Raw genomic sequence first — 56,966 nt, 5'->3', positions numbered from 1 at the left:
GAAGCCTATCTACCGATCATGCCGCCCTACTCAACTCAGGCCATCTCAGAGAAGCAGATAGACGCAATCAGTGCTTATTTGGCTACCCTTAACCCACTTCAAGATCAGGGGCCAGCTATTCTGTTGGTGACAAAAGAGGGGCCAGTTCAATATGACCCGCTTAAGGATGACCTGCAGCTATTGGTCGATGATCAAACTCGCATCCAGCGCGGTCCGATGGAAGGGGTGTCCGGCAGATCTATCCATGTGGGGCAAACAAACGGCATTAATTACACCTTCGATCCCCGCTTATTGGCTATCGCCAAAATATGGCAGGGTGGATTTCTTGATGTATCTGGCGAACTTAAAAATCGTGGCGGGCGCGGATTAAAACCCGGTTATGAAAGTCGGGTTCTGGAACTGGGGCAAGCTCAATTTTTGATGGCTCCTCTGGATGATAAAGGGCAGCAAATAGACTTCTCATTTAAGGAAGCGGTATTTAATGATACGGAAACCATCGCTGAATCCTTGTATAGCAAACAGGATCATTTGGAGAGACTAAAAGCTATTGATGCACAATTTCTGGGCTACGAGCAGGATTCAAGCTCACCACAATCTCGCCCCCTCTTTCGCTACCGTATAGGGAAAAACTACCTCTTTACAGAGACTCATATTGCGGAAGATGGCGAGACGGTGATTCGCATTCGTGGCCAGTTTGTAACGCCTCAGGCTTTTGCGATTAATACGGAAGTTCTGCACGACGTCCAGGTCTCGGTTGGCGACATAAAAATCAATTCGGACAATACGAAAACAACATGGACTATTCCAGCCAAAGCCAACAGAGATATCGTCTTGAATGCCAAACTCAAATTGGCATCATCGAGCTGGCGTCCGAAATCATCTGATTTTGTGTATCAAAAACAGGATCTACAGATTATTCCCGCTCAGGCGGAATTACCGGAAGGTTATCGAGTGGAAAGCTATTTGCCTCCTCGCGATAACTACGGTAGAGAACAACTTTTCGAAGCCTTGGGATTGGCGGTCGCGGAGGATGGAACCATTGTTGTCGCTACACGCACAGCTGGTATTTGGCGCATCGTGAAGGGTGAGTGGCAACTTTTTGCAGAAGGTGTTTTTGATAGCCTAGGTGTGTTGATAGAAGACAAGAAAGGCTTACAGCTAGTCGTCGGCCAAAAAGCCGAACTAACTCGCATCACTGATACGAATAGCGATGGTCGTGCTGATAAGTTTGAAACGTTATTTGATGCGCACAGCTATCACGGAAACTATCACGCTTATATGCATGGTCCGGCGCGCGGTTCAGATGGTGCCTATTATATTGCATTGAATCTTTCCCACAGTGATGAAGCTGTCTACAAAGCCGGTGGTATGTATATGGGCACGTCGGGTGGACTAAGCGGATGGGCTATTCGTGTTACACCTGAAGGCAAATACGAATTATGGGCAAACGGATTGCGCAGTCCGGCGGGAATTGCAACGGCGCCGGATGGGCGCTTGTGGTACTCCGATAATCAGGGTGAGTTTGTCGCAACGTCCAAAATTTTTGTATTAAAAAAAGATGCGTTTTACGGCCACCCATCGGGCTTGGTTGATTTGCCGGGTATGACTCCGGACTCACCACAGATTGCTTGGGAAAAAGTCCGCGAAAAACGTCAGAAGGCCGTTATTTTGTTACCACAGAATCGCGTAGCCAACTCTCCGGGGCATCCGGTTTGGGATACAACGGCCGGCCGCTTTGGCCCTTTCTCCGGGCATATGTTTATCGGTGATCAAACGCAGTCCAATTTGCTGCGCGTGGTGACGGAGACTGTTGATGGAATAGAGCAGGGTGTCGTTATTCCTTTTGCCGCAGGCCTGGAATCGGGCGTGATGCGGCCGGTATTTTTGGCTGATGGCAGTTTGCTACTGGGCCAAACCGGGCGTGGCTGGCAAGCAAAAGGCGGGCATGTGGCCAGCTTGCAGCGCATTGTGCGAGATAAACAGACCTTGCCGGCGAGCATATTCACTGTTACTACCCGAGCTGACGGCTTCGAAATTAAATTTACTAAACCGGTTTTGGCTGCACCTGAGTCAGCGCAACCGCTAAAGCTTTCCTCCTGGGTGTACCGTGATGCGCCCGATTATGGTTCCGAGGTTATGGATGAGCACGAGGAGCCTATAAAGAGTCTGGCGTGGTCGGATGATAAAACCTCCCTTTTTGTTCGCCTGGCCTCAACAAAGCAGGCGAATATTCATCCTCAGCAAACGGCGCGTGTCTATCATTTTTCTGTCGATGCAAAGAAGCTATTTGGAGAAGAGGCACCGCACTCTCTGGAAGCGTATTACACGCTCTATCGCTTTCCCGCCAACTAAACCTACATTGTTTGCGCTTTAATTCCTGCCGCCCGCACTGGGCTGCAGGATTTTTTTTCATCCATCCAGATGCCTTTTTCTTTTCCGGTGAATATTCTTTGCCGCCTGGATGGATTTTATGCATTAACTTTGTTTAGATGCGATGGCATGTGAGCGAGGTGCTGCGGGTTTATGAAATCATCAACAGGCATATTGACCATAGATTTATCTGCCATTCAGTCGAATTGGCGCTGTATTAATAATCAACTCACCGGCAAGACGTCGGCGTCGGCGGTAATCAAAGCTAATGCGTATGGTTTGGGTGCCGCTTACGTTGGTCCGGCACTTTATCGGGCGGGATGCCGGGAGTTTTTTGTAGCAACGCTGGAAGAAGCCTTGGCAGCACGCCAATATTTGAAACCCGACGCAGTGGTTTATGTGTTAGGTGGTGTGCGCCCCGGCGCCGAACCCCTGTTCCTGGAAAACGATCTTTCCCCGGTATTATTTACATTAGAGGATACCCGGCGTTGGCTGGCCTGCACCCAAAAGCTGGATGCGCCACCTGCGTGTGCCATTAAAATTAATACCGGTATGACGCGTCTCGGCCTGGATCTTCAAGAGTGGCTGTCCTTATTGGCATCGGAGGAGGAGCTGCGATCGCTTCGTCCTACTTTAATAATGAGTCATTTGGCGTGTGCCGATGAGCCGGAACATCCGCTTAACTACAAGCAGCTGGCTCATTTTCAGGCGCTGGCGGATGCAACCCGATCATTGTTGCCAGACACGCGTTTTAGTTTGGCCAACTCATCAGGTGTTTTTCTGGGCTCCCAATGGCACTTTGATCTTGTTCGGCCGGGTGCTGCCCTTTACGGCGTTAATCCCCAACCATTAAAGCCCTCGCCACTTAAGCCGGTTGTGCAACTGGCTTTACCTGTTTTGCAGGTTCGTGAGTTATCCGAGAATGCGGATGTAGGTTATGGTGCAACTGCGCAAGCTTTTCCACTAGCCCGGCTCGCCGTTGTTGCAGGAGGATATGCTGATGGTCTGCATCGCACCATCGGTCGGCAGGGTTTCGGTATGCTCGATAATCATCGCGTGCCTGTGGTCGGTCGCATCTCAATGGATACGACAATCTTTGATATTTCAGCTGCGGATATTAAGGGCGGCCCACAAATAATCCAGGTGCTTAATGATGAGCTGACCGTTGATAGTTGGACGGCGCTGACCGGAGCCTTGGGCTACGACATTCTCACGAGCCTGGGATACCGTTATCGACGCTGTTATTTAAAAGATGGCGTATCCATTGAGCAGGAGTCACTGTATGAATGATGACTCTCTTCAGCGAATTCTGTATCTGCTGGCGGACGGTCAATTTCACTCCGGACAGGAATTGGGTGAAATACTGGGCGTGAGTCGGACCGCTGTATGGAAGCATTTGCAAAAACTTGAAGGATTGGGCGTTTCGCTTGAATCGATAAAGGGAAAAGGGTATCGCCTTTGCGGTGGGCTTGATTTGCTTGATTCAGAACGTATTCGGTCGCAGTTATCGTCGGAGGCCAGGAGCTTGCTGGCCGAGCTTGATGTTCACACCATCATTGATTCCACCAATAATTACACCATGCAGCAAACAGTAAACCGTGAAAATGGCTATATCTGCCTTGCCGAGCAGCAAACCGCAGGGAAGGGGCGGCGTGGACGCCAATGGGTCAGTCCTTTTGGAAAAAACATCTATCTGTCTGCTTTATGGAATTTTGATGGTGTTGCCTCATTGGAGGGTTTAAGTCTGGCGGTCGGCGTTGTCATTGCTGAAACCTTAGAGCAGTTAGGCATAGCAGGCGTGCAATTGAAATGGCCAAACGACGTTCTTTGGCGGCAGCGCAAGCTGGCGGGGGTTTTGCTGGAGGTGACGGGTGATCCTGCTGGCTTGTGTCAAGTTGTGGTCGGAATTGGAATCAATGCTTCTATGCCGACATCCAGCGCATTCACAATTGATCAACCATGGGTTGATCTTGAGGCTATCCAGGCAGAGCTCAATATCGCTCGGCATATCACGCGTAACGACTTGATTGCGGCCCTGTTAACAAATTTATTGCCCCTCTTGCACAATTACGCTGATCAGCAATTCGCTACTTACCGCGAGCGCTGGGAAAGGCTGAATGTATACGCTCAACAACTCGTCGAATTGCACACCGCAAAATCGGTTTTTGGTGGAAGAATGCTGGGTGTGGATGGTTCCGGAGCTTTGCGCTTGAGTACAGAGGAAGGGGAAACGCTATTTCATGGTGGCGAAATATCCTTGAGGGCGCGCAATGATTCTGCAGATTGACCGGGGCAACACAAGGCTTAAATGGCGGTTGCGAAAAAATCTGAGTGATATTGCGCAGGGGGCTATCCTCAACGAGCAAGGCTACTCCTCTCTCGCGGATGCACTGTCTGGCCAGACCATACAGAACATTCTGGTTGTCAGCGTGCTGGGCGAAGAGCAGGATCGGCTGTTTACGCAATGGGCAGAAAAAAAATTCGGTGTGACGCCTCGTTATGCCAAAACAGAATCCGTATGTGCGGGAGTGATTAATGGTTATTACTTCCCTGAACGTCTCGGAGTTGATCGATGGTTGGTTATGTTGGCTGGCTTTGCCCGAGCTAAAAGTGCATGTGTGGTAGTTGATTGTGGTAGTGCGATAACCGTGGATTTACTTGATCGAAAGGGGGTGCACCATGGAGGATATATTGCGCCGGGCATTGCTGCGATGCAACGCGCTTTGTCCGTGAGTACACAGGGTGTGAAAGTGATCAATGAAGCGGTTGCTGATGAGCTCATTCCCGCGCGAGACACAGCGTCTGCTGTTTCTGCTGCGCGAACTGCTATGATCGTCGGCTTAATTCGGCAAGCGATATGGCAACTTTCCGCTCTTGATAAAGACCTGACCTCTCCGCCGATGCTCTTACTGACCGGCGGTGATGGGCAGAGTTTGGTGAAGTTTTTTGATGCGGCGCTATTTGTTCCGGATCTGGTGTTTGAGGGGCTTGAGTTGGCCTTTCCCGCCGATTAATTATTATTCTGTGAGGATGCGTTATTTATGCGTTCGATTTTTCTATCTTTGGTGGCTATCAATATCATCGTTTTATTGATGCAGTTATTTATGGGGAGTTCAGAGCCCGCGAGGTCTGATTTTGCACCGCCCGCACGAGCATTGAGTGGAGCATCACTCAAAATGCTTAACGAGACGGAGCGTGAGGTGCCGACAAAAAAAAATGAAATAGAAAAAAGCTCCGCTGCCAATAATAACGAGATGTGCACGATGGTTGGCCCCTATGCGCAGCTGCTTCACGCAGAATACCTGGTGGAGCGCTTGGCAGCGATGGATGCGCGCGCGGTGATCAAGTCGGTTGAAGTCCCGGATAGTGTTGCTTATTGGGTGTACCTGCCCCCGGAGATGTCCGAAAAAGAAGCCCTGCGTCGCTTATATGAAATTCAGGCAAAAAATATCGATAGCTACATTATCCCCTCGGGTGAATTGGCCAATGGTATTTCGTTCGGAATGTTTAATGATCAATCGGCGGCGCAGTCACGCCTGGAAGAAATTCGTATGCAAGGCTATCAACCAAAACTGCGCGAAGTTGAACGTACGCATAGCGAAACCTGGGTAACACTTGCGCCCGGTGAAGCTGAAAAAATAGACGCTGCGGTTTGGGTAGATTTGTTGAATCAGCAAACGGGCCTCGAAAAGAGACAAAATTTCTGTCTGGGTGTTGCGCCCGGATAAAACTTTCACTAGAATCCCGCCTCCACAATAAGTCGTGGTTTTAAAAGCTGGCGTAGCTCAGTAGGTAGAGCAGCTGACTTGTAATCAGCCGGTCGGGGGTTCAATTCCTCTCGCCAGCTCCATTTTTTAACATGACTTGTTCGTAACTCTGTGAATTTGTTGGAAAAAATAAGTTGACAGTGGTTGAGGTCGGCCTGAAAATGCCGGCTGTTTTTGGCAGGGGTTCCCGAGTGGCCAAAGGGATCAGACTGTAAATCTGACGCGCGAGCTTCGGTGGTTCGAATCCACCCCCCTGCACCATATTCCAGCTGACTTCCTGTGTTGGCAAGCACCACTGAATGATGATGTAAATTCCCGCGTTTAGTGGTGAAGCAAGATTGGTTGCCAAGTGCAGGCCCGAGGTCTGGCGAAGGTAGGACGGGTTCGGCGGGTATAGTTCAATGGTAGAACCTCAGCCTTCCAAGCTGATGGCGCGGGTTCGATTCCCGCTACCCGCTCCAGATTTTGCCTCTTGGCAAGGTTTCAGCTCAAGTAGCTCAGTTGGTAGAGCACACCCTTGGTAAGGGTGAGGTCGGCAGTTCAAATCTGCTCTTGAGCTCCATATCTGCTGCGGGAGTCTGTGCTCTCGCGGCTGTTTTTTGTCTGAGTTTTTGGTTTTTCATAATTGGTTGCGTTTTATTTCATATATATAGTCTGAGGAGGCGCTCGCAATGGCGAAGGAAAAGTTTGAACGTAACAAGCCCCACGTCAACGTGGGCACCATTGGTCACGTTGACCACGGTAAAACCACATTGACTGCAGCGCTGACTCGCGTATGTGCAGAGACTTGGGGTGGTGCAGCGGTAGCCTTTGATGGTATCGATAACGCACCGGAAGAGAAGGCGCGCGGTATTACCATTAATACCTCGCACGTAGAATACGACTCACCCACACGTCACTACGCACACGTCGACTGCCCGGGCCACGCCGACTATGTAAAAAACATGATCACCGGTGCTGCCCAGATGGACGGCGCGATTCTGGTGTGTGGCGCCACTGACGGCCCGATGCCACAAACCCGTGAGCACATCCTGCTGTCCCGTCAGGTAGGTGTACCTTACATCGTGGTATTTCTGAACAAGGCTGACCTGCTGGCAGAAGACTGCGGTGGTGTAGGCACTGACGAATACAACGAAATGCTGGAACTGGTTGAGATGGAATTGCGTGAGTTGCTGAGCAACTACGACTTCCCGGGTGATGACACCCCGATCATTGCCGGTTCAGCCCTGATGGCGCTGAATGGCGAAGATGACAATGCCCTGGGTACCAGTGCAGTGAAAAAACTGGTTGAGTCTCTGGATGCGTATATTCCTGAACCAGTTCGTGCGATTGACCAGCCCTTCCTGATGCCGGTAGAAGATGTGTTCTCTATCTCCGGTCGCGGTACTGTGGTAACCGGTCGTGTAGAGCGTGGCGTGATCAAGGTTGGCGAAGAGATCAACATCGTTGGTCTGAAAGACACCACCAAGACCACCTGTACCGGTGTGGAGATGTTCCGCAAGCTGCTCGACGAAGGTCGCGCTGGTGAGAACGTGGGTGTGTTGTTGCGCGGCACCAAGCGCGACGAAGTGGAGCGTGGCCAGGTGTTGTGTAAGCCGGGTTCAGTAACGCCGCACACCAAGTTCCAGGCGGAAGTGTACGTTCTGTCCAAAGAAGAAGGTGGTCGTCATACCCCGTTCTTCAAAGGCTACCGTCCACAGTTTTACTTCCGTACTACGGACGTAACGGGTGCATGTGAGTTGCCGGAAGGTGTTGAGATGGTTATGCCGGGTGACAACATCCAGATGGCGGTTACCCTGATTCACCCGATTGCGATGGAAGAAGGTCTGCGCTTCGCGATTCGTGAAGGTGGTCGTACTGTCGGTGCTGGTGTGGTAGCCAAAATCGTTCAGTAATTGAGTTGATACGCAAAGGACGCAAGTCCTTTGCGTTTTGTCGTTACAGGCCAGTAGTTCAATTGGTAGAGCACCGGTCTCCAAAACCGGGTGTTGGGGGTTCGAGTCCCTCCTGGCCTGCCATTTATTTCGTCTTCAAGCTCAAGGTTTCAGCAGCGTATGAATATAAAAAGCGAAGAGAAAGAATATCGCCTGGATCCACTTAAATGGCTTGTGGTGATAGCGCTGATTGTCGCTGGCGTTGTTGGAAATTCACATTTTTCCGCAGAGTCTCTGTTGTATCGGGTTCTCGGATTGCTGGTTCTGGCAGTGCTCGCCTGTTTTGTGGCGTATCACACTGCAAAAGGCGCAAGCTTATGGGCGCTGGTACAAGGATCTATGGTTGAGCTGCGTAAGGTTGTTTGGCCAAGTCGGCAGGAAACCAATCAAACCACCTTGATTGTGGTTGCTGTTGTTATTGTGATGTCCATTATTCTTTGGCTGCTGGACACCTTTTTGGGGTGGATAGCGTCTTCAATCATAGGGTAGGTAGTTATGGCAAAGCGTTGGTACGTTGTACACGCCTATTCCGGATATGAGAAAAAGGTCGCTGCTTCATTGCGTGAGCGCGTTCAATTGCATGAGATGCAGGATGTTTTTGGTGAAATCCTGGTGCCCACTGAGGAAGTGGTTGAGATGCGCGGCGGTCAAAAACGCAAGAGTGAGCGCAAATTCTTTCCAGGGTATGTGTTGGTTCAAATGGAGCTCAACGATGACACCTGGCACTTGGTTAAAGACACTCCGCGAGTAATGGGTTTTATTGGTGGGAAGGGCGATCAGCCAGCACCCATTACCGAAAAAGAAGCTGAGGCGATCCTGCGTCGTGTAGATGACTCAATGGAGAAGCCGAAGCCCAAGACTATATTTGAGCCGGGCGAGATGGTGCGTGTTACTGATGGCCCATTCAATGACTTTAATGGCGTAGTTGAAGAAGTTAACTACGACAAAAACCGCCTGCGCGTAGCGGTGCTGATTTTTGGTCGTTCAACACCTGTTGAGCTGGAGTTTGGTCAGGTCGAGAAAACCTGATCCGATTGTTGACGAGTTTTTATGCCCTTCTCTACCTGCTGGTGGGGAAGGGTTTTCGCATCCTTGTTGATTTGTTTTTTTGAGTTGACTGGGAGGGGAGCCTAAGACGGTTTGTTTGCCAAAAGCATGCCTGAGGCGCTAATACCCAATGGGGAGTAAATCAAATGGCAAAGAAAGTAACCGCCTATATCAAGCTGCAAGTTGCAGCGGGCAAAGCAAATCCTAGTCCACCAGTTGGTCCAGCCTTGGGTCAGCACGGTGTAAACATCATGGAGTTCTGTAAGGCATTTAACGCCCAAACCCAAGGTTTGGAAGCAGGCGCTCCGGTGCCGGTTGTTATCAGCGTATACAGTGACCGCAGTTTCACCTTCGTCATGAAGACTCCACCAGCTTCATTCCTGCTGAAAAAAGCGGCGGGAATCACAAGTGGTAGTGGTCGTCCTAACACCAATAAAGTAGGTACCGTCAATCGCTCACAATTGGAAGCGATTGCTACAACGAAGATGCCTGATTTAACCGCTGCTGATATGGATGCAGCTGTACGTACCATTGCGGGCTCTGCTCGTTCAATGGGTCTCGAAGTGGAGGGCGTGTAAGATGGCCAAGATTTCCAAGCGTCAACGTCTGATTAAAGAAAAAGTTGATTCAGCCAAGCAATACACTATTGACGAAGCAGTTGCGCTGCTTAAAGAGCTCTCCACTGTTAAGTTTGCTGAGACTGTAGATGTATCTATCAATCTCGGTATCGATCCTCGCAAATCAGACCAATCAGTTCGTGGCGCGACTACATTGCCACACGGTAATGGCAAAGATGTCCGTGTAGCCGTGTTCACACAAGGTGCCAATGCGGAAGCCGCCAAGGCTGCCGGCGCTGAATTCGTGGGCATGGACGAATTGGCTGCTGAAATTAAAGCAGGCAAGATGGATTTCGATGTTGTCATCGCGAGCCCGGATGCAATGCGTGTTGTTGGTCAATTGGGTCAAGTGCTCGGTCCGCGTGGCTTGATGCCTAACCCGAAGACTGGCACCGTAACACCAGATGTGGTTACTGCTGTTAAAAATGCCAAGGCTGGACAGGTACGTTACCGTGCAGAAAAGGGCGGTATTGTACATGGTGGTATCGGCAAGGTTTCTTTCGAATTGGTTGCGCTCAAGGAAAACCTTGAGGCATTAATTAATGACCTGAAAAAAGCCAAACCTTCAACTGCAAAAGGCGTCTACTTGAAGAAAGTGGCCCTAAGTACGACCATGGGTCCCGGCTTGATTATTGATCAATCCTCTCTGGCAATTTAATTTCCCGGAGAAAACAAACTTTGGGGTTCGCGGTGGAATAATCCTCGCGAGCCGTCAAAGACCGTAGGTGAGTGAACGTCATAAATAACATGTTGATGTTACAAATGTCCGACACGCTTAATTCAATGATGAAAGTGAAATTTCAATTGGACCTACGCAGATGGTGAGACCCAATCAGAATTTCTGAGTGACATCACCAAGTCATGGTTTCGATAGTATCTATTGAAACTTGTAGTCAACGACAAGCGCAAGCTTGTCAAAACAGGAGAAATCCCGTGGCATTAGGACTTGAAGGCAAAAAAGCGATTGTCGCTGAAGTCCATGAAGCTGCCAAGAGCGCTCTCTCTGCTGTGGTTGCCGATTCTCGCGGCGTTACCGTAGGCAAGATGACTGCTCTGCGCAAGCAGGCCCGTGAGAACGGCGTTTGGGTTAGAGTCGTTCGCAACACACTGGCTCGTCGCGCGGTTCAAGGTACGGCATATGAATGTCTTGCAGACAGTTTCGCTGGCCCAACTCTGATTGCTTTTTCGAACGAACATCCAGGTGCAGGTGCGCGCATTCTGCAGGATTTCGCTCGCGAGAACGATAAGTTTGAGCTGAAGGCTGCGGCCTTCGAAGGCGAGCTGGTCAATATCGGCATGTTGGCAACACTGCCAACTTACGACGAGGCAATTGCCCGCTTGATGAGCGTGATGAAAGAAGCAGCTGCTGGCAAACTGGTTCGCACTATTGCGGCCGTTCGCGACCAAAAAGAACAGCAAGCTGCTTAATTGCAGCTTACTTTGGATTTAACGAGCATAAAGCTCCCATTAATTAGGAATTGAGACATGTCTCTGACTAAAGAAGATATCATCAATGCCATCGCAGAAATGTCTGTAAAAGACGTTGTTGAGCTGATTTCTGCAATGGAAGAAAAATTCGGCGTTAGCGCTGCCGCTGCTGTTGCTGTTGCCGGCCCAGCTTCTGGTCCAGCTGCTGCTGCTGAAGAGAAAACTGAATTTGACGTTGTTCTGACCGCTATCGGCGAGAAGAAAGTTAACGTTATTAAAGCAGTTCGTGAAATCACCGGTCTGGGCTTGAAAGAAGCCAAAGACCTGGTAGAAGCCGCTCCTAAAGCTGTTAAAGAAGCAGCTTCCAAGGCTGATGCTGATGCTGCCAAAGCAAAACTGGAAGAGGCTGGCGCAACTGTAGAATTGAAATAATTCTGGTTGTGTATAGCCTTGTCCATATGCATGCATTGGACGCGAGGCTGGTGGGCTTTATGCTCGCCAGCCTTTTTCCGTTTCTATCTGCAAGTGCGGTATGGAAATGGGGCAATGAATGCGTGTAGCACCGCTACACAGAATGCCTGTTTATTTCAGGTAATCAAGATACAGACTGCTAGTTAATGAAAGAGACGCTACCCGCGTTTCTGTGGCTGCGATCAAGCCCGTCCGCGAACAAGCTGGGGAATACAGATGGCTTACTCATACACTGAGAAAAAACGTATCCGCAAGGATTTTGGCAAGTTGCCACACGTCATGGATGTGCCTTACCTTTTGGCGATTCAACTGGATTCATATCGGAAATTTACCCAGGCAGATCAGTCTCCCAGCAAGCGGGAAGATGTTGGTTTGCATGCGGCATTCCGGTCAGTGTTCCCGATTGTCAGCTACTCTGGCAATGCTGCGCTCGAATATGTGAGCTATAACCTCGGCAAAGCAGCGTTTGACGTAAATGAATGTATTTTGCGCGGCGTTACCTACGCCGTGCCTTTGCGCGTTAAAGTGCGCCTGATCATTTATGATCGTGAATCCGCGAATAAAGCGATCAAAGATATTAAAGAGCAAGAAGTGTACATGGGCGAAATTCCGCTCATGACAGACAATGGTACATTTGTTATCAATGGTACCGAGCGAGTCATCGTTTCGCAGTTGCACCGTTCGCCTGGCGTGTTCTTTGACCACGATAAAGGCAAGACCCACTCTTCCGGTAAATTACTTTATTCCGCACGGATTATTCCTTACCGTGGATCATGGCTCGATTTTGAATTCGATCCAAAAGATTTGTTATACGTCCGTATCGACCGTCGACGTAAATTGCCCGCCTCTATCCTTTTGCGTGCTTTAGGTTTTAGCTCGCAGGAAATGCTGGAGATGTTTTTCGAAACCAGCAATTTCAAAGTTGATAAGAATGGTCAATTTGTATTTGAGGTGGTGCCGTCTCGCCTGCGTGGTGATGTGGCAACATTTGATATCAAAGACAAGAAAGGCAATATCATTATCGAAGAAGGCCGTCGTATTACGGCGCGTCATATTCGTTTGCTTGAAAAAGCTGGTGTTGATCAGATGGAAGTTCCGTCAGAATATCTGTTGGGACGCTCGTTGGCGAAAGATGTTGTTGATACCAAAACCGGTGAAGTGTTATTTGAATGTAATACTGAAATCACCGCTGATACTCTCGCCAAGCTCGCCGCAGCTGGCGTAGAAAAAATTGAAACACTCTACACCAACGAACTGGATTGTGGTCCATTCGTATCGGAAACCTTGCGTATCGATCCAACTCGTACCCAGCTGGAAGCGTTGGTTGAAATCTACCGCATGATGCGCCCTGGCGAGCCACCGACCAAAGAATCCGCAGAAGCGTTGTTCCAGAATCTGTTCTTCAGTCAGGAGCGCTACGACTTATCCGCTGTGGGTCGCATGAAGTTCAACCGCCGTCTCGGTCGTGAGATTGAGACAGGCGAAGGCACCTTGTCCAACGATGATATCGTTGATGTGATGAAGACATTGATCTCCATCCGTAACGGTAAAGGTGTTGTGGATGATATTGATCACTTGGGTAACCGTCGCGTGCGTTCTGTTGGCGAGATGGCGGAGAATCAATTCCGCGTTGGTCTGGTGCGTGTTGAGCGTGCGGTTAAAGAGCGCTTATCCATGGCAGAAAGCGAAGGTTTGATGCCGCAAGATCTGATCAATGCCAAGCCCGTTGCAGCGGCAGTGAAAGAGTTCTTCGGTTCTTCCCAGTTGTCGCAATTCATGGACCAAAACAATCCCTTGTCGGAAGTGACGCACAAGCGTCGTGTGTCCGCGCTCGGCCCGGGTGGTTTGACGCGCGAACGTGCCGGCTTTGAGGTTCGTGACGTGCATCCGACGCATTATGGTCGTGTTTGCCCAATTGAAACTCCCGAAGGTCCGAACATCGGTTTGATAAACTCCTTGGCTACCTACGCTCGTACCAACAGCTATGGCTTTCTCGAAAGTCCGTACCGCAAAGTTGTCGATGGCAAGGTTACCAATGACATTGAATTTTTGTCCGCGATTAACGAAGCCGAATATGTTATTGCCCAGGCTTCGGCAGCGGTAGACAAAAATGGCAAACTCTCTGATGAGCTGGTTTCTGTGCGTCACTTGAATGAGTTCGCATTGAAGCCGCCACAAGATGTTCAGTACATGGACGTCTCGGCGCGTCAGGTTGTTTCTGTTGCGGCCTCCTTGATTCCATTCCTTGAGCACGATGACGCCAACCGCGCCTTGATGGGTTCCAACATGCAGCGTCAGGCAGTTCCGACACTCAAGGCGGAAAAACCGCTGGTTGGTACTGGTATGGAGCGCAACGTAGCAGCTGACTCTGGCGTGTGTGTTGTCGCAAAACGTGGCGGCGTGGTGGACAGTGTTGACGCAGGTCGTGTGGTGATCAAGGTTCATGATGATGAAGTTGCTGCCGGTGATGCCGGTGTGGATATCTATAACCTGATCAAGTACACCCGTTCTAACCAGAACACCTGTATCAATCAGCGTCCTATCGTCAATATGGGCGACATCGTTGCACGCGGCGATATCCTTGCGGACGGCCCGTCTGTTGACATGGGCGAATTGGCGTTGGGCCAGAACATGCGCATCGCGTTTATGCCCTGGAACGGATACAACTATGAAGACTCCATTCTGGTATCCGAACGTGTTGTGCAGGAAGACCGTTTCACTACGATCCATATTCAGGAATTAACCTGTATTGCACGCGACACCAAATTGGGCAGCGAAGAAATCACCGCAGATATTCCCAATGTCGGCGAAAGTGCACTGAGCAAGCTGGATGAGTCCGGCATTGTTTACATTGGTGCGGAAGTCGGTGGTGGCGATATTCTGGTTGGTAAAGTGACGCCTAAAGGCGAAACACAGCTGACGCCTGAAGAAAAACTGTTGCGTGCAATCTTTGGTGAGAAGGCTTCCGATGTTAAAGATACATCGTTGCGTGTACCGTCAAGCACCAAAGGTACCGTCATTGATGTGCAGGTATTTACTCGCGATGGTCTGGAAAAAGATCAACGTAGCCTTGAGATCGAAAAAGCACAGCTGGATGAAGTGCGTAAAGACCTCAACGAAGAATACCGCATTATGGAAACCGCTACACTTGAGCGTTTGCGCGCCGCGCTGGTGGGCCAAAAAGTCGCTTCCGGTAAAGGTGTTAAAAAAGGCGATGCCTTGACTGACGAGATGCTGGATGGTCTGGAAAAAGACCAATGGTTCAAGCTGCGCATGGCCGACGAAGTGCTCAATGAGCAGATTGATCGTGCGGAAGAGCAGTTGGCCGAGCGTCGTAAAATCCTTGATGAACGTTTTGAAGACAAGAAGCGCAAATTGTCTACGGGCGATGATCTGGCGCCGGGTGTATTGAAAATTGTTAAGGTGTATCTGGCGATCAAGCGCCGCATCCAACCCGGTGACAAGATGGCAGGTCGTCACGGTAACAAAGGGGTTATCTCCGTCATCATGCCCGTTGAAGACATGCCGCATGATGAGAAGGGTGAGCCAGTTGACATCGTGCTGAACCCGCTGGGTGTTCCCTCTCGTATGAACGTGGGGCAGGTGCTGGAAATGCACTTGGGTATGGCTGCCAAAGGTCTGGGTGTGAAGATTGATGCAATGTTGCGTGAGCAGCGTGCTGTTGCAGAAGTTCGCAGCTTCCTTGAAGAGATTTACAACAAGACCGGTGACGTAGCGGCAAAAGAAGATTTGGCATCATTCAGTGATACTGAAATTCTGGATCTTGCGCGCAATTTGATTGGTGGCGTACCGATGGCAACGCCTGTTTTTGACGGTGCCAAAGAGCATGAGATCAAGGCATTGTTGCGTTTGGCTGACTTGTCCGATACCGGTCAAACCACTTTGTTTGACGGCCGTACCGGTGATCAGTTTTCACGTCCTGTGACTGTGGGTTACATGTACATGCTGAAACTGAACCACTTGGTTGACGACAAGATGCACGCACGTTCTACCGGTTCCTACAGTCTGGTTACCCAACAGCCGCTCGGTGGTAAAGCACAGTTTGGCGGTCAGCGTTTCGGGGAGATGGAAGTGTGGGCGCTTGAAGCTTATGGCGCGGCCTACACCCTTCAGGAAATGCTTACTGTCAAATCCGACGATGTGGCTGGTCGTACCAAGATGTACAAAAACATCGTGGATGGCGATCACCGTATGGAGCCCGGCATGCCGGAATCCTTTAACGTATTGGTTAAAGAGATCCGCTCGCTCGGTATCAACATGGAACTGGAGCAGGACGAGTAATCCTTACGTCGTTAATCAGCAGGGGGCTGTAAAGCCCCTGATGTGCAATTGCACTCACTGAAGCTCACTCATTGCAGCTCATTGGAGAATAGCCTTGAAAGACTTACTGAATTTACTCAAGTCCCAGGGACAAGTCGAAGAGTTCGATGCTATCCGCATCAGCCTGGCGTCACCGGAGATGATTCGCTCCTGGTCATACGGCGAAGTGAAAAAGCCGGAAACCATTAACTACCGTACCTTCAAGCCTGAGCGTGAAGGTTTGTTCTGTGCCAAGATCTTTGGTCCGGTAAAAGATTACGAATGCTTGTGTGGTAAATACAAGCGCATGAAGCATCGCGGCATCATCTGTGAGAAATGCGGTGTAGAAGTGACGCTTGCCAAAGTGCGTCGCGAACGTATGGGTCATATTGAATTGGCCAGCCCGGTTGCACACATTTGGTTCCTCAAATCACTGCCGAGCCGTATCGGTTTGTTGCTCGACATGACGCTGCGCGATATTGAGCGCGTACTTTACTTCGAATCTTATGTTGTTACTGAGCCAGGCATGACCAGCCTGGAGCGTGGTCAGTTGTTAACTGATGAGCAGTACTTCGAGGCGATGGAAGAGTTTGGTGATGAATTCGAAGCCAAGATGGGCGCCGAAGCTATTCAGACGCTAATGCGCGACATTGATCTGGAAGGTGAGATTCAACATTTGCGGGAAGAAATTCCTAACACCACCAGCGAAACCAAAATTAAGAAATATTCCAAGCGCTTGAAGTTGCTGGAGGCTTTCCACTTTTCAGGTAACAAGCCTGAGTGGATGGTGATGGAAGTGCTGCCGGTGCTGCCGCCGGATCTGCGTCCTTTGGTTCCGTTGGATGGTGGTCGCTTTGCGACATCCGACCTCAATGACCTTTATCGTCGTGTCATCAACCGTAATAATCGTTTAAAGCGTTTGCTTGATTTGAATGCGCCCGACATTATCGTGCGCAATGAGAAGCGCATGCTTCAGGAAGCGGTAGATGCCTTGCTGGATAATGGTCGTCGCGGTCGAGCGATCACCGGCTCTAACAAGCGCCCGCTGAAATCATTGGCGGATATGATCAAAGGTAAACAAGGTCGTTTCCGTCAAAACCTGCTCGGAAAGCGCGTGGACTATTCCGGTCGTTCGGTGATCGTGGTAGGTCCGACGTTGCGCTTGCACCAATGCGGTCTGCCCAAGAAGATGGCTTTGGAGCTGTTCAAGCCGTTTATCTTCAGCAAGCTCGAACTGCGTGGCTTGGCGACGACTATTAAAGCCGCCAAGAAAATGGTTGAGCGCGAAGAGGCTGTAGTATGGGATATTCTGGATGATGTGATCCGTGAACACCCGGTGCTGCTGAACCGTGCCCCAACACTTCACCGTCTCGGTATCCAGGCATTTGAGCCAGTGTTGATTGAAGGTAAGGCAATCCAGTTGCATCCGCTGGTTTGTACAGCATACAACGCTGACTTCGACGGTGACCAGATGGCCGTGCACGTGCCGTTGACACTGGAAGCGCAGTTGGAAGCGCGCGCGCTGATGATGTCTACCAACAACATTCTTTCTCCCGCGTCCGGTGAGCCGATCATTGTGCCATCGCAGGACGTGGTTCTCGGTCTGTATTGGATGACGCGCGAGCGTATCAATGCGCGGGGTGAGGGAATGCACTTTGCCGACACGGCTGAAGTTTCCCGCGCTTATTACTCCAAACAGGTGGACCTCCAAGCGCGCATTAAGGTGCGTTTGTCCGAAACCCTGATCGGTGCCGAAGGAGAAAAACAACAATCAACACGTCTGGTTGACACCACGGTTGGTCGTGTATTGCTGTGGGAAATTGTTCCCGCTGGCATTCCATTGGAGATGACCAATCGCCCGATGGTTAAGAAGGCGATCTCAGCGGTGATCAACTACTGCTATCGCGTGGTAGGGCTCAAGGCTACCGTTATTTTTGCTGACCGCTTGATGTACATGGGTTACGACTTCTCTACCAAGTCTGGCTCATCTATCGGTGTTAATGACTTTGCTATTCCTGATGCGAAAGCCGACATCATTGCGCGTGCTGAGAGCGAAGTGAAGGAAATTGAAGGGCAATATGCTGCAGGTCTGGTAACCCAGGGCGAAAAGTACAACAAGGTTATCGATATCTGGTCTCGTGCGAATGACCTCGTGGCCAAGTCCATGATGGAAGGCATCAGTAAAGAATCGGTAATAAACCGCGAAGGTAAAGAGGAGCAACAAGCTTCGTTTAACTCCGTATTTATGTATGCAGATTCCGGTGCGCGGGGCTCGCCAGCACAGATTCGTCAGTTAGCGGGTATGCGTGGCCTGATGGCGCGTCCAGATGGTTCTATTATCGAGCAGCCGATTACGGCGAACTTCCGCGAAGGCTTGAACGTACTTCAGTACTTTATTTCTACCCACGGTGCGCGGAAAGGTTTGGCGGATACCGCCTTGAAGACGGCGAACTCCGGTTACCTGACACGTCGTTTGGTGGATGTTGCTCAGGATCTGGTTGTCACCATGATCGATTGCGGCACTGACGAAGGTTTGACAATGTCACCGGTTATTGAAGGTGGCGATGTTATTGAATCATTGGGTGATCGTATCCTCGGTCGTGTGGTGGCGCGTGACGTTATTCGTCCTGGTAGCGATGAGATTCTGATTCTTGCTGGCACCATGATTGATGAGGCTTGGGTTGAGCGCATCGAAGCCATGGGTATTGACGAAGTCTGTGTGCGTTCGCCGATCAGCTGCGACGCGCGAACCGGTATCTGTTCAATGTGTTATGGCCGCGACCTGGCTCGTGGGCATCGTGTTAACGTTGGTGAGGCTGTGGGTGTTATTGCAGCACAATCCATTGGTGAGCCGGGTACCCAGTTGACGATGCGTACCTTCCACATTGGTGGTGCGGCGTCACGAGCTTCTGCTGCTGATAGTGTACAAGTGAAGCAGGAAGGTACTGTCCGCTTGCTGAACGTGAAGGTGGTGAGCAATCCGGCCGGTAACCTGGTAGCGGTATCGCGCTCTGGTGAACTGGCAATTGCTGACGCCAGCGGTCGTGAGCGTGAACGCTATAAGATCCCCTATGGCGCTTTGATTACCGTGAAAGACGGTGAAACCGTTAAAGGTGGTCAGATTATCGCGAAATGGGATCCGCACACTCACCCGATCGTTTCGGAAGTGGCGGGTACGGTAGCCTTCTCTGGTATGGAAGATGGTTTGTCAATTCGCCGTCAAACAGACGAACTGACTGGCTTGAGTTCCATCGAAGTTTTAGATCCGGCTGAACGTCCCTCTGCTGGTAAAGATTTAAGACCAGCTGTTACCTTGGTTGATGCCAAGGGTAAAGAGTTATTCCTCGCGAATACCAACGTGCCGGCGCACTACATGCTGCCTTCCAAGGCGATTTTGAGCATCAACAACAGCGACATTATCAACGTTGGTGACATCATCGCGCGTATTCCGCAGGAAGGTTCCAAGACTCGCGATATTACCGGTGGTCTGCCGCGCGTTGCTGACTTGTTCGAAGCGCGCCGTCCGAAAGAGCCGTCAATCCTGGCGGAAATTTCAGGTACAGTGAGCTTTGGTAAAGAAACCAAGGGCAAACGTCGTTTGATCATCACGCCGACTGACGGTCAATTGCTACCGGATGGATCAACTTATTATGAAGTGTTGATCCCCAAGCATCGCCAGTTGACGGTCTTCGAAGGTGAGATGGTAGAAAAGGGAGAGGTTGTATCTGACGGCCCGGCTAACCCGCACGATATCCTCCGTTTGCAAGGGGTAGAAGCCTTGTCTCGTTACATTACGAATGAGATCCAGGATGTTTACCGCTTGCAGGGTGTGAAGATTAACGACAAGCACATCGAAACAATTGTGCGTCAGATGCTGCGCAAGGTTGAGATCACCACGATGGGCGACTCCAACTTTGTAAAAGGCGAGCAGGTTGAATACACCCAGGTGTTGGAAGAGAATGAGCGCCTGCGCGGCGATGGCAAACAGCCTGGCCAGTTCGAGCGCTTATTGCTGGGTATTACCAAAGCCTCTCTGGCGACTGAGTCCTTTATCTCCGCTGCGTCATTCCAGGAAACCACCCGCGTTCTTACCGAAGCGGCGGTTACCGGCAAGAAAGACAGTCTGCGCGGGCTGAAAGAAAACGTCGTTGTTGGTCGTCTGATTCCTGCCGGTACTGGCTTGGCATATCACAGCGAGCGTAAGCGCAAGCGTGAAGCGGCGCTGAATGTGAGTGATGTTGGCGTGAGTGCGGAAGATGTCGAAGCAGCATTGACTGAGGCGTTGAAGTCCAGCTCCAACTAGTTGAGAAGAATCTGATGCTCCGGCCCGTAAAGTCGGAGCATCAGAGGTAGATCGAAAGTGTTTGTCCCTGTCCGGAAATATCCTTCAGTGCATCCCCTTTAAACATCGACTCTGCCTTGACGGAGGCAGGTGGCCTCTTTACAATGCGCCACCCGCTTTTTCTGAGAAGTGGGGAACGGGTGTCCGTTCTCTTTAAACCGGCCTTCAATTGAAGGCATTTTTATCTGTGGAGTTTATTTTCATGGCAACGATCAACCAGTTGGTTCGTAAGCCGAGAAAACGTAAGGTAGAAAAGAGCGACGTTCCTGCTCTGCAAGGCAACCCGCAAAAGCGCGGTGTCTGTACCCGCGTTTACACCACCACACCTAAAAAGCCAAACTCAGCGCTGCGTAAAGTATGTCGTGTGCGTTTGACCAATGGCTTTGAAGTGACTTCCTATATCGGTGGTGAAGGCCATAACTTGCAAGAGCACAGCGTGGTGCTGATCCGTGGCGGTCGTGTTAAAGACCTGCCCGGTGTGCGTTACCACACTGTACGTGGTTCACTGGATACATCCGGTGTGGCCAAGCGTAAGCAAGCTCGCTCCAAGTATGGAGCCAAGCGTCCCAAATAATCTCTGGCGAGCTGTATGGCTCGCCTGATTGTTGGTGCGCGAACAAGCGTTTTCGGTAAAGAACCGAGTAAGGCCAGGCGTGATGTAGTGTCGTCCTGGATAATTCCTGAAGAGAGGCTATTAAGATGCCAAGAAGAAGAGTTGTCGCCAAGCGCGAAGTGTTGCCAGATCCTAAATTTGGCAATGTTACTCTGGCGAAATTTATGAACCACGTGATGATCAGTGGTAAAAAATCTATTGCAGAGCGTATCGTGTACGGTGCAATGGATGTGGTAAAGGCCAAGATGAACAGAGATCCTCTGGAGGTGTTTTCGGAGGCATTGGAAAACATCGCGCCTTTGGTTGAAGTTAAGTCTCGCCGTGTGGGTGGTGCTACCTACCAGGTGCCGGTGGAGGTTCGTGCATCTCGCCGTACTGCGCTGGCAATGCGCTGGCTGGTGGATTACTCGCGTAATCGCGGTGAGAAATCTATGCCTCAGCGTTTGGCTGGCGAGCTGATGGATGCTGCGCAAGGTAAAGGTGCTGCGGTCAAGAAGCGTGAAGATGTGCATCGTATGGCTGAGGCCAACAAAGCATTCTCTCACTACCGCTTCTAATTCTGGTCGTGGGGTCATAAAAGGCAGCCTAGCAGCTGCCTTTTACCTTTTTGAAGAATTTGTAATTCGGAGGGCTACACTGTGACACGTAAAACTCCTATTGCGCGCTATCGTAACATCGGTATCTGTGCACACGTTGATGCTGGTAAGACAACGACTACTGAGCGTGTACTTTTTTATACCGGCTTGTCGCACAAAATCGGTGAAGTGCACGATGGTGCTGCCACTACCGACTGGATGGTGCAGGAGCAGGAGCGTGGTATCACGATCACTTCTGCTGCGGTAACCACATTCTGGAAAGGTATGGCGGCTCAGTTCGATGAGCACCGCATTAATGTTATCGATACTCCCGGGCACGTAGATTTCACCATTGAGGTGGAGCGTTCATTGCGTGTACTGGATGGTGCGGTGGTTGTGTTGTGTGGTTCTTCAGGTGTTCAGCCTCAAACAGAAACTGTATGGCGTCAGGCTAATAAGTATGAAGTGCCACGCATTGTGTTCGTCAACAAGATGGACCGGACTGGCGCTAATTACCTGCGCGTTGTTGAGCAGTTAAAAACTCGCTTGGGTGCTAATCCCGTTCCGTTGCAGATGACTATTGGTTCGGAGGATCAGTTCAAGGGTGTTGTTGATCTGGTCAAGATGCAGGCGGTCATCTGGAATGAAGCTGACCAAGGTATGACCTTCGAGTATACCGCTATCCCTGCTGACCTTCAGGAGGTCTGCGATAAATTGCGCGAGCAATTGATCGAGGCGGCTGCGGAATCATCCGAAGAGCTAATGAATAAATATCTGGATGGCGAAGAGCTGACAGAGCTTGAGATTAAGGCGGGCATCCGTGCGCGCACCTTGGCAAATGAAATCATTCCGGTTATCGGTGGCTCTGCCTTTAAAAATAAAGGTGTTCAGGCGATGCTGGATGCAGTTATTGAATACCTGCCGGCGCCGACCGAGGTTAAAGCTATTGAGGGTGTGCTTGAAGATGGTGAGACGGTTGCTGTTCGTGAAGCAAATGATGATCAGCCCTTCTCCGCATTAGCTTTTAAAATTGCCACCGACCCCTTTGTTGGTACCTTGACGTTTTTCCGCGTTTACTCCGGCAAATTGAATTCAGGGGATACGGTTTATAACCCTGTTAAGGGCAAGAAAGAGCGTGTTGGTCGGATGGTGCAGATGCATGCAAACCAGCGTAACGAAATTAAGGAAGTGTTGGCGGGTGACATTGCTGCCGGCATTGGCTTTAAAGACGTAACGACGGGCGACACGCTGTGTGATATGGAGAATGTTATTACGCTTGAGCGTATGGATTTTCCTGAGCCAGTTATTCACGTGGCGGTGGAGCCAAAGACCAAAGCTGACCAGGAAAAAATGGGGGTAGCGTTGAGCAAGCTGGCTCAAGAAGACCCATCTTTCCGTGTGAAGACCGACGAAGAAACAGGTCAAACGATTATTGGCGGTATGGGTGAGTTGCACCTTGATATTATCGTCGATCGTATGCGCCGCGAGTTCAACGTGGAGGCTAACATTGGTAAGCCGCAGGTTGCGTATCGCGAGGCGATTCGTAACAAGTGTGAAATTGAAGGTAAGTTCGTGCGGCAGTCAGGTGGTCGCGGTCAATACGGTCATTGCTGGATTCGTTTTGAGCCGGGTGCTGATGCTAATGCTGAAGGTCTTGAATTTGTTAACGAGGTTGTTGGTGGTGTGGTTCCGAAGGAATACATTCCGGCAATTCAAAAAGGTATTGCCGAGCAAATGCAAAACGGCGTTTTGGCCGGATATCCGTTGCTTGGTTTGAAGGCGTCTGTGTTTGATGGTTCTTACCATGATGTTGACTCCTCCGAAATGGCCTTTAAAATCGCTGCCTCCATGGCTACTAAGAGACTTGCGCAGCAGGGTGGTGCGGTGCTTCTTGAGCCGGTTATGAAGGTTGAGGTGGTAACTCCTGAAGAAAATATGGGTGACGTGGTTGGTGATCTAAATCGTCGTCGCGGCATGATTCTGGGGATGGACGAAGGTCCAATGGGTAAGATTGTTAACGCCGAAGTTCCGTTGGCAGAGATGTTTGGGTACGCAACTTCCTTGCGCTCTGCAACTCAGGGGCGTGCAACTTACACGATGGAGTTTCTGAAATATTTTGAGGCTCCTCGCAATGTTGCTGAAGAGGTGATGGCGAAGAGCAAGGTTAGAGACGTCGAATAATTCACCAGTTGAATTTTTTTAGAGGAATAAGAAAGTGGCTAAAGAAAAGTTTGAACGTAACAAGCCCCACGTCAACGTGGGCACCATTGGTCACGTTGACCACGGTAAAACCACACTGACTGCAGCGCTGACTCGCGTATGTGCAGAGACCTGGGGTGGTGCAGCGGTAGCCTTTGATGGTATCGATAACGCACCGGAAGAGAAGGCGCGCGGTATTACCATTAATACCTCGCACGTAGAGTATGACTCACCCACACGTCACTACGCACACGTCGACTGCCCAGGCCACGCCGACTATGTAAAAAACATGATCACTGGCGCTGCCCAGATGGACGGCGCGATCCTGGTGTGTGGCGCCACTGACGGCCCGATGCCACAAACCCGTGAGCACATCCTGCTGTCCCGTCAGGTAGGTGTACCTTACATCGTGGTATTTCTGAACAAGGCTGACCTGCTGGCAGAAGACTGCGGTGGTGTAGGCACTGACGAATACAACGAAATGCTGGAACTGGTTGAGATGGAATTGCGTGAGTTGCTGAGCAACTACGACTTCCCGGGTGATGACACCCCGATCATTGCCGGTTCAGCCCTGATGGCGCTGAATGGCGAAGATGACAATGCCCTGGGTACCAGTGCAGTGAAAAAACTGGTTGAGTCTCTGGATGCGTATATTCCTGAGCCGGTTCGTGCGATTGACCAGCCCTTCCTGATGCCGGTAGAAGACGTGTTCTCTATCTCCGGTCGCGGTACTGTGGTAACCGGTCGTGTAGAGCGTGGCGTGATCAAGGTTGGCGAAGAGATCAACATCGTTGGTCTGAAAGACACCACCAAGACCACCTGTACCGGTGTGGAGATGTTCCGCAAGCTGCTCGACGAAGGTCGCGCTGGTGAGAACGTGGGTGTGTTGTTGCGCGGCACCAAGCGCGACGAAGTGGAGCGTGGCCAGGTGTTGTGTAAGCCAGGTTCAGTAACGCCGCACACCAAGTTCCAGGCAGAGGTGTACGTTCTGTCCAAAGAAGAAGGTGGTCGTCATACCCCGTTCTTCAAAGGCTACCGTCCACAGTTTTACTTCCGTACTACGGACGTAACGGGTGCATGTGAGTTGCCGGAAGGTGTTGAGATGGTTATGCCGGGTGACAACATCCAGATGGCGGTTACCCTGATTCACCCGATTGCGATGGAAGAAGGTCTGCGCTTCGCGATTCGTGAAGGTGGTCGTACTGTCGGTGCTGGTGTGGTAGCCAAAATCGTTCAGTAATAAGCTTTTCTGATGTTAAAAAGGCGCCTCACTTGAGGCGTCTTTTTATTTGGAAGTTTGGTTGGTGCAATCCTATAGCTCTGCTCGATTAACTTGATGGTAGCGATAGGCTAAGGGCGGTTGTGGTGAGGGTGATATGGTGCCTCTTGGTTTTGCTGGGGCTAATCCTTTCGCAATAACGGCGCCGGTTTGTGCCTGTTAGGCTTGTGCTGATAAATATCTATATCTTTTTAATTATCCCTGTTGACAGCCTGTGTGCTGATCATTAAGATTGCGCCTCCTTTTGCTGGGGTGCTTTCTGCGTCAGCAAGCAAGGTTGTTCTTTAATAACATTTGGAGTTCGGTTCACATGCAGAATCAACGCATTCGGATTCGCCTGAAGGCTTTCGATCACAAGCTTATCGACGCCTCTACTCAAGAGATTGTTGAAACAGCAAAGCGTACAGGTGCTCAGGTTCGTGGTCCGATTCCGCTGCCGACTCGTAAAGAGCGCTTCACCGTATTGATCTCTCCGCACGTCAATAAAGATGCGCGTGATCAATATGAGATTCGTACACACAAGCGTTTGCTGGATATTGTTGAGCCTACTGAAAAAACTGTAGATGCCTTGATGAAGCTGGATCTGGCTGCAGGTGTTGAAGTTCAAATTAGTCTCGGCTAAGTAAATGTTTTAAGTCTTGTCGCATAGGGTGGCAAGACTGTGTAACGCTCTGAAATGGGCGGCCATAGCGGGTAAAAGCCCCGTACACTAAGAGGTTAGTAAAATGACGATTGGTATTGTCGGCCGCAAAAGCGGTATGACTCGCATATTTACCGATGATGGTTTATCCATTCCTGTCTCTGTGATTGAGGTTGAGCCCAATCGCGTCACTCAGGTTAAAAGCGTAGAAACCGACGGTTATTCTGCTGTGCAGATTACTCTTGGTTCTCGTCGCTCCTCCCGTGTTACCAAATCTGAAGCAGGTCACTTCGCTAAAGCAAATGCTGAAGCGGGTCGTGGTTTGTGGGAATTGCGTAACGACTCTCAAGAAGCTTTCGAAGTTGGTGCTCAAATTACTGTTGAGTCATTCGCGGCTGGTCAGAAGATTGATGTTACAGGCACTTCTAAAGGTAAGGGTTTTGCCGGTACCGTCAAGCGTTGGAACTTCGGTATGCAGGATGCCACCCATGGTAACTCGCGTTCTCACCGTGTTCCTGGTTCTATAGGCCAGTGTCAAACCCCGGGTCGCGTCTTCAAAGGCAAAAAAATGACTGGTCATATGGGTGCTGAGCAGGTGACTGTTCAGAATCTGGAAGTCGTTCGTGTCGACGTTGAGCGTAATCTGCTTTTGGTCAAGGGTGCTATTCCTGGTGCGCCAGGTGGCGATGTGATTGTGCGTCCGGCAGTTAAAGCGCGCAACAACGCTTAAGTATCCGAGAGGAATCGACGATGGAATTAAATATTGTTACACCCGGCGGCGCTAAAGGTACTTTGAGTGTATCTGAGGTGGCTTTCGGTAGAGAGTTTAATCAGGATCTGGTTCATCAGGCTGTTGTTGCTTATATGGCTGGTGCTCGTCAGGGGACTAAGGCGCAGCTGACTCGTGCCGAGGTTTCCGGTGGTGGTAAAAAGCCTTGGCGTCAAAAGGGTACTGGTCGTGCGCGTGCGGGTACTATTCGTAGCCCAATATGGCGTTCAGGTGGCGTTACCTTCGCTGCCAAGCCGCGCAACCATGAGCAAAAGTTAAATAAGAAAATGTATCGTGCAGCATTGCAGTGCATTTTGTCAGAGCTGAATCGTCAGGATCGTTTGGTTGTTGTTGAGAGTTTTGATGTCGATGCTCCCAAAACCAAAAGTCTTGTTCAAAAGTTGGCTCAATACGATTTGTCTGAAGCGTTGATTGTGACTGAGGAAATGAGTGAAAACTTATTCCTTGCTTCGCGAAATCTGCATAAGGTTGATGTTCGTGATGTTCAGGGTGTTGATCCTGTAAGTCTGATTCGCTTTGACAAGGTAATCGTCACTGTTCCTGCTCTGAAAAAATTTGAGGAGATCCTGGGATGAACCAAGAGCGCCTATATAAAGTGTTGCTAGGTCCAGTGGTTTCTGAAAAAGCTGCCGCTGCTGGTGATGCTAGCAATCAAGTCGTCTTCAAGGTGCTTGCAAGTGCAAGTAAGCTTGAAATTAAAGCCGCCATTCAGGCGCTGTTCAACGCTAAGGTTGAAAGTGTGCGTGTGTTGAATGTGAAGGGCAAAACCAAGCGTACCCGCTACGGAGTTGGCACAAAAAGCGATTGGAAAAAAGCTTATGTGCGTCTTGAGCAAGGTCAAGAAATCGACTTTGCGGTAGCTGAGTAAGGGGATTGTTGCAATGGCTATTGTAAAAAGTAAACCAACCTCGCCCGGTCGCCGCTTTGTCGTCCGTGTGGTTAATCCTGATTTGCATAAGGGTGAACCCTACGCGCCGTTGTTGGAAAAGAAATCTAAAAGTGGTGGCCGCAATAATGCTGGTCGTATCACTACCCGTCATGTCGGTGGTGGTCATAAGCAGCATTATCGTGTGGTAGATTTTCGTCGCAATAAAGACGGCATTCCGGCAGTGGTAGAGCGTATTGAGTACGATCCCAATCGTACGGCCTATATCGCCCTCGTATGCTATGCGGATGGTGAGCGTCGCTACATCATTGCGCCAAAAAGTTTGGCTGCCGGTGACAAAATTGAGTCGGGTGATGCAGCTTCTATTAAGGTTGGCAACACTCTGCCAATTCGCAATATCCCGTTGGGTAGTGTTGTTCACTGTGTCGAGCTTAAGCCTGGTAAAGGTGCGCAGATAGCTCGTTCAGCGGGTGCGTCTGCTCAGTTGGTTGCTCGTGAAGGTGCTTATGCCACTTTGCGCTTGCGTAGTGGTGAAATGCGCAAAGTGTTAAGTGAGTGTCGCGCTACATTGGGCGAAGTTTCCAACAGCGAACACAACTTGCGTTCACTGGGTAAGGCGGGTGCTACTCGCTGGCGTGGTGTACGTCCGACTGTGCGCGGTGTTGCGATGAACCCGGTTGATCACCCGCACGGCGGTGGTGAAGGTCGTACCTCTGGTGGTCGTCACCCGGTTTCACCATGGGGTATCCCAACGAAGGGTTACAAAACGCGCAAAAACAAGCGCACCGATAAGATGATTGTTCGTCGTCGCGACAAGAAATAGCGTCGACTTAACAGCTGAGTGAGGAAACAACAGTGCCACGTTCACTGAAAAAAGGTCCTTTTATCGATCTTCACCTGATTAAGAAGGTCGAAGCAGCGATCGCAGGTAATGATCGTCGTCCAATTAAAACCTGGTCGCGCCGTTCCATGATTATGCCGGAAATGGTGGGTTTGACTCTGGCTGTTCATAATGGGCGTCAACACGTGCCGGTCCTGGTCAACGAAGAAATGGTTGGTCACAAACTTGGCGAATTTGCAGCTACCCGCACGTATCGTGGTCATGCTGCAGATAAGAAAGCTAAAAAGCGCTAAGCGCTAAAAGTGCCTACGAGGTAATACGATGGAAGTATCAGCAAAACTTAGCGGTGCTCGTCTGTCGGCGCAGAAAGCGCGTTTGGTAGCCGATCAAATTCGCGGTAAAGGCGTTGAAGACGCTCTTGATATTCTGGCCTTCAGTACTAAGAAGGGCGCAGCAATTATTAAGAAAGTGCTCGAATCTGCAATTGCAAACGCAGAGCATAACGAAGGCGCTGATGTTGACGAGTTGAAAGTGTCGACAATTTATGTGGGTGAAGGCACCAGTTTGAAGCGCATTAAACCGCGCGCCAAAGGCCGTGCTGACCGCATTGTTAAACGCACTTGTCACATCACCGTTAAAGTAGCCGACTAGTAAGAGAGCAGGCGTTATGGGTCAGAAAGTACATCCGAACGGTATTCGTCTGGGGATCATCAAAAAGCATACTTCTGTTTGGTATGCCGATGGCACCCAGTACGCCGACAAACTGAATATAGACTTGAAAGTACGTTCGTACATTCAGGAAAAACTTGCCAGTGCATCTGTTAGCCGCGTTGATATTGAGCGTCCGGCCAATACTGCAAGAATTACAATTCATACGGCTCGTCCGGGAATTGTGATCGGTAAGAAAGGCGAAGATGTTGATAAATTGCGCGCTGAAATCAGCAGGCAAATGGGCGTGCCCGTACATATCAACATCGAAGAAATTCGCAAGCCTGATCTGGATGCGGCTCTGGTAGCACAAAGCGTTGCTCAGCAGTTGGAGCGTCGCGTGATGTTTCGCCGTGCGATGAAGCGCGCTGTGCAAAATGCTATGCGCCAAGGTGCTGAAGGTATCAAAATCCAGGTGGGTGGTCGCTTGGGTGGTGCCGAGATTGCTCGTAGTGAATGGTATCGTGAAGGCCGTGTGCCGTTGCACACGTTGCGTGCAGATATTGATTACGCAACAGCCGAAGCCAGCACTACCTACGGCATCATCGGTGTAAAAGTATGGATTTTCAAAGGTGAAGTTATCGGTGAAGTAGTTGAAACCGAAACTGCATCCAAGAAAAAACCTGCAAAAGCCAAGTAAGGAGTACGCAAAATGTTACAACCAAAGCGTACAAAGTTTCGCAAGCAAATGAAAGGCCGCAACCGCGGCTTGGCCCAGCGTGGCTCCAAAGTGAGTTTTGGTGATTTTGGCTTGAAAGCAACTGGTCGCGGTCGCATTACTGCTCGTCAAATCGAGGCAGCTCGTCGTGCGATGACCCGTCACGTTAAGCGTGGTGGCAAAATCTGGATTCGTGTATTCCCGGATAAACCAATTACTGAAAAGCCCTTGGAAGTTCGTCAAGGTAAAGGTAAGGGTAACGTGGAATACTGGGTGGCACAAATTCGTCCTGGCAAGGTTCTTTATGAAATGGATGGCGTGAGCGAAGAGTTAGCTCGCGAAGCCTTCTCTCTTGCAGCGGCTAAATTGCCTATTTCAACAACATTTGTAAAACGTTCGGTGATGTGATGAAAGCTTCAGAACTCCGCGAAAAGTCCGTCGAAGAACTGAATGGCGCGCTGTTGGCTCAGTTAAAGGAACAGTTCAAGTTGCGTATGCAAGCTGCTACTGGTCAGTTGGGTCAATCTCATTTGCTGGCGAAAACTAGAAAAGATATCGCCCGCATCAAGACAGTGCTTAAACAAAAGGCAGGTAACTAACGATGACTCAGGCTACTAACCAGGCTCGTACATTGACCGGTAAGGTCGTTAGCGACAAGATGGATAAAACCATCACTGTGCTGATTGAGCGTCGTGTGAAGCATGAAGTTTATGGCAAGTACACGACCAAGTCATCAAAGCTGAAAGCTCACGACGAAAACAATGAGTGCAAAATTGGCGACGTTGTTACCGTTGCTGAGTCTCGTCCACTGTCAAAAACCAAGACTTGGACTTTAGTCAATATTGAAGAGCGCGCTACAGAGATCTAAATGATCTCGGCGACTTTATAAGTTTCGGAGACGGACGATGATTCAAACAGAAAGTTACTTAGATGTTGCTGACAACAGCGGTGCTCGCCGTGTCATGTGCATCAAGGTTCTTGGCGGCTCCCACCGTCGCTATGCATCCGTGGGCGATATCATCAAGGTTACCGTAAAGGAAGCAATTCCTCGCGGTAAGGTGAAGAAGGGCCAAGTAATGAAGGCAGTTGTCGTGCGCACCAAAAAAGGTGTTCGTCGACAAGACGGTTCATTAATCAAGTTTGACGATAATGCTGCCGTACTGCTGAACAACCAGGATGCTCCGATTGGTACCCGTATTTTCGGACCGGTAACTCGTGAGTTACGTGGCGAGAAATTTATGAAAATCATTTCTCTTGCTCCTGAAGTACTTTAAGTAACCAGGCCAAGCAGAGAATCGAGGGCAGACAAATGCGTAAAATTAAACGTGATGACGAAGTGATTGTTATCGCCGGTCGCGACAAGGGCAAGCGTGGGAAGGTATTACGCGTATTGGCTGAAGATCGTTTGATTGTTTCAGGCATTAACATGATCAAAAAGCACCAGAAACCAAACCCTCAATTGGGAGTGGCTGGTGGGATTGTTGAGAAAGAGGCCTCCATTCATGCTTCTAACGTTGCCATTTTTAACCAGGCAACTAAGAAAGCTGATCGCGTCGGCTTCAAGATCCTTGAAAATGGCGACAAAGTTCGTGTTTTCAAATCCAATGGCGAAGCCGTAGGGGCGTAATTAGACATGGCTAGGCTCAAAGATCTATACAGCAAAGAAATCGCCCCCAAACTCAAAGAAGAGTTGGGCTTGGCGAATGTAATGGAAGTGCCTCGCATTACCAAAATCACCTTGAATATGGGTGTGGGTGAAGCGGTAGGTGATAAAAAAGTGCTTGAGAACGCAGTTAATGACTTGATCAAGATTGCTGGTCAAAAAGCTGTCGTAACCAATGCGCGTAAATCAATCGCAGGCTTCAAGATTCGTGATGGTTGGCCGATCGGTTGTAAAGTAACTCTCCGTCAAGAGCGGATGTATGAGTTTCTGGACCGCCTGATTTCTGTTGCTATCCCACGCATTCGTGACTTCCGCGGGATCAGCCCAAAGCAGTTTGATGGTCGCGGTAACTTTTCTATGGGCGTTACCGAGCAAATTATCTTCCCGGAAATCGACTACGACAAGGTTGATAAGCTCCGTGGTTTGGATATTTGTATTACTACCACTGCGCGGACAGACGAAGAAGGTCGTGCGCTGCTGAAAGCGTTCAACTTCCCGTTCAAAGGCTAAGGGTTAAGTCATGGCTAAGAAATCTATGATTGCGCGTGAAGTCAAGCGTGCACAGATCGAGAAAAAATATGCGGCTAAGCGCGCAGAACTGAAGGCGGCGATCGTTAACCCGTCGTCGACTGAAGAGCAAGTGTGGGAAGCGCAAATTAAACTGCAAAAAATGCCTCGTGATGCTAGCAAATCTCGTCAGCGCAATCGTTGTCGTGTAACTGGTCGTCCTCATGGCGTTTATCGCAAATTCGGCTTGTGCCGTCACAAATTGCGTGAAGCAGCCATGCGCGGTGATGTCCCCGGCTTGGTTAAAGCCAGCTGGTAAGCCTCGGCTTAATATTAGGAGCAGAATCTGATGAGCATGCAAGATCCGTTGGCAGATATGCTGACCCGCATTCGCAATGCGCAACAAGTGGGTAAAGCAGCTGTAACCATGCCATCTTCCAAGTTGAAGATCAGCGTGGCAAAAGTACTCTCTGATGAGGGTTACATTAATGGTTTTTCTATTAGCGAAGGTGCTAAACAAGAACTGACCATTGACTTGAAATATTTTGAAGGTAAGCCAGTAATTGCTGAGCTTGACCGCGTAAGCCGTCCTGGCTTGCGTAATTATGCCGGTAAAACTGCAATTCCTACCGTTCGCGGTGGTTTGGGAATCGCAATTGTTTCTACCAGTAAAGGTGTAATGACTGATCGTGCTGCTCGTGCCGCTGGCGTGGGTGGCGAAGTCCTCTGCACAGTATTCTAATTGGGAAATCGTCATGTCACGAGTTGCAAAAAGTCCGGTTGAAGTACCCGCCGCAGTGACTGTAAGCCTTAAGGGCCAAAGTCTCTCTATTAAAGGTGGCAAAGGTACGTTGGCGCTCGAAGTTCACCCGAATGTTGAAGTTAAACAGGACAATAACGTCCTGACCTTCGCACCTCGGGATGGTGCCAAGCAGTCAGATGCATTAGCAGGAACAACCCGCGCATTGGTCAGCAATATGGTGATCGGTGTCAGTCAAGGGTTTGAGAAAAAACTGACGCTTGTTGGTGTTGGTTATCGTGCTAAAGCAGAAGGTAACACTGTAAACCTGTCTTTGGGTTATTCAAATCCCGTTAATTACTCTCTGCCTGCAGGTGTAACGGTGGAAACCCCAAGCCAGACTGAAATTGTACTTAAAAGCGCTGACAAGCAATTGCTGGGTCAAGTTGCTGCTGAGATCCGTTCTATTCGTGCACCAGAGCCATATAAAGGTAAAGGTGTTCGTTATTCGGATGAGCAAGTACTGCGTAAAGAAGCCAAGAAAAAGTAGGGCCTAGGTTATGAGCGATAAGAAGTTATCTCGTCTTCGCCGTGCGCGCCGTGCCCGTGCAAAGATTCGTGAATTGAATATCACCCGTCTGGCGATTCACCGTACACCGCGTCATATCTACGCGCAAGTTATTGCAGAAGATGGCGCAAAAGTGTTAGTAAGCGCTTCGACGCTTGATACAAGTTTACGTAGCGGCAAAACCGGCAACGTTGATGCTGCGAAAGCCGTTGGCGCTCTGATTGCTGAGCGCGCCAAAGCTGCCGGTATTACCCAGGTCGCATTTGATCGCAGTGGTTTCAAATACCACGGCCGTGTCAAAGCTCTGGCTGATGCTGCGCGTGAAGGTGGACTGGAATTCTAAAGGTTAAGATATGGCTTACTCCAAGAAAGAAGAAGACAACAACGAAGGCTTGCAAGAAAAGCTGGTACAAGTTAATCGTGTTGCCAAAACTGTTAAAGGTGGTCGTATCTTTGCTTTTACTGCGCTGACTGTCGTTGGTGATGGTAATGGCAAGGTCGGCTTTGGTCGCGGAAAAGCGCGTGAAGTACCTGTGGCTATCCAGAAGGCGATGGAAGCAGCACGCCGGAATATGATCAGTGTTGAGCTGAACGGAGATACCTTGCAGTACCCAACCAAGGGGCGTCATGGTGCTTCAAAAGTTTATATGCAACCTGCTTCGCAGGGTACCGGTGTCATTGCCGGTGGTGCGATGCGTGCAGTTTTAGAAATTGCGGGCGTTCAGAACGTATTGGCGAAATGCTATGGCTCAACCAATCCGGTGAACGTTGTTCGTGCAACCTTTGACGCGTTAAAGACGATGGCTTCTCCCGATGCTGTTGCAGCAAAACGCGGTAAAAGTGTTGAAGAGATTCTGAACTAGTCGATAGTTATCGATTACTTGATAGCGGAATATCATCATGGCTAAGAAAATGATTAAGGTTACTCAGATAAAGAGCACGGCTCACCGTCTGAAGAACCATCAGGCTTGCGTAAAAGGCTTGGGCCTGCGCCGTATCGGCCATACTGTTGAAGTTGAAGATACTCCTTCAGTGCGTGGCATGATTAATTTGGTAAATTATCTGGTTAAGGTAGAGGGAGAGTAAGATGCGTCTTAATACGCTAAGCCCCGCCCCCGGCAGAATTCGCGAGAAAAAGCGTGTTGGTCGTGGTATCGGTAGTGGCCTGGGTAAAACCGCAGGTCGCGGCCATAAAGGTTTGAAATCTCGTTCAGGTGGCTCCGTCAAACCAGGTTTTGAAGGCGGTCAAATGCCGCTGCAGAAGCGTTTGCCGAAGTACGGTTTCACATCTCGTATCAGTCTTGTTACTGCTCAGGTTCGTTTATCTGAGCTGAATCTGGTTGACGGTGATGTAGTTGATTTGGAAACTCTGAAGCAAGCTGATGTTCTTAATGCGAATATCAAGCGCGCCAAAATTTTTGCTTCTGGCGAGTTGAAAAAAGCAGTTACAGTGAAAGGCTTATCTGTGACTAAAGGTGCTAAAGCGGCTATCGAAGCTGCTGGCGGAAAAATCGAAGAATAAAAGAGGCGCGAATGGCAACTCCCGGTAATCTGCCGCTAGCAAATCAAAAAGGTTTAGGCGAGCTTTGGGCTCGCCTTCGCTTTCTGTTTTTGGCTATTGTGGTTTATCGCATTGGTACTCATATTCCTGTTCCGGGTCTTGACCCAGAGCGTATAGCCAACTTATTTAATCAAAGTCAGGGCACGATCCTGGGTTTGTTTAATATGTTTTCTGGTGGAGCGTTGGAGCGAATGAGTATCCTGGCTCTAGGGATTATGCCCTATATTTCGGCCTCGATTATCATGCAGTTGTTGACTGCTGTTACCCCTTCTTTAGAGCAGTTGAAGAAGGAAGGTGATGCAGGACGTCGTAAGATAAATCAATATACCCGTTACTTTACGGTTGTTCTTGCCACCGTTCAGGCGTTGGCCATGGCTGTAAGCTTTTCTTCTTACGCTTATGGCGGAGAGCCGAGCTTCTCCTTCTATTTCATCGCTATCGTGTCCTTGGTTACAGGTGCGGTATTTATGATGTGGTTGGGTGAGCAGGTGACTGAGCGTGGCATTGGTAACGGTATATCCATGCTTATCTTTGCCGGTATCGTTGCTGGGTTGCCTAGCGCAATTGGTCAGGCGTTTGAGAGCGCGCGCCAAGGTGACTTGCACATTCTGTTACTTCTGGTTATTGCTGTTATTGCGCTTGCTGTTATCTGGTTGGTGGTTCGTATTGAGAGAGGCCAGCGCCGTATCACGGTAAACTACGCCAAGCGGCAGCAAGGTCGTCAGGGCTATGCTGCACAAAGCAGTCATCTGCCGTTGAAGATAAATATGGCAGGCGTTATTCCTGCGATTTTTGCAAGTAGTATTTTATTATTTCCAGCTTCAATCGCGCAGTGGTTCGGCCAGGGCGGTGAAGGTGCTGTGAATGAGTTTTTACAAGAGTTCGCTTTGGCTATTGGTCCCGGCCAACCGCTCAATATCATTCTGTTTGCCGGGTTGATTACTTTTTTCTGCTTCTTCTATACCGCTTTGATGTTCAATCCGAAAGAAGTAGCGGATAATTTGAAGAAATCAGGTGCTTATATACCAGGGATTCGTCCTGGTGAGCACTCAGCCAAATATATTGATAGTGTGCTAACACGTTTGACTGTGGTGGGTGCTATCTATATGTCCGCGGTGTGTCTGTTGCCCCAGTTCCTGGTAGTGGCTACGAATGTGCCATTTTACCTGGGCGGGACTTCTCTACTGATCGTTGTGGTCGTGGTGATGGATTTTATGTCGCAAGTCCAGGCACACCTGATGTCTCATCAGTATGAATCGCTGATGAAGAAGTCAAACTTAAAAGGTTTCGGCGGCAGTAACGTCCGCTGATCCTGGATATTAGGGTGAATCATGAAAGTTCGTGCTTCTGTTAAAAAGATTTGTCGTAATTGCAAAATGGTGCGTCGTAACGGTGTTCTGCGGGTAATCTGCAATGTTGAGCCGCGTCATAAGCAGCGTCAAGGTTAAATAGCTTTCGAACAAGCTGAGTTCCGTAAGCGTGAGCAGGTGGAGTTACTGTAGCCACCTGCTCGTTGTTTTAGAGTTCAGGCTGTTCGTCAAAGAGCTATTATGGGGGCGTTGACTGTCGCTTGATGAAAAATTCATCAGGCTATTGATTTCAAGTGACTTTATCGCTATCCTTTCGCGCCTTTTTAGAGTGCTGGATGGCGTTGTTACTGTCAACGCTACACAATTTACGTGTTACTGGAGTAATTTGAATGGCCCGTATTGCTGGTGTAAACATACCAGATAATAAGCACGCGGTTATCTCTTTGACCTATGTCTACGGGATTGGCCGTACCACAGCGAAGCAGATTTGCGCTGCCACTGGTATCGCAGAAGATGTAAAAATCTCTACGCTCTCAGAAGAGCAGATGGATGCAATTCGTAATGAGGTAGCCAAGCGCACCGTTGAGGGTGACTTGCGCCGTGTTATATCTATGAACATCAAACGCCTCATGGACTTGGGATGCTACCGTGGCTTACGTCATCGTCGCAGCCTGCCGCTTCGTGGTCAGCGTACTAAAACCAACGCTCGTACCCGCAAAGGTCCGCGTAAGCCAATCAAGAAATAATTGAATTGCTTACGTTTGTCATTCAAGTACGGTAACAACAGGTTAGGAAGAGATTGCTATGGCGAAGCCAGGTAATAAAACCGCAACGAAAAAGAAAGTTAAAAAGACGGTGGTAGATGGGGTAGCTCATATCCACGCTTCTTTTAACAATACTATTGTGACTATCACAGACCGTCAGGGTAACACCCTGTCATGGGCTACCTCCGGTGGCTCAGGTTTCCGTGGTTCACGTAAAAGTACTCCTTTTGCTGCCCAGGTCGCAGCAGAACGCGCCGGTGAAGCCGCGAAAGAATACGGCTTGAAGAACCTCGACGTTGAAGTGAAAGGCCCTGGCCCAGGTCGCGAATCAGCAGTTCGCGCACTGAATAATGTTGGCTACAAAATTACCAACATCACTGACGTAACGCCGATTCCTCACAACGGCTGTCGTCCGCCGAAGAAACGTCGCGTTTAAGGGGGATTTAGAAAATGGCACGTTATATTGGACCAACTTGTAAATTATCCCGCCGTGAAGGTACTGATCTCTTTTTGAAGAGTGGTGCTCGCGCGCTGGATTCCAAATGCAAGATTGAAACTGCACCCGGCCAGCATGGCCAACGTCGTGGTCGTCTTTCTGACTACGGTGTTCAGTTGCGTGAAAAGCAAAAAGTACGTCGTATCTACGGTGTGCTGGAAAAGCAATTCCGTAGCTACTACAAAGAAGCTGCTCGCCGTAAAGGCGCCAGCGGTGAAAACCTGCTGAAGTTATTGGAATCACGCCTGGATAACGTTGTGTATCGCATGGGCTTCGGTGCCACGCGCGCGGAATCCCGTCAGCTCGTTTCCCACAAAGCTATCAGCGTAAATGGCAAGACTGTGAATATCGCGTCTTACCAGGTTGTTGAAGGCGATGTTGTTGCGGTTCGTGAGAAAGCGAAGAAGCAATTGCGCATTCAAAATGCTATTAACATTGCTACTCAGCGCAGTCATGTTGAGTGGGTTGATGTTAACTTTGATAAGAAAGAAGGTATTTTTAAGCGCGTTCCTGATCGCAGCGATTTGCCAGCTGATATTAACGAGAACCTCATCATAGAGCTTTACTCTAAGTAAGGGACAAACCGCTAACAGGTGTGGCTATGCAGACTGCAGTAAACGAATTTTTGACCCCGCGTCATATCGATGTTTCAGAGATCAGTTCAACTCATGCTCGCGTGGTGTTGGAACCTTTGGAGCGCGGCTTCGGACATACCCTTGGCAATGCGCTGCGTCGCATTCTGCTGTCCTCTATGGCTGGTTGTGCCATTGTTGAAGCTGAAATTGAAGGTGTTTTGCACGAGTACAGCGACATAGAAGGTGTGCGGGAGGACGTAATTGAAATCCTGCTTAACCTGAAAGGCGTTGCCGTAGTTATGCACGGTAAGGACCAAGCGGTCCTTACATTAAGTAAAAAAGGGCCTGGTGTTGTTACAGCGGCTGATATTCAACTTGATCATGATATTGAGATTAAGAATCCCGATCATGTGATTGCCAATATTACCGGCAACACCGAGTTGAAGATGCGCCTGACAGTAGCTCGCGGTCGTGGTTATCAGCCAGCTGACAGTCGTCGTCGTGATGATGATGAAAGTCGCGCTATAGGCCGTTTGCAGTTGGACGCTTCTTTCAGCCCGGTAAGACGTTTGGCTTACAGCGTTGAAAGTGCGCGTGTAGAGCAACGTACTGACCTTGATAAGTTGGTGCTTGATCTGGAAACCAACGGCACTATCGATCCGGAAGAAGCCATTCGTCGTGCTGCGACTATTCTTCAGCAGCAATTGGCTGTGTTTGTTGATTTGGAAGGTGAGAAGCAATCAGCGCCGGAACAAAAAGAAGAGGCAATTGATCCTGTTCTGTTGCGTCCGGTAGATGATCTTGAACTGACTGTCCGTTCAGCTAACTGTTTGAAAGCTGAGAATATTTATTACATTGGTGATTTGATTCAGCGTACCGAGGTCGAGTTGTTAAAAACGCCGAACCTTGGTAAGAAGTCACTGACCGAGATCAAAGATGTCCTGGCTTCACGCGGGCTGTCTCTCGGAATGCGTTTGGAAAACTGGCCACCAGCCAGCTTGAGAAACGACTAACATTATTAGTTCGCCCGTTAACTCTCTTCGGTGCGGGCGGTTAACGAGATTGCAATTAAGCAATCCATTTTGAAGGATTTGTACCATGCGTCATCGTCTTAGTGGCCGTCAGTTAAATCGTAACGCCTCACACCGCAAAGCCATGTTTCGCAATATGACTGCGTCTCTGGTTGAGCATGAATTGATTAAAACTACTTTGCCCAAAGCAAAAGAGTTGCGCCGTGTAGCGGAGCCTTTGATTACTTTGGCTAAAGTAGACAGCGTTGCTAACCGTCGTCTGGCTTTTAGCCGTTTGCAAAGTAAAGAAGCGGTAGGCAAGTTGTTCAGCAATCTTGGTCCTCGTTACCAAAATCGTCCTGGCGGTTATATTCGCATTCTGAAGTGCGGTTTCCGTGCGGGCGACAAGGCACCTATGGCTTATGTTGAATTGGTTGATCGTCCTGTTCAGTCAGTTGAATCAGCGGTAGAAGCCGAGTAATTGAAGGCTGAAGGTACCCAAACAAAAAAGCCAGGCTTATGCCTGGCTTTTTTGTTTTCTGTGTCCCGTCCTGAGCCATCCGTGGCCTAGCTTGTTCAATTCTCGTGTTATTTTTTCCTTGTAGCACCAACTGCTTTTTTAGGGCTGACTTTTTTGCTCGATTGATTGCGTACTTTTGCCGACAGTAACATGGGTTTTAAAAACCTGCCCGTATGGGAGTCTTTGTGTTTGGCCACATCTTCAGGCGTGCCGGTAGCGATGATCTGACCTCCGCCGCTTCCGCCTTCGGGTCCGAGATCTATAATCCAGTCCGCCGTTTTAATCACATCCAGATTATGTTCGATAACCACGATAGTGTTTCCGTGGTCGCGAAGTCGGTGCAGGACGTTCAGGAGCTGCTGGATATCGTAGAAATGCAGACCTGTCGTGGGCTCATCAAGGATATACAATGTCTTGCCTGTGTCCCTTTTTGAAAGCTCTTTGGCCAACTTCACCCGTTGAGCCTCACCGCCTGATAGCGTCGTTGCAGCCTGGCCGAGACGAATGTAGGAGAGACCTACATCTATCAGTGTTTTTAATTTCTTTTCAACCGCTGGTATCGCTTCAAAAAATGCATGCGCATCTTCTACGGTCATTTCCAGCACTTCATGAATGTTTTTGCCTTTGTATTTAACTTCAAGCGTCTCACGATTGTAGCGCTTGCCTTTGCAAACATCGCAAGGAACGTAAACGTCGGGTAAGAAGTGCATCTCTACTTTGGTTACACCATCTCCCTGGCAGGCTTCACAACGACCGCCTTTAACGTTGAAGCTGAAGCGGCCGGGTTGATAACCCCGCGAACGAGCCTCTTGTGTACCCGCGAATAAATCGCGCACCGGTGTAAAAATACCGGTGTAGGTGGCAGGGTTGGAGCGCGGGGTTCTTCCAATGGGGCTTTGATCAATATCGACGCATTTATCGAATAATTCCAAGCCTTCAATAGCCTTGTAGGGCGCGGCCTTTAATGTGCTTGCACCATTGAGCGCCGTTGAAGCTAACGGATGGAGGGTAGCGTTAATCAACGTTGATTTGCCGGAACCGGAAACGCCGGTCACGCAGGTCATCAGGCCGACAGGTATCTCGACGGTCACATCTTGCAAATTGTTGCCGTTGGCGCCGATCAGTTTCAACACTTGTTCCGGGTTAAAAGTATGACGTTTTTCCGGCACCGCAATTTCGCGTTTGCCGCTCAGGTATTGGCCAGTAATGGAGTTTTTGTTGGCCATAATTTTTTTGACGTCGCCTTGAGCGATGACCTGACCACCATGCACGCCTGCGCCGGGTCCGATATCAATGACATGATCGGCTTGTCGAATGGCGTCTTCATCGTGTTCAACAACAATGACGGTGTTTCCCAAGTCTCGCAGATGCGTCAGTGTTTTAAGCAGGCGTTCGTTGTCACGTTGATGTAAGCCGATGGACGGTTCGTCGAGGATATACATAACGCCGACTAACCCGGCACCGATTTGACTGGCAAGTCGAATACGCTGAGCCTCGCCGCCTGATAAGGTTTCCGCGCTACGATTGAGTGTCAGATAATTCAAGCCGACATCTACAAGGAAGCGAAATCGGTCGCGCAGTTCTTTTAAAATCTTATCGGCGATCCCGGCTTTGCGACCGCTGAATTTCAATTGTTGAAAATATGCATACGCGTCGGCTACGGGTAGCTCGGTGATTTGCGGCAGCGTTCGCTCATCAACAAAGACATGTCGTGCTTCAACTCTCAAGCGAGTGCCTTCGCATTCAGGACAGTGATCGGTAGATAAAAACTTCGCGAGTTCTTCGCGCACCATTTGTGATTCGGTATCCCGGTAACGGCGTTCCATATTAGGCAGTACGCCTTCGAAGGTATGGCTACGCTTGTAAATATCACCACGATCATTGACGTAATTAAACTCAATTACATCGTTACCTGAGCCATAAAGCACCGCGTCGCGTTGTTTTTGTCTGAGTTTTTTCCAAGGGGTATCGACATCAAAGCCATAATGTTCGGCCAGCGAAGCAAGCATATGAAAATAGTAGACGTTGCGTTTGTCCCAGCCACGGATGGCGCCTTCGGACAATGAGGCTTCAGGAAAATGCACGACTTTTTCTTCGTCAAAATACTGTTTTACACCCAGTCCGTCGCACGTTGGGCAGGCGCCTGCCGGGTTGTTAAAGGAAAACAGTCGCGGTTCCAACTCGCTCAGACTGTAATCGCAAATGGGACAGGCGTGTTTGGAGGAAAACAAACGATCAGTTTCTTCGCCATCCATATAACTGATGCTGGCAATACCTTCAGACAAGTTCAGCGCTGTCTCAAAAGATTCCGCAAGGCGCAGCTTCAAATCATCGCGCACTTTGAAGCGATCCACGACTACATCAATATTGTGCTTTTTCTTTTTGTCGAGCTTGGGTGCATCGTCGAGATCGACCAATAAGCCATTAATGCGCGCGCGAATAAATCCATCGCGTTTCAATTGTTCCAGGATATGGAGATGTTCTCCTTTGCGATCCCTGACAACCGGAGCGAGAAGCATTAATTTCGTGCCTTCTGGTAAGGCGCAGACCGTGTCTACCATTTCGCTGACGGTTTGTGCGGCGAGGGGTTCGCCGTGGATGGGGCAGCGGGGTTCACCGACGCGAGCGTAGAGCAGGCGCAGGTAATCATAAATCTCCGTAATGGTGCCTACGGTGGAGCGGGGGTTGTGCGACGTTGACTTTTGTTCGATGGAGATCGCCGGGCTCAACCCCTCCACATGGTCGACATCGGGCTTTTCCATCATGGATAAAAATTGACGCGCATAAGTAGACAGCGACTCGACATAGCGGCGTTGGCCTTCCGCGTAGAGGGTGTCAAATGCGAGGGAGGATTTTCCTGAGCCGGAGGGGCCGGTGATGACCACCAGCTTGTCGCGCGGTATATCCAGATCAATGTTCTTGAGATTGTGGGTGCGAGCACCCCTTACGATAATCGTATCCATTAACCACCTTACATCTGCTCTGGTGAAAGAAAGACAAAGCGTTCAATTATACGGAAATCTCTTGTCAAAAGTTGTCAGGAGAGGTGTTTCTGTGGATAAGGTCGGGAATCGCGTATTTGGCTGGCCTCTCGCTCATCGCTCTTGCTAGAATCGCCTCTTTTCTTTGGGCATCACTATCCGTGCAAATAACTCCGGTTCCCTTTGAGCGTCGCGTCGTTATTTCTCTGGCTGCACTTTACTCATTCCGCATGTTCGGTCTGTTTATGTTGTTGCCGGTCCTCGCGTTGTACAGCTCTGACTACAGTGGTAGTACGCCGTTCCTTTTAGGGCTGGCGTTGGGCGCGTACGGCTTTAGCCAAGCTCTGCTGCAAATCCCCTTTGGTGTCTTGTCTGATCGCATTGGCCGCAAACCGGTGATTCTTGCCGGCTTTATCATCTTTGTTTTGGGGAGCGTTATTGCTGCTCAAGCCGAAACGGTAATGGAATTAATCATTGGCCGGTTCCTTCAGGGCGGTGGAGCTGTATCGGCGGCTGTGATGGCATTGCTGACCGATCTGACCTCTGAGGAAAACCGCACCAAAGCAATGGCGACTATTGGTGCATCCATCGGTGTTTCCTTTTCGATTGCACTGACGGTCGGCCCCTTGATGGCGGCATGGGCAGGTGTGTCCAGTATCTTTTGGTTGACGGCGATATTGGGTGTTGTGGGTATTTTCATCCTGTTCAAGGCTGTTCCGGCCGTGAGTGCGCCGCGACGGCAGCGTGAGGCCGGCGCAGTGCCAGCTTTGTTATGGCGTACTTTTAAGAATCCTGATTTATTACGCCTGAATTTCGGAATCTTTTCGCTACATTTTGTATTGATGGCCAACTTTATGGTGTTGCCGTTGATCCTTGAGCAGCAATTGAATATCGCGCGCAATTATCATGGCTTGCTGTATTTTCCTCTGCTGGCGGCAGCATTTGTCGTTATGTTGCCGTTTATCATTGTGGCCGAGAAGCGCCGCCAGATTAAACCGGTTTTTTTGGGCGCTGTGGCGTTACTGGTGTTGATGGAATTGATGCTGATGCGTGTGCCGCCCAATCTTCCTTTAACTTTGGTCGGGGTCTTCCTGTTTTTTGCTGCATTTAATTTACTTGAGGCGACCTTGCCCTCAATGGTCAGTAAGATTGCGCCGGCAGGAGCCAAGGGTACGGCCACCGGTATCTATGCCACCAGTCAGGTAATGGGCGTTTTTACTGGCGGAGCGATTGGTGGATGGATATTGCAGCACTGGGGTATGACAGCAGTTTTATCTGTCGCTGCCCTGGTTGGTTTGGCTTGGTTGGTTGTTGCGTGGTCCATGCGCCCGCCACGTTTCCTGGCCAGTGTACTTATTCCACTGAGAGGCCGGGATCCCCACATTGTCTCGGAGAAATTGCGGTCTGTAGAGGGTGTGGCTGAGGTGTTGGTAGTCGCCTCTGAAAATACGGTGTACCTCAAGGTTGATCCGCGTCTGGTTGACCGACAGGCGCTCACTGGCATTGTGGAAAACCAGGCTTGAATCTGGCGCTGTGGCCGTCGCGAGTGATAAAGTGGCAGCCGAATTTCATAGGGCAAATGTCGCCGTTGGCGAATACACGATAAATCAAGAGGAGAAGTTTCATGGCTCGTGGCATCAATAAAGTAATTCTGATTGGTAATGTGGGTCAGGACCCGGAAGTCAAATATATGCCGTCCGGTGGCGCGGTAACGAATATCAGTGTGGCAACCTCGGAAACCTGGAAAGACAAAAACACCGGGCAACCCCAGGAGCGTACTGAGTGGCACAGAGTCGTATTTTTTAATCGCCTCGGTGAAATAGCGGGCGAATATCTGCGTAAAGGCAGCAAGGTTTATATCGAAGGGTCCTTGCGCACCCGTAAATGGCAAGCGCAGGATGGCACAGACAGATACACCACCGAAATTGTCGCCAATGAGATGCAGATGCTCGATAGCCGCGGTGACAATTCCGGTAGCAGTATGGGGGGCGACTACGGCCAGGGTTACAATCAGGGTCAAAACTATAATCAGTCCAAGCCAGCGGCAAGTGGCCCGCAAGCAGCACCTCAACACGGTAATCAAGGTGGTGGTTATGCCTCCTCCGGGGCTGGGCAGGGTAATGCGCCCCAACAACCACCGGCAGGTTTTGACAGCTTTGATGACGATATTCCGTTTTAATGGATTCGAAATAAAAAAGCCCTGCTTAGCAGGGCTTTTTTATTGGTGGCTCAAATAAATTTATAACATCTGCTTGCCTAGAAGGCACTGATGGTTGGCCGCACGATAAGCTCATTCACATCTACACTGTCCGGTTGTGATACCGCATAGAGCACCGCTTGCGCGATAGCGTCCGGTGTCAGTGCCGCTTTACGCCATTCCTTAAGTTGACCTTTAGTGGCCTCATCGCTGATGTCATGGCCTAACTCCGTCTCCACAACGCCGGGACAAATCGTGGTGACGCGGATGTCCCTGGACTCCTGGCGCAGCCCTTCAGAAATTGCCCAGACAGCATATTTAGTGGCGCAGTAAACGGCACCCGTTGGAACCACCACATGGGCACCGATGGAAGCGGTATTGATAACATGGCCGCCGCCTTGCGCTTGCATGACGGGTAGACTGGCAGCGATACCATTCAAAACGCCGCGAATATTGATGTCGATCATGCGATTCCATTCATCTATTTTCAGTTCGCTCAGCGGGGAGAGCGGCATAACACCGGCATTATTGAAGATAACGTCGACCCGCCCGAAGGTATGCTGCGCAAAACTGATCAGGCTCTTCACGGCGTCCAGATCTGCCACGTCAACCGCCATGCACGCGGCTTCTCCGCCTTGATCACGGATTTCTGCAGCGATGTGTTCCAGCCTCTCGGTCCGGCGAGCGCCCAGAACGACTTTAGCCCCATGTTCTGCGAGCAAGCGGGCACTTGCTTCACCGATCCCACTGCTGGCGCCGGTGATTACTATAACTTTGTCTTGAACGTATTTCATAGCTGACTCCTTGGTGTGTAGTAACTGGTGGAGTCAGAGTAGGGGTTGCATGGCCTTTCGTTAATGCATGGATCTCCATAACCATTGCCTAATCCTCCATATCTGTTTGCCGGTCATTTATTTCCTCTGTAGGCTTTTGTAATCTCGATATCGTCTGGCAATAGAGGTAATCAATGTGGTGACTAATTGGCGGCAACCAGAGTTGATTCGGCTGATTGATAAATTCTCCGATGGTGATGGTATTCATCTGACCGCCATAGCAGGTTTGAAATGTATCAAGGCTACCGCCTTGAGCATGAAGATCCCGGTGGTGTATGAACCTTCTATTTGTTTGATTGTGCAGGGCGCCAAAGAAGTCATGCTGGGCGATGAGGTTTACCGCTACAGCCCATCGGAGTTTCTGGTGGTTTCTGTAGATCTGCCGGTAACCGGGCAGGTTGTCCTGGCGAGTGAAGAGATGCCGTACCTGAGTCTTCAGTTAGATCTCGACTTATGTGAGATCAGCGAACTCATTCCGGAAGTGAATTCTTATATTGAACCCCCGGCACTCAGCGCCCGTGGATTGTTTGTCGGTAATGCAGACGTAACGCTGGAGTATTCCCTTTTGCGTCTCGTTGAATTATTGGAAGCCCCGGAAGATATCCCATTCCTTGTACCCATGATCAAGCGTGAAATCTACTATCGATTATTGAAAGGGCCATATGGGCATCGAATAGTCCAGATGGCAGCCCAGGGTAGCAATATGCAGCGCATCTCGCAGGTCATTGAGTTCTTGAAACTTAATTTCGACAAGCCTGTTGGCATCGCACAAATGATTGATGTCGCCAATATGAGCCCCTCGTCATTTCATGCGCATTTTAAGGAGGTGACTGCCATGAGTCCTTTGCAGTATCAAAAACGCCTGCGGCTGCTAGAAGCGCGGCGAATGATGTTAGCGGAGGCCATAGATGCATCAAATGCGGCCTATCGAGTCGGCTATGAAAGTCCGTCACAATTCAGCCGCGAATACTCAAGAATGTTTGGCGCGCCCCCGATCCGTGATATTGAGAACATTCGCGCACGGGCGCACTGACAGCGGGATATGGGTGATCGGTAAATTAGCGATGGAGATTTGACAGCTTCGGGTTGGCCTTCTTATTAGCACGATAGAGCAAAACTATTTTGCCTATCTCCTGTATCAGTTCAACATGGGGCAAGGTCTGTAGTTGGGCAACCATTTCCTTGCGCTCTTCTCGATCAGCGATGGCGAGTTTAACTTTAATCAGCTCGTGATCATCCAGTGCACGGTTCAGCTCCTGTACAACGCCTTCGCTTAAACCATTGCCGGCCACGGTCACAATTGGGTTGAGCCGATGGCCAATGGTACGAAATTGCTTTTTGCGATCTGCGTTGATGGGCATACAATTACCTTAGAAAATCCGGGGGGTTAAAAAGCCGGTTATTGTAGCTCATGAGCTATCGATAGGGTTAATTAGATGAGGGCCGGGCTCCTTCCCTTGGGCTTGCAATGCGTCGGATGGCCCCCACTATGAGCGGATGACACAATTACAGCTGCCAACCAATGCAATTGATGGTGATAGGTGAAACCAATTGGCGGGCGGATGGCCAAAGCTTTTGGCAAGTCTCTCTCGGTCGTCAATAGAGAAACCCCCTGCTGGAACATTGTGTAATTTATTGTTAATTAGCCCGGAATTTTGCAAATCATCGTCTTGCTATTAGGTGTGTCTGTTGATCTTCCACACTATACTGGTACAACAACGCGAATATTTTTGATGTGCGACTGAGGAAGCGTCCTTGAACGATATGACAAAAAATCTGATTTTATGGCTGGTCATCGCTGTGGTCCTGTTCAGCGTGTTTGAAAACTTCAACAAGACCTCCAGCAACGAGAGCTTGAGTTACTCCGAGTTCATCCTCGCGGTAAAAGACAATCGCGTGCGGGAAGTGACCATTGATGGCCTGACCATCGACGGCCTGTACACCAACAACAGTCCCTTTAAAACCATTCGTCCTAATATTCAGGACCCCAAGCTTATAGACGACTTGTTAAATCATAATGTCGCCGTTAAAGGCCGTGAAATCGAACAACCCAGCCTGTGGCACCAATTATTGGTCGCCAGCTTCCCTATTCTGATCATCATCGCGGTATTTCTGTTTTTTATGCGCCAGATGCAAGGTGGGGGTGGTGGCCGTGGCGGCCCGATGAGCTTCGGTAAGAGTAAGGCGCGCTTACTGGGTGAAGACCAAATCAAGACCAGCTTTGCCGATGTGGCTGGTGTGGATGAAGCCAAAGAGGAAGTGCAGGAACTGGTTGAATACCTCCGTGACCCGTCAAAATTCCAGCGTCTGGGTGGTAAAATTCCGCGCGGCGTACTGATGGTCGGCCCACCGGGTACCGGTAAAACCCTGTTGGCAAAGGCTATTGCGGGAGAGGCGAAAGTACCTTTCTTCTCGATTTCCGGTTCTGACTTTGTGGAAATGTTTGTGGGCGTGGGTGCATCCCGCGTGCGCGATATGTTCGACCAGGCCAAGAAACAGGCTCCCTGCATTATCTTCATTGATGAGATCGATGCTGTCGGTCGCCATCGTGGTGGTGGCCATGGCGGCGGTCATGATGAACGTGAGCAAACCTTGAACCAGCTATTGGTCGAGATGGACGGTTTTGAAGGCAATGATGGTGTCATCATCATTGCGGCAACCAACCGTGCGGATGTCCTGGATCGTGCTCTTTTACGTCCGGGTCGTTTTGATCGTCAGGTATTTGTAGGTTTGCCGGATATTCGTGGTCGCGAGCAAATCCTCAAGGTTCATATGCGTAAAGTGCCGATTGACGAACGAGTAAGCGCCTCGGTTATTGCTCGCGGTACACCGGGTTTTTCCGGTGCGGATTTAGCTAACCTGGTTAATGAGGCAGCATTGTTTGCGGCACGCGGCAACAAGCGGCTCGTGACAATGGAGGATTTTGAGAAGGCGCGCGATAAGATCATGATGGGCGCTGAGCGTCGTACCATGGTGATGAGCGAGAAAGAAAAGGAAAACACTGCCTATCACGAAGCCGGTCACGCGATTGTGGCGCGGCTTGTACCGGAGCACGATCCGGTCCATAAGGTAACGATTATTCCGCGGGGGCGTGCATTGGGGGTGACCCAATTCTTGCCGGAAGCCGATAAATACAGCATGAGCAAGCGCTCACTTGAATCGAGCATCTGTACCTTGTTTGGTGGCCGTATCGCAGAAGAAATGACTTTAGGCTTCGACGGGATTACCACCGGTGCCTCAAATGATATCGAGCGTGCTACTGATCTGGCGCGTCGGATGGTTACAAAGTGGGGCTTATCGACCAAGTTGGGTCCGCTTCATTATGGTGAGGATGAAGGTGCTTACCCGGGAATGTCTTCCCAGCAGTATTCTGATGAAACCTCCAAATTGATTGATGAGGAAGTCCGTCGGATTATTGATGAATGTTATACCCGTGCGGAAAAAATCCTGGAAGATAACCGCGATATTCTGGAAGCGATGAAGGATGCCTTGATGGAGTACGAGACCATCGACTCTGAACAGGTTGATGATCTGATGGCCCGTCGCAAAGTCCGCCCACCACGGGATTGGCATGATGATGACTTCAACGGTCATTTGCGTCCCAAAGATACGGCGGGAGAGGGTAAAAAGAATTCAGACGAGAATCCTGCCGGCCCCATTGGCGGTCCCGCTAAAGATCACTAACTGCCACAAATTCACTGACGATAACCCCGGGCTTGCTCCGGGGTTGTTTTTTTATAGTGCAGCCATTAAAACTCAGCTCATTTGTTTTGCTTTCCGAGGTTCTAGATGCAACTCCTTTGCGGTACCCGGCGGCTCGATGTAAGCAGGCCGGTCGTCATGGGTATTCTCAATACGACTCCCGACTCCTTTTCGGATGGTGGCAATTATTATCGCGATAACCGTTTGGCGTTGGATCTGGCCGTGCAAAAGGGTGCGCAGATGCTGGCGGAAGGTGCACAAGTGATTGACGTGGGCGGAGAGTCGACCCGCCCAGGTGCCAAGCCGGTATCTGAGCAGGAGGAACTGGATCGTGTGGTGCCGGTGGTAGAAATCCTGGTGCGTGAATTGGGCGCTATCGTTTCGATTGATACCAGTACCGCCAGTGTTATCCGTGAATCTGCTGCGGTTGGTGCTGGGATTATCAATGATGTACGCGCATTGCAGCGCGAGGGCGCACTCGCGGCGGCGGCGGCGAGTGGCTTGCCGGTCTGTCTTATGCATATGCAGGGTGAGCCGGGCAATATGCAAGAGCGTCCTGCTTACCATGATGTCGTCGTTGAAGTGAAAGATTTTCTTCTGGCTAGGGTGGATGCGTGCTGTGTTGCGGGCATTTCCGCTGAACGAATTATTCTCGATCCGGGATTCGGGTTTGGAAAAACCCTGGAGCACAATCTCACACTCTTGGCCCGGCTGGCGGAAGTGCAGGCATTAGGCTATCCCGTGCTGGCAGGGCTTTCACGAAAATCCATGTTGGCCGCGCTGCTCAAACGTGACGTTCATGAACGTCTACCGGGAAGTCTGGCGCTGGCGCTGGCGGCGGCTGAGCGCGGAGCAGCCATCATCCGTGTCCATGATGTGGCTGCAACGGTAGATGCGCTGAGCGTCATGGCCGCTATCAATCAAATTAAAAATAACTGAAAAAAACCTGCAGTATTGCGTAAAATGCTGCCCCACTTTCTACTACATCATACTTACCGAACATAAAGGTGAACGGAGTCTGGCATCTATGACGCGCAAATATTTTGGCACCGACGGCATTCGTGGTCTGGTTGGTGAGTTTCCCATTACCCCAGACTTCATGCTCAAACTGGGGTGGGCGGCGGGCTGTGTGCTGATGGATCGTTTTTCCGGGCCGAATATGATTCTGATCGGTAAAGATACGCGGATCTCCGGTTACATGTTTGAATCGGCCCTTCAGGCGGGGCTTATCAATGCGGGAGTTGATGTCGGATTGCTTGGCCCTATGCCCACTCCCGGTGTGGCCTATCTGACGCGCACATTTCAGGCCCAGGCCGGGATAGTGATCAGCGCCTCCCACAACAGTTATGTCGACAACGGCATCAAATTTTTCAGTGGCAATGGCACCAAGCTGCCTGACGATATCGAATTGTTGATTGAAGAACAGCTGGAAAAGCCCATGGTGACGGCGGAACGTCTGGGCAAGGCGCGGCGTATTACCGATGCATCCGGCCGTTATATTGAATTTTGCAAAGGCACCATGCCCTGGGGGTTCAATTTGCAAGGGCTGCAGATTGTGCTGGATTGTGCCCACGGCGCGACCTACAACATCGCTCCTAGCGTGTTTACCGAGCTGGGTGCCAAAGTGGTCCCATTATTTGTTGAGCCTAACGGGACCAACATCAACCGCAGTTGCGGCTCTACCAAACCAGAAGCGCTACAGGAACACGTTGTCGAAGTCGGTGCGGATCTGGGTATTGCCTTTGATGGCGATGGTGATCGGGTTATTTTCGTCGATCATAAAGGCGAATTAGTGGATGGCGATGAGCTGCTGTACATCGTCGCTGCGCATCAGCAGCAATACGGTGGCGGATGTGACGGGGTTGCCGGAACGCTGATGAGTAACTTTGGCTTTGAATTGGGACTCAAAGAATTGGGTGTTCCTTTCGGTCGCGCCAAGGTAGGAGATCGGTATGTCATTGAGATGATGCGCGATAAAGGTTGGTCGCTCGGTGGTGAAAATTCCGGTCATATTGTTTGCAGCAATGTGACAACCACAGGTGACGGCATTATTGCGGCATTGCAGGTATTGTTGGCCATTACCACCTTGGGTGTCCCTCTTCACAAAGCCAAGAAGGGTATGCAGAAGTTGCCGCAAACCATGATTAACGTTCATATGGCGAAGCGAATTGACGTTAATGCTGACGCAACGATCCAAAGTGCCGTTGCCCAAATTGAGGGCAGGCTGGCGGGCACGGGCAGGGTATTGTTGCGTCCCTCCGGTACAGAGCCGGTAGTGCGCGTCATGGTAGAAGGGCAAAATAAAAATCAGGTCAAAGAGTTGGCCCAGGAGTTGGCTTCGGTGGTTGAGACTGTTTTGAACTAAGCTTCAAAACAGGAAGGGTTTGAATCGGCAACAAATCGAATGACTCGACCATAAACTGATAGAAAGTTGGGCGTGGCCGTTAAAAATGGGATTGTATGTTCAACCCATCTTAGCTAACATTAGCGCCCGCTTTGGGGGAGGTATTGCTTGAACAAGGCAAATAACACCAAGCGTCGCCAGTTGGTTGTAGGCAACTGGAAAATGAATGGCAGCCAGCGCATCAACGCTGAACTGTTAGCCAAGGTAGTAAGCGGTTGGCAGGGTAAGCGCGAGGCTGAAGTTGCAGTCTGTCCACCCTTCCCCTACCTTCAACACACACTGGAGTTGCTCGCCCCATCCGCTATTGTGCTGGGTGCGCAGAGTGTGAGTGAGCACGAAAGTGGTGCGTACACGGGTGAAGTTTCTGCCCGGATGCTGGCCGAGTGGCAGTGCCGTTACGTCATCGTTGGCCATAACGAACGCCGCCGGATGCAGCAGGAATCTGATATTCAGGTTGCACAGAAGTTCATTGCAGTACAGCGTGAACAATTGATCCCCATCCTTTGTGTCGGGGAGTCTCTGGAGCAGCGTGAAACCGGTCAGGCATTAGCCGTCATTCATCGGCAACTGAATGCGGTTGTCGAGTTGGTCGGATGTGATGCTTTTGAGCGCGCCGTAGTCGCCTATGAGCCGGTCTGGGCGGTAGGTACAGGTAAGACAGCAACACCGCAACAAGCGCAGGAAGTTCATCATTTTATTCGTGAACTTCTAGGTGATGTGGGACAGCGGGTTCGTATTTTGTATGGTGGCAGCGTTAAGGCCAATAATGCAGCCCAGCTTTTTGCCATGGCGGATATTGATGGAGCCTTACTCGGTGGGGCTTCGTTGGATGCCGAAGAATTTTTAAGTATTTGTCGAGCAGCGGATGTATAAAACCTGCTAGATACAGCAACTGAACATCAGGTTTTGGTATCAGTTGTTCAATCAGAGAGCATAACAATGGAAAAAATTATTCTTGTTATTCATGTGTTGACAGCACTGGCAATTATTGCCTTTATTCTGCTGCAACAAGGTAAGGGCGCTGCAGCTGGAGCATCTTTTGGTGCTGGTGCATCGCAAACCGTATTTGGTAGTCAGGGCGGTAGCAGTTTCTTTACTCGTGCTACGGCAATCCTGGCAACTGTCTTTTTTTGTACCAGTTTTGGTTTGGCGATTATCGCAAAAAATAGTACATCCGTTGCCTTGGATGGCATTCCGGTACCTATTGAAAGCCAACAAGTCGTACCGCAATCAGATGTCCCGACGGTTGAAGAAGCAACTCCCGCTGCGGCTAGCGACGTACCTGCTGTACCGGACTCTGAAGAGTAAAAAGAGTTTTAAAGCCCAAGTGGTGGAATTGGTAGACACGCTACCTTGAGGTGGTAGTGGCGCAAGCTGTGCCGGTTCGAGTCCGGCCTTGGGTACCACAAGCAAAACCGATGTAATTTAACATCGTCTGAGAACCCGCAGAAATGCGGGTTTTTTAATTCTGGCTTATTGTCTAATCGATAGTAATAAAATCTAGCTTGCCCTTTGCTTTTTCAAAAGATAAAATCGCGCCATTCTAAAGTATCTTATGGACGAAAAAAGCTTAGGTATGAGTGCTCTCTTTATCCTCCTATTTCCACCAATCGATTTTATATTCAGTGAGGCCGTTTCCAGCTTAGGGATGGTCCACCGTACTATTTTTCCCCTCCATTTCTCTCTTACACATCAACTTTTCACAAGGTTGTCTTTATGTTGATTATATTCCGAGCAATTTTGCTGTCATGGCTTTGTATAGTTGCTTCATTAACTCAGGCTAGTGTATCAACCATCAGCTTCGCAGAAACTAATAACAGTAATGCAGTAATTATCGAAGGTGATGATGCCGATTTATTAACACCATCGGCCCCTAATAGCCACGGGGTATCAGTTGTCCGGTTAAGTGAGCTAAGCTTACAAAGACCCTTGAGAATCGTAAATCTTACCGACGATGTTAGGGTTGCAGCAAAACTAATTATTATTGAAGCAAGTAAGTTATCTTTAAATTCGTCTATAGAGATTTTGGGGGAGCGTGCAGACCTCCTTATCTTTAATAAATCCAGCAATAGTGTAACAACGTGTAGTGGATGTGCATTGGTAAATGTTGGTCGGGCTACCTTAGCCTCAGCCAATGTGAGTTATGATACGAACAAATGGCCCGCTACTATAAGTCCAATAAGCTCTTCATCTATATCAATAAATAATCTATCGGCCAAAGGCATAGGTGCTTTGGAGCTAGTTGCTTCAAAAATTGTTTTAAATGGCGAAACCAATACACAACTTAAAGCTAACTACAGTAGCGATGGCAGTTTTCTGCTGGACGCAGCCGGGCGGTATATTGTTGGTTCTGGCAATGTAAATTTATATGCGGGATTCAATTTCCATTACAAAGATCTTGATCTATCCACAACTACCTCATCCGCTACATATGGCATCGAAGTGCGGGGAAATATTAAAACACTTGCCGCTAAGTTAGTTTCCACAAATCCTGTCTATATTTCAGGCAGTATAGACACTACATCTGATATTGCGTCTGCTACCTCCTATCAAGGTTCGATTGCTCTGATTAAAGAATCAATAAAAGTAACAACCTTGCGAACAGGAAGCTCGTTGATAGTTAATGGAAAGCTCTATTCGGACAATAACATCCAGCTAGCTAGTTCTGGTCAACTGATTGTAAATGGGCAGGTAACTGCCGATTCATTTGATGGGATAGCAGCGACAAAATTTGCCAATAGAGGACGCATAAGCGCTAGCGTTACAAACACAGCAGCAGAGAGTGTAGAAAATAACGGATTGCTTAACGGTAAGGTTGTTTCTGTGTCGGCTGAAGATGCATTGTTGAACCGCTTTGGTGGCAAGGTTCTTGGAGAAACAATAAGTTTAACGTCTGCCTCAGGATCTATTCGAAATGGTTCACAGTATCCTTTCAAGCCAGCTAATGATTTTTCCTTGTTGCTTGCACCTGATGCTCAGGATGACATAGATGTAAGTAGCATAAGGGTCAATGATATTTCTTTAAGTGGAGCTACAAAGGTTAGCGATTTATCTGCACAAATTATTGGTAACATAGTTTCATTAAAGGCCAAGGTAAATGTCGAAAACATCAATCCTTACTTTGAATACACATTAGATCCTGAGGCGTGGCGGTCGGGGATTGCATTTAATACCCAGAATGCAGACCGTGTGCAGTTGATTGCGGATACCCAACTGGATATTCATGCGGATGCCTATGTATTAAATTCGTCTGCCATTATGGGGGTGAATGAGCCTGCAGGGAATTTCAGAATTGTATCCGGTAATTTGGCAAATGAGCGGTACACGACAGAAGCTGTTATTCAGCCATTTGAGCGCGAAGAAACCAACTCAACCTCCGTAACAACGAAAACTGGTCATGAATCTCTACTGGTCGCATTCTCACCCCCCGGCATAATCTATTCTTTTGCTCCCATGGGTGTGCAATTTAATAGCTCAAATGGAGCATTTATCAATAACACGTCCTACTTTGAAATTCTGAATTCGGCTACGTTTATCGCAATAAATCCATCGAAACCAAGCGAGATCCTACCCGGAAAAATAACGAGCATTGGTTTAGCGCTGCAGGATAAATATGAGGGAAGTTCCACAATTGTGATTCGATCGGATAAGGGCTGTAGCAATAATTATTCCTATGACCCTAGTAGCCCAATATCCTCCGAAGGTCAGAGCAGGCTGTACTATTCAACATGTGGTTCATGGGCCTCCAACTCTGCCGTAGATTTGAATGGCGATACTGATAATCAAATGAAAGGAACATTGTTCTCGGTACAAAAGAATTTATCTGGCAAGAAAACGGATTTTCATGGAGCCAACCATGAAATGATAAAAATAGTTGATGATGAGATTGTTGCGGCCAAGATTGCCGAGAATACATGGAGCGAATCAAAAACCAAGTCTGGCTATAACAGCCAAGGTGAATACTATTCAATCGATTATGTAATTGAATCCACAAGTAAGTTAAATGAAGCGGGTGATTACCTTGTTACCACGCATACACTTAAAAATATAGAGCTTACTGAGGGAGCGGTTAGTTCTCCTACTGGCCCAGTGCCAACAGGCTGGGTTCCACCAGAGATATATAATATAACTAACCAAGCAAAAACTATTTCTCAAAAAGTTGAAGATATCGTTGTGGCAGCGTATGACTCCGTAAAGCAAGTAATTATGGACTGGCTTATTGCGTTTGATAATTGGTGGAATAGCTAAGGAGATAGGAATATGTTCAAAACACAAAAGCAGCAAGTTAGCTATCTAACACTTAAACAACGTATCACTGCGGGTGTAATGGCTTTTTTTATGTTGGGGCAAATATGCTTTCCAGCAGTGGCCGCTGCCGCATACCTAACTAGCGACGAAACAATTACGCAAGCGTTATCGAGCAATTTTTTCGAACGGGCTTCTACCTCAAGCTACCTGTATCAAAAATCTGATTTGGCTTACTCTGGTAATCTGAGTAACCAAAATATAGCCAGTTTTCACAAGCGGTTAGTTGACAACAAAATTTCGTTGCCTGCCCCAACATATATTCCGATAGCAGGGGATATAACAATCATTGTGCCCCATCAGCCGGTGGGAAAATTGGTGGGGGATGTATACGTTCAGAATAGATTGGTTCGGCAGCAGGTCTTTAATCAATTGGGCCGCCATTTGATTGATCCGGAAAATAATGACTCTGAATTTGTTCAAATAAATAAGCTTTACAACAATGCCTATGTGTACGCACAACGTACAGGGAAAATCTACGGCACAAAATTGTCCGCTAGTGATGTGGCTTACCTCAACTCTCAAGGTTTGGATGTCCTGTGGCCGGAGCACCGGCTAATTGACGGTGCGACAGTTGTTGTCCCTATTTTATATCTCACAGAAAATACCGTAGCGACCCAGTCGGTTAACGATCATGTCATCGAGTTTTTCGGTGAACACAATCAGCTTGGCAGCGTAACCATTAGCAATCAGTCGTTGCGGCTCGGTCGTGAATCGTTCCTCGCAGTCAGGGACGTAAAACTTGTAAATGGCACTATCAAATCCGAAGGCAATATAGCGATTCAAGCGACTGGTAATATATCGGCGTTGGGTAGCGTTATCGATGCAAAATCAAGCCTGAACCTCCATGTAGGAGGTGTTTTCTCATTGATTGATGGCTCGCAAGTTGTTGCCAATAACAACGTTGATATTTATGCGGGTCAAGTACACCTAAAGACATTAGTGCATTTATTTACTGATCGATACGGCCAGGGCACGCGTTTAAGTGAAATATCTGCGATAACGGCAAATGGCAATATAACGGTTAATTCATCTCAAGATATCACCTTGGAGGCGTCCAAAATCACGTCCTCTAATGGCGCAATCACATTATCCGCTGGTACAAACATCAATATTCTTCCGGTGGTTACCCAATACTCAAGCGAATATAAAGTCGGGGATTGGGGGGTAAGTCAAAATTCTCTTAATGCTATTGGTTCAAGTATATCTGCCAATGACACCATTAAATTAATCGCTGGTGGGGCCATAAATATTACTGCATCGGAACTCACTAGTACTCAAGGTGGGGTCGAGCTTCTTGCTGCAAACGGTATTCATATCCTCGATAGCTTGGATCAAACCAGCAT

59 protein-coding genes and 6 tRNA genes (2 of these 65 only partly in view) are annotated in these 56,966 nt (G+C 49.4%); 62 read left to right on the top strand and 3 right to left on the bottom strand.

The genetic code is table 11. The features are described from left to right. The 51 genes from CBR65_RS09235 to rplQ form a co-directional block, all read left to right on the top strand. Positions 1-2,352 carry the 3' portion of a family 16 glycoside hydrolase gene (locus CBR65_RS09235; protein ID WP_157672020.1) on the top strand. The gene continues 1,032 nt to the left of window position 1, outside the view, so 2,352 of the gene's 3,384 nt are visible here — the last part of the coding sequence; the start codon falls outside the window, past its left edge; its stop codon occupies positions 2,350-2,352. Positions 2,353-2,523: 171 nt separating this feature from the next. Further along, the gene (alr, locus tag CBR65_RS09230) at positions 2,524-3,660 is read left to right on the top strand and encodes an alanine racemase (protein WP_087466585.1); all 1,137 of its coding nucleotides are present in this window, start codon (positions 2,524-2,526) and stop codon (positions 3,658-3,660) included. Beyond that, positions 3,653-4,657, top strand: a complete 1,005-nt coding sequence (birA, locus tag CBR65_RS09225; protein ID WP_087466584.1) for a bifunctional biotin--[acetyl-CoA-carboxylase] ligase/biotin operon repressor BirA — start codon at positions 3,653-3,655, stop codon at positions 4,655-4,657. Before alr ends, birA begins: the two co-directional genes overlap by 8 nt. After that, positions 4,641-5,384: a type III pantothenate kinase gene (locus tag CBR65_RS09220; RefSeq protein ID WP_087466583.1), complete on the top strand. Its 744-nt coding sequence runs from the start codon at positions 4,641-4,643 to the stop codon at positions 5,382-5,384. The genes birA and CBR65_RS09220 overlap by 17 nt, the downstream gene beginning before the upstream one ends. Positions 5,385-5,411: 27 nt before the next feature. After that, on the top strand, positions 5,412-6,098 hold the full coding sequence (locus tag CBR65_RS09215; protein WP_087466582.1) for an SPOR domain-containing protein: 687 nt from the start codon (positions 5,412-5,414) through the stop codon (positions 6,096-6,098). 46 nt (positions 6,099-6,144) lie between these two features. After that, positions 6,145-6,220: transfer RNA gene (locus CBR65_RS09210), tRNA-Thr, on the top strand. A 94-nt stretch (positions 6,221-6,314) separates the two neighbouring features. Next, a tRNA-Tyr gene (locus tag CBR65_RS09205) sits at positions 6,315-6,398 on the top strand. A 126-nt stretch (positions 6,399-6,524) separates the two neighbouring features. Continuing rightward, a tRNA-Gly gene (locus tag CBR65_RS09200) sits at positions 6,525-6,598 on the top strand. A 25-nt stretch (positions 6,599-6,623) separates the two neighbouring features. Beyond that, positions 6,624-6,699 (top strand) — tRNA-Thr (locus tag CBR65_RS09195). A gap of 109 nt (positions 6,700-6,808) precedes the next feature. Next, a complete protein-coding gene (tuf, locus tag CBR65_RS09190; protein ID WP_087466570.1) occupies positions 6,809-8,032 on the top strand; it encodes an elongation factor Tu in 1,224 nt (407 codons plus the stop codon). A 47-nt stretch (positions 8,033-8,079) separates the two neighbouring features. Continuing rightward, positions 8,080-8,155: transfer RNA gene (locus CBR65_RS09185), tRNA-Trp, on the top strand. 36 nt (positions 8,156-8,191) lie between these two features. Next, on the top strand, positions 8,192-8,560 hold the full coding sequence (gene secE, locus CBR65_RS09180) for a preprotein translocase subunit SecE (RefSeq protein WP_087466581.1): 369 nt from the start codon (positions 8,192-8,194) through the stop codon (positions 8,558-8,560). Positions 8,561-8,566: 6 nt separating this feature from the next. After that, a complete protein-coding gene (gene nusG / locus CBR65_RS09175) occupies positions 8,567-9,100 on the top strand; it encodes a transcription termination/antitermination protein NusG (protein WP_087466580.1) in 534 nt (177 codons plus the stop codon). A gap of 164 nt (positions 9,101-9,264) precedes the next feature. Continuing rightward, positions 9,265-9,696 (top strand): 50S ribosomal protein L11, encoded by a 432-nt coding sequence (gene rplK, locus CBR65_RS09170; protein ID WP_087466579.1) that lies wholly within the window; start codon positions 9,265-9,267, stop codon positions 9,694-9,696. Between the two features lies 1 nt (position 9,697). Next, a complete protein-coding gene (gene rplA / locus CBR65_RS09165; RefSeq protein WP_087466578.1) occupies positions 9,698-10,393 on the top strand; it encodes a 50S ribosomal protein L1 in 696 nt (231 codons plus the stop codon). Positions 10,394-10,668: 275 nt separating this feature from the next. Next, a complete protein-coding gene (gene rplJ / locus CBR65_RS09160) occupies positions 10,669-11,163 on the top strand; it encodes a 50S ribosomal protein L10 (RefSeq protein ID WP_087466577.1) in 495 nt (164 codons plus the stop codon). A 57-nt stretch (positions 11,164-11,220) separates the two neighbouring features. Then, the gene (gene rplL / locus CBR65_RS09155; RefSeq protein WP_087466576.1) at positions 11,221-11,595 is read left to right on the top strand and encodes a 50S ribosomal protein L7/L12; all 375 of its coding nucleotides are present in this window, start codon (positions 11,221-11,223) and stop codon (positions 11,593-11,595) included. Positions 11,596-11,850: 255 nt separating this feature from the next. Continuing rightward, on the top strand, positions 11,851-15,936 hold the full coding sequence (gene rpoB, locus CBR65_RS09150) for a DNA-directed RNA polymerase subunit beta (RefSeq protein ID WP_087466575.1): 4,086 nt from the start codon (positions 11,851-11,853) through the stop codon (positions 15,934-15,936). 94 nt (positions 15,937-16,030) lie between these two features. Next, positions 16,031-20,257, top strand: coding sequence for a DNA-directed RNA polymerase subunit beta' (gene rpoC / locus CBR65_RS09145; protein ID WP_087466574.1), 4,227 nt, complete (start codon positions 16,031-16,033; stop codon positions 20,255-20,257). A 241-nt stretch (positions 20,258-20,498) separates the two neighbouring features. Next, positions 20,499-20,870: a 30S ribosomal protein S12 gene (gene rpsL, locus CBR65_RS09140; RefSeq protein ID WP_087466573.1), complete on the top strand. Its 372-nt coding sequence runs from the start codon at positions 20,499-20,501 to the stop codon at positions 20,868-20,870. A gap of 125 nt (positions 20,871-20,995) precedes the next feature. Next, positions 20,996-21,466 (top strand): 30S ribosomal protein S7, encoded by a 471-nt coding sequence (gene rpsG, locus CBR65_RS09135; protein ID WP_087466572.1) that lies wholly within the window; start codon positions 20,996-20,998, stop codon positions 21,464-21,466. 81 nt (positions 21,467-21,547) lie between these two features. Next, positions 21,548-23,665, top strand: a complete 2,118-nt coding sequence (gene fusA, locus CBR65_RS09130) for an elongation factor G (protein ID WP_087466571.1) — start codon at positions 21,548-21,550, stop codon at positions 23,663-23,665. 34 nt (positions 23,666-23,699) lie between these two features. Beyond that, positions 23,700-24,923: an elongation factor Tu gene (gene tuf / locus CBR65_RS09125; RefSeq protein ID WP_087466570.1), complete on the top strand. Its 1,224-nt coding sequence runs from the start codon at positions 23,700-23,702 to the stop codon at positions 24,921-24,923. 349 nt (positions 24,924-25,272) lie between these two features. Then, positions 25,273-25,584 carry a 30S ribosomal protein S10 gene (gene rpsJ, locus CBR65_RS09120; protein ID WP_007644456.1) on the top strand — a complete coding sequence of 104 codons (312 nt, stop codon included), beginning with the start codon at positions 25,273-25,275 and terminating at the stop codon, positions 25,582-25,584. Positions 25,585-25,687: 103 nt separating this feature from the next. Continuing rightward, positions 25,688-26,332, top strand: a complete 645-nt coding sequence (gene rplC, locus CBR65_RS09115; protein ID WP_087466569.1) for a 50S ribosomal protein L3 — start codon at positions 25,688-25,690, stop codon at positions 26,330-26,332. A 20-nt stretch (positions 26,333-26,352) separates the two neighbouring features. Next, positions 26,353-26,967 (top strand): 50S ribosomal protein L4, encoded by a 615-nt coding sequence (gene rplD / locus CBR65_RS09110; RefSeq protein ID WP_087466568.1) that lies wholly within the window; start codon positions 26,353-26,355, stop codon positions 26,965-26,967. Then, the gene (rplW, locus tag CBR65_RS09105; protein ID WP_087466567.1) at positions 26,964-27,260 is read left to right on the top strand and encodes a 50S ribosomal protein L23; all 297 of its coding nucleotides are present in this window, start codon (positions 26,964-26,966) and stop codon (positions 27,258-27,260) included. The genes rplD and rplW overlap by 4 nt, the downstream gene beginning before the upstream one ends. Before the next feature lie 13 nt (positions 27,261-27,273). Continuing rightward, positions 27,274-28,101 (top strand): 50S ribosomal protein L2, encoded by an 828-nt coding sequence (gene rplB / locus CBR65_RS09100; protein ID WP_087466566.1) that lies wholly within the window; start codon positions 27,274-27,276, stop codon positions 28,099-28,101. A 32-nt stretch (positions 28,102-28,133) separates the two neighbouring features. After that, positions 28,134-28,412: a 30S ribosomal protein S19 gene (rpsS, locus tag CBR65_RS09095; protein ID WP_087466565.1), complete on the top strand. Its 279-nt coding sequence runs from the start codon at positions 28,134-28,136 to the stop codon at positions 28,410-28,412. A gap of 28 nt (positions 28,413-28,440) precedes the next feature. Further along, the gene (rplV, locus tag CBR65_RS09090; protein ID WP_087466564.1) at positions 28,441-28,770 is read left to right on the top strand and encodes a 50S ribosomal protein L22; all 330 of its coding nucleotides are present in this window, start codon (positions 28,441-28,443) and stop codon (positions 28,768-28,770) included. A 16-nt stretch (positions 28,771-28,786) separates the two neighbouring features. Beyond that, a complete protein-coding gene (rpsC, locus tag CBR65_RS09085) occupies positions 28,787-29,467 on the top strand; it encodes a 30S ribosomal protein S3 (protein ID WP_087466563.1) in 681 nt (226 codons plus the stop codon). A 12-nt stretch (positions 29,468-29,479) separates the two neighbouring features. Continuing rightward, positions 29,480-29,893 carry a 50S ribosomal protein L16 gene (gene rplP / locus CBR65_RS09080; RefSeq protein ID WP_087466562.1) on the top strand — a complete coding sequence of 138 codons (414 nt, stop codon included), beginning with the start codon at positions 29,480-29,482 and terminating at the stop codon, positions 29,891-29,893. Then, positions 29,893-30,084 (top strand): 50S ribosomal protein L29, encoded by a 192-nt coding sequence (rpmC, locus tag CBR65_RS09075; RefSeq protein ID WP_087466561.1) that lies wholly within the window; start codon positions 29,893-29,895, stop codon positions 30,082-30,084. The genes rplP and rpmC overlap by 1 nt, the downstream gene beginning before the upstream one ends. 2 nt (positions 30,085-30,086) lie before the next feature. Then, entirely contained in the window at positions 30,087-30,353 is a 267-nt protein-coding gene (rpsQ, locus tag CBR65_RS09070; RefSeq protein ID WP_087466560.1) for a 30S ribosomal protein S17, read from the top strand. A 37-nt stretch (positions 30,354-30,390) separates the two neighbouring features. After that, positions 30,391-30,759: a 50S ribosomal protein L14 gene (gene rplN / locus CBR65_RS09065; RefSeq protein WP_087466559.1), complete on the top strand. Its 369-nt coding sequence runs from the start codon at positions 30,391-30,393 to the stop codon at positions 30,757-30,759. Between the two features lie 35 nt (positions 30,760-30,794). Next, positions 30,795-31,112 carry a 50S ribosomal protein L24 gene (gene rplX / locus CBR65_RS09060; RefSeq protein WP_087466558.1) on the top strand — a complete coding sequence of 106 codons (318 nt, stop codon included), beginning with the start codon at positions 30,795-30,797 and terminating at the stop codon, positions 31,110-31,112. Positions 31,113-31,118: 6 nt separating this feature from the next. Continuing rightward, positions 31,119-31,658 carry a 50S ribosomal protein L5 gene (gene rplE, locus CBR65_RS09055; RefSeq protein ID WP_087466557.1) on the top strand — a complete coding sequence of 180 codons (540 nt, stop codon included), beginning with the start codon at positions 31,119-31,121 and terminating at the stop codon, positions 31,656-31,658. A 10-nt stretch (positions 31,659-31,668) separates the two neighbouring features. Then, on the top strand, positions 31,669-31,974 hold the full coding sequence (gene rpsN / locus CBR65_RS09050; RefSeq protein WP_087466556.1) for a 30S ribosomal protein S14: 306 nt from the start codon (positions 31,669-31,671) through the stop codon (positions 31,972-31,974). 30 nt (positions 31,975-32,004) lie between these two features. Then, positions 32,005-32,397: a 30S ribosomal protein S8 gene (rpsH, locus tag CBR65_RS09045; protein ID WP_087466555.1), complete on the top strand. Its 393-nt coding sequence runs from the start codon at positions 32,005-32,007 to the stop codon at positions 32,395-32,397. 13 nt (positions 32,398-32,410) lie between these two features. Then, positions 32,411-32,944: a 50S ribosomal protein L6 gene (gene rplF, locus CBR65_RS09040; protein ID WP_087466554.1), complete on the top strand. Its 534-nt coding sequence runs from the start codon at positions 32,411-32,413 to the stop codon at positions 32,942-32,944. A gap of 10 nt (positions 32,945-32,954) precedes the next feature. Then, a complete protein-coding gene (rplR, locus tag CBR65_RS09035; RefSeq protein ID WP_087466553.1) occupies positions 32,955-33,305 on the top strand; it encodes a 50S ribosomal protein L18 in 351 nt (116 codons plus the stop codon). A 10-nt stretch (positions 33,306-33,315) separates the two neighbouring features. Further along, positions 33,316-33,825 (top strand): 30S ribosomal protein S5, encoded by a 510-nt coding sequence (gene rpsE, locus CBR65_RS09030; RefSeq protein ID WP_087466552.1) that lies wholly within the window; start codon positions 33,316-33,318, stop codon positions 33,823-33,825. Positions 33,826-33,862: 37 nt separating this feature from the next. After that, complete coding sequence (gene rpmD / locus CBR65_RS09025) at positions 33,863-34,048, top strand: 50S ribosomal protein L30 (RefSeq protein ID WP_087466551.1); 186 nt, start codon at positions 33,863-33,865, stop codon at positions 34,046-34,048. A 1-nt stretch (position 34,049) separates the two neighbouring features. Beyond that, positions 34,050-34,484 (top strand): 50S ribosomal protein L15, encoded by a 435-nt coding sequence (gene rplO, locus CBR65_RS09020; RefSeq protein WP_087466550.1) that lies wholly within the window; start codon positions 34,050-34,052, stop codon positions 34,482-34,484. 11 nt (positions 34,485-34,495) lie between these two features. Beyond that, positions 34,496-35,833, top strand: coding sequence for a preprotein translocase subunit SecY (gene secY, locus CBR65_RS09015; RefSeq protein ID WP_087466549.1), 1,338 nt, complete (start codon positions 34,496-34,498; stop codon positions 35,831-35,833). 21 nt (positions 35,834-35,854) lie between these two features. Beyond that, entirely contained in the window at positions 35,855-35,971 is a 117-nt protein-coding gene (gene rpmJ / locus CBR65_RS09010; RefSeq protein WP_039912586.1) for a 50S ribosomal protein L36, read from the top strand. A 251-nt stretch (positions 35,972-36,222) separates the two neighbouring features. Further along, positions 36,223-36,579, top strand: a complete 357-nt coding sequence (gene rpsM / locus CBR65_RS09005) for a 30S ribosomal protein S13 (protein ID WP_087466548.1) — start codon at positions 36,223-36,225, stop codon at positions 36,577-36,579. A 58-nt stretch (positions 36,580-36,637) separates the two neighbouring features. Beyond that, entirely contained in the window at positions 36,638-37,033 is a 396-nt protein-coding gene (gene rpsK, locus CBR65_RS09000; protein ID WP_087466547.1) for a 30S ribosomal protein S11, read from the top strand. A gap of 14 nt (positions 37,034-37,047) precedes the next feature. Then, positions 37,048-37,668: a 30S ribosomal protein S4 gene (gene rpsD, locus CBR65_RS08995; RefSeq protein WP_087466546.1), complete on the top strand. Its 621-nt coding sequence runs from the start codon at positions 37,048-37,050 to the stop codon at positions 37,666-37,668. A 26-nt stretch (positions 37,669-37,694) separates the two neighbouring features. Next, positions 37,695-38,681, top strand: a complete 987-nt coding sequence (gene rpoA / locus CBR65_RS08990) for a DNA-directed RNA polymerase subunit alpha (protein WP_087466545.1) — start codon at positions 37,695-37,697, stop codon at positions 38,679-38,681. 85 nt (positions 38,682-38,766) lie between these two features. Further along, positions 38,767-39,159 (top strand): 50S ribosomal protein L17, encoded by a 393-nt coding sequence (gene rplQ / locus CBR65_RS08985; RefSeq protein ID WP_087466544.1) that lies wholly within the window; start codon positions 38,767-38,769, stop codon positions 39,157-39,159. Positions 39,160-39,266: 107 nt separating this feature from the next. On the opposite strand, the gene uvrA is transcribed toward rplQ, so the two are convergent. Continuing rightward, complete coding sequence (uvrA, locus tag CBR65_RS08980) at positions 39,267-42,161, bottom strand: excinuclease ABC subunit UvrA (RefSeq protein ID WP_087466543.1); 2,895 nt, start codon at positions 42,159-42,161, stop codon at positions 39,267-39,269. A gap of 179 nt (positions 42,162-42,340) precedes the next feature. Between uvrA and CBR65_RS08975 the strand changes: the two genes are divergently transcribed. Together CBR65_RS08975 and ssb are read left to right on the top strand one after the other, a co-directional pair. Continuing rightward, positions 42,341-43,702: an MFS transporter gene (locus CBR65_RS08975; protein ID WP_232461404.1), complete on the top strand. Its 1,362-nt coding sequence runs from the start codon at positions 42,341-42,343 to the stop codon at positions 43,700-43,702. Positions 43,703-43,803: 101 nt separating this feature from the next. After that, on the top strand, positions 43,804-44,358 hold the full coding sequence (gene ssb, locus CBR65_RS08970) for a single-stranded DNA-binding protein (protein ID WP_087466542.1): 555 nt from the start codon (positions 43,804-43,806) through the stop codon (positions 44,356-44,358). Between the two features lie 77 nt (positions 44,359-44,435). On the opposite strand, the gene CBR65_RS08965 is transcribed toward ssb, so the two are convergent. Further along, positions 44,436-45,170: an SDR family oxidoreductase gene (locus CBR65_RS08965; RefSeq protein ID WP_087466541.1), complete on the bottom strand. Its 735-nt coding sequence runs from the start codon at positions 45,168-45,170 to the stop codon at positions 44,436-44,438. A gap of 175 nt (positions 45,171-45,345) precedes the next feature. Here CBR65_RS08965 and CBR65_RS08960 point away from each other — a divergent pair, with 175 nt between their 5' ends. Further along, positions 45,346-46,242, top strand: coding sequence for an AraC family transcriptional regulator (locus tag CBR65_RS08960; protein WP_198300917.1), 897 nt, complete (start codon positions 45,346-45,348; stop codon positions 46,240-46,242). A 25-nt stretch (positions 46,243-46,267) separates the two neighbouring features. Here the strand turns inward: CBR65_RS08960 and CBR65_RS08955 are convergent, their stop codons facing one another. Beyond that, a complete protein-coding gene (locus CBR65_RS08955) occupies positions 46,268-46,570 on the bottom strand; it encodes a YhbY family RNA-binding protein (protein WP_087466540.1) in 303 nt (100 codons plus the stop codon). A 403-nt stretch (positions 46,571-46,973) separates the two neighbouring features. Between CBR65_RS08955 and ftsH the strand changes: the two genes are divergently transcribed. The 8 genes from ftsH to CBR65_RS08915 all read left to right on the top strand — a co-directional run. After that, the gene (gene ftsH / locus CBR65_RS08950) at positions 46,974-48,893 is read left to right on the top strand and encodes an ATP-dependent zinc metalloprotease FtsH (RefSeq protein ID WP_087468992.1); all 1,920 of its coding nucleotides are present in this window, start codon (positions 46,974-46,976) and stop codon (positions 48,891-48,893) included. A gap of 105 nt (positions 48,894-48,998) precedes the next feature. Then, on the top strand, positions 48,999-49,850 hold the full coding sequence (gene folP / locus CBR65_RS08945) for a dihydropteroate synthase (RefSeq protein ID WP_087466539.1): 852 nt from the start codon (positions 48,999-49,001) through the stop codon (positions 49,848-49,850). 88 nt (positions 49,851-49,938) lie between these two features. After that, a complete protein-coding gene (glmM, locus tag CBR65_RS08940; protein ID WP_087466538.1) occupies positions 49,939-51,276 on the top strand; it encodes a phosphoglucosamine mutase in 1,338 nt (445 codons plus the stop codon). Between the two features lie 147 nt (positions 51,277-51,423). Beyond that, positions 51,424-52,188 carry a triose-phosphate isomerase gene (tpiA, locus tag CBR65_RS08935; protein ID WP_087466537.1) on the top strand — a complete coding sequence of 255 codons (765 nt, stop codon included), beginning with the start codon at positions 51,424-51,426 and terminating at the stop codon, positions 52,186-52,188. Between the two features lie 66 nt (positions 52,189-52,254). After that, on the top strand, positions 52,255-52,623 hold the full coding sequence (secG, locus tag CBR65_RS08930; RefSeq protein WP_087466536.1) for a preprotein translocase subunit SecG: 369 nt from the start codon (positions 52,255-52,257) through the stop codon (positions 52,621-52,623). 13 nt (positions 52,624-52,636) lie between these two features. After that, a tRNA-Leu gene (locus tag CBR65_RS08925) sits at positions 52,637-52,721 on the top strand. A gap of 310 nt (positions 52,722-53,031) precedes the next feature. After that, entirely contained in the window at positions 53,032-55,563 is a 2,532-nt protein-coding gene (locus tag CBR65_RS08920; RefSeq protein WP_087466535.1) for a hypothetical protein, read from the top strand. Positions 55,564-55,575: 12 nt separating this feature from the next. After that, a protein-coding gene (locus tag CBR65_RS08915) for a DUF637 domain-containing protein (RefSeq protein WP_087466534.1) crosses the window boundary here: on the top strand, positions 55,576-56,966 show its 5' end (the start). Its footprint extends 2,839 nt past the window's final position; 1,391 of the gene's 4,230 nt are visible here — the first part of the coding sequence; it begins with the start codon at positions 55,576-55,578; its stop codon lies beyond the right edge, outside the window.

Origin of the sequence: Cellvibrio sp. PSBB006 (assembly GCF_002162135.1) — a bacterium.
Lineage (GTDB): Bacteria > Pseudomonadota > Gammaproteobacteria > Pseudomonadales > Cellvibrionaceae > Cellvibrio.
The sequence above is the reverse complement of the archived record's forward strand: the minus strand, read 5'-3'. Positions and strand labels throughout refer to the sequence as shown.

Excerpts from the sequence above, each read along its gene's own strand:
- rplD (WP_087466568.1), top strand. The coding sequence starts at position 26,353 with ATGGAATTAAATATTGTTACACCCGGCGGCGCTAAAGGTACTTTGAGT.
- rplL (WP_087466576.1), top strand. The coding sequence starts at position 11,221 with ATGTCTCTGACTAAAGAAGATATCATCAATGCCATCGCAGAAATGTCT.
- CBR65_RS08920 (WP_087466535.1), top strand. The coding sequence starts at position 53,032 with ATGTTGATTATATTCCGAGCAATTTTGCTGTCATGGCTTTGTATAGTT.
- rplA (WP_087466578.1), top strand. The coding sequence starts at position 9,698 with ATGGCCAAGATTTCCAAGCGTCAACGTCTGATTAAAGAAAAAGTTGAT.
- CBR65_RS08955 (WP_087466540.1), bottom strand. The coding sequence starts at position 46,570 with ATGCCCATCAACGCAGATCGCAAAAAGCAATTTCGTACCATTGGCCAT.
- rplN (WP_087466559.1), top strand. The coding sequence starts at position 30,391 with ATGATTCAAACAGAAAGTTACTTAGATGTTGCTGACAACAGCGGTGCT.
- rplR (WP_087466553.1), top strand. The coding sequence starts at position 32,955 with ATGAGCGATAAGAAGTTATCTCGTCTTCGCCGTGCGCGCCGTGCCCGT.
- rplC (WP_087466569.1), top strand. The coding sequence starts at position 25,688 with ATGACGATTGGTATTGTCGGCCGCAAAAGCGGTATGACTCGCATATTT.
- rplO (WP_087466550.1), top strand. The coding sequence starts at position 34,050 with ATGCGTCTTAATACGCTAAGCCCCGCCCCCGGCAGAATTCGCGAGAAA.
- rplB (WP_087466566.1), top strand. The coding sequence starts at position 27,274 with ATGGCTATTGTAAAAAGTAAACCAACCTCGCCCGGTCGCCGCTTTGTC.
- rpsJ (WP_007644456.1), top strand. The coding sequence starts at position 25,273 with ATGCAGAATCAACGCATTCGGATTCGCCTGAAGGCTTTCGATCACAAG.
- tuf (WP_087466570.1), top strand. The coding sequence starts at position 6,809 with ATGGCGAAGGAAAAGTTTGAACGTAACAAGCCCCACGTCAACGTGGGC.
- rpsE (WP_087466552.1), top strand. The coding sequence starts at position 33,316 with ATGGCTTACTCCAAGAAAGAAGAAGACAACAACGAAGGCTTGCAAGAA.
- rpmC (WP_087466561.1), top strand. The coding sequence starts at position 29,893 with ATGAAAGCTTCAGAACTCCGCGAAAAGTCCGTCGAAGAACTGAATGGC.
- rpoB (WP_087466575.1), top strand. The coding sequence starts at position 11,851 with ATGGCTTACTCATACACTGAGAAAAAACGTATCCGCAAGGATTTTGGC.
- nusG (WP_087466580.1), top strand. The coding sequence starts at position 8,567 with ATGGCAAAGCGTTGGTACGTTGTACACGCCTATTCCGGATATGAGAAA.
- rplE (WP_087466557.1), top strand. The coding sequence starts at position 31,119 with ATGGCTAGGCTCAAAGATCTATACAGCAAAGAAATCGCCCCCAAACTC.
- secG (WP_087466536.1), top strand. The coding sequence starts at position 52,255 with ATGGAAAAAATTATTCTTGTTATTCATGTGTTGACAGCACTGGCAATT.
- rpsN (WP_087466556.1), top strand. The coding sequence starts at position 31,669 with ATGGCTAAGAAATCTATGATTGCGCGTGAAGTCAAGCGTGCACAGATC.
- rpoA (WP_087466545.1), top strand. The coding sequence starts at position 37,695 with ATGCAGACTGCAGTAAACGAATTTTTGACCCCGCGTCATATCGATGTT.
- rplX (WP_087466558.1), top strand. The coding sequence starts at position 30,795 with ATGCGTAAAATTAAACGTGATGACGAAGTGATTGTTATCGCCGGTCGC.
- birA (WP_087466584.1), top strand. The coding sequence starts at position 3,653 with ATGAATGATGACTCTCTTCAGCGAATTCTGTATCTGCTGGCGGACGGT.
- uvrA (WP_087466543.1), bottom strand. The coding sequence starts at position 42,161 with ATGGATACGATTATCGTAAGGGGTGCTCGCACCCACAATCTCAAGAAC.
- rplQ (WP_087466544.1), top strand. The coding sequence starts at position 38,767 with ATGCGTCATCGTCTTAGTGGCCGTCAGTTAAATCGTAACGCCTCACAC.
- rpsC (WP_087466563.1), top strand. The coding sequence starts at position 28,787 with ATGGGTCAGAAAGTACATCCGAACGGTATTCGTCTGGGGATCATCAAA.
- rpsH (WP_087466555.1), top strand. The coding sequence starts at position 32,005 with ATGAGCATGCAAGATCCGTTGGCAGATATGCTGACCCGCATTCGCAAT.
- rplW (WP_087466567.1), top strand. The coding sequence starts at position 26,964 with ATGAACCAAGAGCGCCTATATAAAGTGTTGCTAGGTCCAGTGGTTTCT.
- rplF (WP_087466554.1), top strand. The coding sequence starts at position 32,411 with ATGTCACGAGTTGCAAAAAGTCCGGTTGAAGTACCCGCCGCAGTGACT.
- glmM (WP_087466538.1), top strand. The coding sequence starts at position 49,939 with ATGACGCGCAAATATTTTGGCACCGACGGCATTCGTGGTCTGGTTGGT.
- CBR65_RS09220 (WP_087466583.1), top strand. The coding sequence starts at position 4,641 with ATGATTCTGCAGATTGACCGGGGCAACACAAGGCTTAAATGGCGGTTG.
- rpsQ (WP_087466560.1), top strand. The coding sequence starts at position 30,087 with ATGACTCAGGCTACTAACCAGGCTCGTACATTGACCGGTAAGGTCGTT.
- secE (WP_087466581.1), top strand. The coding sequence starts at position 8,192 with ATGAATATAAAAAGCGAAGAGAAAGAATATCGCCTGGATCCACTTAAA.
- rpsD (WP_087466546.1), top strand. The coding sequence starts at position 37,048 with ATGGCACGTTATATTGGACCAACTTGTAAATTATCCCGCCGTGAAGGT.
- rplK (WP_087466579.1), top strand. The coding sequence starts at position 9,265 with ATGGCAAAGAAAGTAACCGCCTATATCAAGCTGCAAGTTGCAGCGGGC.
- ssb (WP_087466542.1), top strand. The coding sequence starts at position 43,804 with ATGGCTCGTGGCATCAATAAAGTAATTCTGATTGGTAATGTGGGTCAG.
- alr (WP_087466585.1), top strand. The coding sequence starts at position 2,524 with ATGAAATCATCAACAGGCATATTGACCATAGATTTATCTGCCATTCAG.
- rpmD (WP_087466551.1), top strand. The coding sequence starts at position 33,863 with ATGGCTAAGAAAATGATTAAGGTTACTCAGATAAAGAGCACGGCTCAC.
- rpsM (WP_087466548.1), top strand. The coding sequence starts at position 36,223 with ATGGCCCGTATTGCTGGTGTAAACATACCAGATAATAAGCACGCGGTT.
- rpmJ (WP_039912586.1), top strand. The coding sequence starts at position 35,855 with ATGAAAGTTCGTGCTTCTGTTAAAAAGATTTGTCGTAATTGCAAAATG.
- CBR65_RS09215 (WP_087466582.1), top strand. The coding sequence starts at position 5,412 with ATGCGTTCGATTTTTCTATCTTTGGTGGCTATCAATATCATCGTTTTA.
- rplV (WP_087466564.1), top strand. The coding sequence starts at position 28,441 with ATGGAAGTATCAGCAAAACTTAGCGGTGCTCGTCTGTCGGCGCAGAAA.
- rpsG (WP_087466572.1), top strand. The coding sequence starts at position 20,996 with ATGCCAAGAAGAAGAGTTGTCGCCAAGCGCGAAGTGTTGCCAGATCCT.
- rpsK (WP_087466547.1), top strand. The coding sequence starts at position 36,638 with ATGGCGAAGCCAGGTAATAAAACCGCAACGAAAAAGAAAGTTAAAAAG.
- rpsL (WP_087466573.1), top strand. The coding sequence starts at position 20,499 with ATGGCAACGATCAACCAGTTGGTTCGTAAGCCGAGAAAACGTAAGGTA.
- secY (WP_087466549.1), top strand. The coding sequence starts at position 34,496 with ATGGCAACTCCCGGTAATCTGCCGCTAGCAAATCAAAAAGGTTTAGGC.
- CBR65_RS08965 (WP_087466541.1), bottom strand. The coding sequence starts at position 45,170 with ATGAAATACGTTCAAGACAAAGTTATAGTAATCACCGGCGCCAGCAGT.
- rplP (WP_087466562.1), top strand. The coding sequence starts at position 29,480 with ATGTTACAACCAAAGCGTACAAAGTTTCGCAAGCAAATGAAAGGCCGC.
- folP (WP_087466539.1), top strand. The coding sequence starts at position 48,999 with ATGCAACTCCTTTGCGGTACCCGGCGGCTCGATGTAAGCAGGCCGGTC.
- ftsH (WP_087468992.1), top strand. The coding sequence starts at position 46,974 with ATGACAAAAAATCTGATTTTATGGCTGGTCATCGCTGTGGTCCTGTTC.